This is a genomic window from Bacillus sp. FJAT-25509, assembly GCF_001420605.1.
In the GTDB taxonomy this organism is placed as follows: domain Bacteria; phylum Bacillota; class Bacilli; order Bacillales; family Bacillaceae_G; genus Gottfriedia.
In genome coordinates this window covers 1-57,671 of the sequence record NZ_LJIZ01000006.1, presented here as the reverse complement: position 1 = coordinate 57,671, position 57,671 = coordinate 1, and the positions used below count along the sequence as shown (strand labels likewise).

At 36.7% G+C, this 57,671-nt stretch carries 69 protein-coding genes, 1 rRNA gene and 2 other annotated features (1 of these 72 running past the window's edge); all 70 genes read right to left on the bottom strand.

Features of this window, described 5'->3' with window-relative positions; all coding sequences use genetic code 11:
* On the bottom strand, positions 1–621 hold the 5' end (the start) of the coding sequence (locus AN960_RS04545; RefSeq protein WP_056467545.1) for an ATP-binding protein. The gene continues 633 nt to the left of window position 1, outside the view; the window shows 621 of its 1,254 coding nt (coding positions 1–621); the start codon lies at positions 619–621; its stop codon lies off the left edge, out of view.
* Between the two features lie 174 nt (positions 622–795).
* The gene (locus AN960_RS04540) at positions 796–2,490 is read right to left on the bottom strand and encodes an NAD-dependent malic enzyme (RefSeq protein ID WP_056467514.1); all 1,695 of its coding nucleotides are present in this window, start codon (positions 2,488–2,490) and stop codon (positions 796–798) included.
* A gap of 226 nt (positions 2,491–2,716) precedes the next feature.
* Positions 2,717–4,153 (bottom strand): aspartate ammonia-lyase, encoded by a 1,437-nt coding sequence (gene aspA / locus AN960_RS04535; RefSeq protein ID WP_056467511.1) that lies wholly within the window; start codon positions 4,151–4,153, stop codon positions 2,717–2,719.
* A gap of 18 nt (positions 4,154–4,171) precedes the next feature.
* Positions 4,172–5,443 (bottom strand): cation:dicarboxylate symporter family transporter, encoded by a 1,272-nt coding sequence (locus tag AN960_RS04530; protein ID WP_056467508.1) that lies wholly within the window; start codon positions 5,441–5,443, stop codon positions 4,172–4,174.
* Positions 5,444–5,802: 359 nt separating this feature from the next.
* The gene (rpsI, locus tag AN960_RS04525; RefSeq protein WP_056467505.1) at positions 5,803–6,195 is read right to left on the bottom strand and encodes a 30S ribosomal protein S9; all 393 of its coding nucleotides are present in this window, start codon (positions 6,193–6,195) and stop codon (positions 5,803–5,805) included.
* Between the two features lie 21 nt (positions 6,196–6,216).
* Complete coding sequence (gene rplM / locus AN960_RS04520; protein ID WP_056467502.1) at positions 6,217–6,654, bottom strand: 50S ribosomal protein L13; 438 nt, start codon at positions 6,652–6,654, stop codon at positions 6,217–6,219.
* A gap of 157 nt (positions 6,655–6,811) precedes the next feature.
* Positions 6,812–7,555 carry a tRNA pseudouridine(38-40) synthase TruA gene (gene truA, locus AN960_RS04515; RefSeq protein WP_056467499.1) on the bottom strand — a complete coding sequence of 248 codons (744 nt, stop codon included), beginning with the start codon at positions 7,553–7,555 and terminating at the stop codon, positions 6,812–6,814.
* 12 nt (positions 7,556–7,567) lie between these two features.
* On the bottom strand, positions 7,568–8,362 hold the full coding sequence (gene cbiQ, locus AN960_RS04510) for a cobalt ECF transporter T component CbiQ (RefSeq protein WP_056467496.1): 795 nt from the start codon (positions 8,360–8,362) through the stop codon (positions 7,568–7,570).
* Positions 8,359–9,225, bottom strand: coding sequence for an energy-coupling factor ABC transporter ATP-binding protein (locus tag AN960_RS04505; protein WP_056467494.1), 867 nt, complete (start codon positions 9,223–9,225; stop codon positions 8,359–8,361). The genes cbiQ and AN960_RS04505 overlap by 4 nt, the downstream gene beginning before the upstream one ends.
* Positions 9,201–10,043: an energy-coupling factor ABC transporter ATP-binding protein gene (locus tag AN960_RS04500; RefSeq protein WP_056467491.1), complete on the bottom strand. Its 843-nt coding sequence runs from the start codon at positions 10,041–10,043 to the stop codon at positions 9,201–9,203. Before AN960_RS04500 ends, AN960_RS04505 begins: the two co-directional genes overlap by 25 nt.
* Before the next feature lie 113 nt (positions 10,044–10,156).
* Positions 10,157–10,519, bottom strand: a complete 363-nt coding sequence (gene rplQ / locus AN960_RS04495) for a 50S ribosomal protein L17 (RefSeq protein WP_056467487.1) — start codon at positions 10,517–10,519, stop codon at positions 10,157–10,159.
* 84 nt (positions 10,520–10,603) lie between these two features.
* Entirely contained in the window at positions 10,604–11,548 is a 945-nt protein-coding gene (locus AN960_RS04490) for a DNA-directed RNA polymerase subunit alpha (RefSeq protein ID WP_056467484.1), read from the bottom strand.
* 166 nt (positions 11,549–11,714) lie between these two features.
* Entirely contained in the window at positions 11,715–12,104 is a 390-nt protein-coding gene (gene rpsK, locus AN960_RS04485; RefSeq protein WP_056467481.1) for a 30S ribosomal protein S11, read from the bottom strand.
* A 29-nt stretch (positions 12,105–12,133) separates the two neighbouring features.
* Positions 12,134–12,499, bottom strand: a complete 366-nt coding sequence (rpsM, locus tag AN960_RS04480; protein ID WP_056467478.1) for a 30S ribosomal protein S13 — start codon at positions 12,497–12,499, stop codon at positions 12,134–12,136.
* Between the two features lie 21 nt (positions 12,500–12,520).
* On the bottom strand, positions 12,521–12,634 hold the full coding sequence (gene rpmJ / locus AN960_RS04475; RefSeq protein WP_000868344.1) for a 50S ribosomal protein L36: 114 nt from the start codon (positions 12,632–12,634) through the stop codon (positions 12,521–12,523).
* Positions 12,635–12,672: 38 nt separating this feature from the next.
* A complete protein-coding gene (gene infA, locus AN960_RS04470) occupies positions 12,673–12,891 on the bottom strand; it encodes a translation initiation factor IF-1 (protein ID WP_056467475.1) in 219 nt (72 codons plus the stop codon).
* Between the two features lie 227 nt (positions 12,892–13,118).
* Positions 13,119–13,769 (bottom strand): adenylate kinase, encoded by a 651-nt coding sequence (locus AN960_RS04465; RefSeq protein ID WP_056467472.1) that lies wholly within the window; start codon positions 13,767–13,769, stop codon positions 13,119–13,121.
* Between the two features lie 49 nt (positions 13,770–13,818).
* Positions 13,819–15,123 (bottom strand): preprotein translocase subunit SecY, encoded by a 1,305-nt coding sequence (gene secY / locus AN960_RS04460; protein ID WP_056467470.1) that lies wholly within the window; start codon positions 15,121–15,123, stop codon positions 13,819–13,821.
* Position 15,124: 1 nt separating this feature from the next.
* The gene (gene rplO, locus AN960_RS04455; RefSeq protein ID WP_056467467.1) at positions 15,125–15,565 is read right to left on the bottom strand and encodes a 50S ribosomal protein L15; all 441 of its coding nucleotides are present in this window, start codon (positions 15,563–15,565) and stop codon (positions 15,125–15,127) included.
* A 30-nt stretch (positions 15,566–15,595) separates the two neighbouring features.
* Positions 15,596–15,778, bottom strand: a complete 183-nt coding sequence (gene rpmD / locus AN960_RS04450) for a 50S ribosomal protein L30 (RefSeq protein WP_056467464.1) — start codon at positions 15,776–15,778, stop codon at positions 15,596–15,598.
* Positions 15,779–15,793: 15 nt separating this feature from the next.
* Positions 15,794–16,294 (bottom strand): 30S ribosomal protein S5, encoded by a 501-nt coding sequence (gene rpsE / locus AN960_RS04445; RefSeq protein WP_056467462.1) that lies wholly within the window; start codon positions 16,292–16,294, stop codon positions 15,794–15,796.
* Positions 16,295–16,314: 20 nt separating this feature from the next.
* A complete protein-coding gene (gene rplR / locus AN960_RS04440) occupies positions 16,315–16,677 on the bottom strand; it encodes a 50S ribosomal protein L18 (RefSeq protein ID WP_056467459.1) in 363 nt (120 codons plus the stop codon).
* A 33-nt stretch (positions 16,678–16,710) separates the two neighbouring features.
* On the bottom strand, positions 16,711–17,247 hold the full coding sequence (gene rplF / locus AN960_RS04435; protein ID WP_056467456.1) for a 50S ribosomal protein L6: 537 nt from the start codon (positions 17,245–17,247) through the stop codon (positions 16,711–16,713).
* A 30-nt stretch (positions 17,248–17,277) separates the two neighbouring features.
* Complete coding sequence (rpsH, locus tag AN960_RS04430) at positions 17,278–17,676, bottom strand: 30S ribosomal protein S8 (protein WP_056467453.1); 399 nt, start codon at positions 17,674–17,676, stop codon at positions 17,278–17,280.
* A gap of 33 nt (positions 17,677–17,709) precedes the next feature.
* Positions 17,710–17,895: a type Z 30S ribosomal protein S14 gene (locus tag AN960_RS04425; protein ID WP_056467450.1), complete on the bottom strand. Its 186-nt coding sequence runs from the start codon at positions 17,893–17,895 to the stop codon at positions 17,710–17,712.
* 34 nt (positions 17,896–17,929) lie between these two features.
* Positions 17,930–18,469 carry a 50S ribosomal protein L5 gene (gene rplE, locus AN960_RS04420; protein ID WP_056467447.1) on the bottom strand — a complete coding sequence of 180 codons (540 nt, stop codon included), beginning with the start codon at positions 18,467–18,469 and terminating at the stop codon, positions 17,930–17,932.
* Positions 18,470–18,497: 28 nt separating this feature from the next.
* Positions 18,498–18,809, bottom strand: a complete 312-nt coding sequence (gene rplX / locus AN960_RS04415; protein WP_056467443.1) for a 50S ribosomal protein L24 — start codon at positions 18,807–18,809, stop codon at positions 18,498–18,500.
* Positions 18,810–18,865: 56 nt separating this feature from the next.
* Entirely contained in the window at positions 18,866–19,234 is a 369-nt protein-coding gene (gene rplN, locus AN960_RS04410) for a 50S ribosomal protein L14 (protein ID WP_056467440.1), read from the bottom strand.
* Positions 19,235–19,280: 46 nt separating this feature from the next.
* Complete coding sequence (rpsQ, locus tag AN960_RS04405) at positions 19,281–19,544, bottom strand: 30S ribosomal protein S17 (protein ID WP_056467437.1); 264 nt, start codon at positions 19,542–19,544, stop codon at positions 19,281–19,283.
* A gap of 21 nt (positions 19,545–19,565) precedes the next feature.
* On the bottom strand, positions 19,566–19,766 hold the full coding sequence (rpmC, locus tag AN960_RS04400; protein WP_056467434.1) for a 50S ribosomal protein L29: 201 nt from the start codon (positions 19,764–19,766) through the stop codon (positions 19,566–19,568).
* Entirely contained in the window at positions 19,756–20,190 is a 435-nt protein-coding gene (gene rplP, locus AN960_RS04395) for a 50S ribosomal protein L16 (RefSeq protein ID WP_056467431.1), read from the bottom strand. Before rplP ends, rpmC begins: the two co-directional genes overlap by 11 nt.
* Before the next feature lie 2 nt (positions 20,191–20,192).
* Entirely contained in the window at positions 20,193–20,852 is a 660-nt protein-coding gene (gene rpsC / locus AN960_RS04390) for a 30S ribosomal protein S3 (protein ID WP_056467428.1), read from the bottom strand.
* A 3-nt stretch (positions 20,853–20,855) separates the two neighbouring features.
* Entirely contained in the window at positions 20,856–21,197 is a 342-nt protein-coding gene (gene rplV / locus AN960_RS04385; protein WP_056467425.1) for a 50S ribosomal protein L22, read from the bottom strand.
* 17 nt (positions 21,198–21,214) lie between these two features.
* Positions 21,215–21,493 carry a 30S ribosomal protein S19 gene (gene rpsS, locus AN960_RS04380; RefSeq protein WP_056467422.1) on the bottom strand — a complete coding sequence of 93 codons (279 nt, stop codon included), beginning with the start codon at positions 21,491–21,493 and terminating at the stop codon, positions 21,215–21,217.
* Positions 21,494–21,550: 57 nt separating this feature from the next.
* A complete protein-coding gene (gene rplB, locus AN960_RS04375) occupies positions 21,551–22,381 on the bottom strand; it encodes a 50S ribosomal protein L2 (protein WP_056467419.1) in 831 nt (276 codons plus the stop codon).
* A 31-nt stretch (positions 22,382–22,412) separates the two neighbouring features.
* The gene (gene rplW, locus AN960_RS04370; RefSeq protein ID WP_056467416.1) at positions 22,413–22,703 is read right to left on the bottom strand and encodes a 50S ribosomal protein L23; all 291 of its coding nucleotides are present in this window, start codon (positions 22,701–22,703) and stop codon (positions 22,413–22,415) included.
* Positions 22,703–23,326 carry a 50S ribosomal protein L4 gene (rplD, locus tag AN960_RS04365; protein WP_056467413.1) on the bottom strand — a complete coding sequence of 208 codons (624 nt, stop codon included), beginning with the start codon at positions 23,324–23,326 and terminating at the stop codon, positions 22,703–22,705. The genes rplW and rplD overlap by 1 nt, the downstream gene beginning before the upstream one ends.
* Positions 23,327–23,353: 27 nt before the next feature.
* On the bottom strand, positions 23,354–23,983 hold the full coding sequence (rplC, locus tag AN960_RS04360; protein WP_056467410.1) for a 50S ribosomal protein L3: 630 nt from the start codon (positions 23,981–23,983) through the stop codon (positions 23,354–23,356).
* 34 nt (positions 23,984–24,017) lie between these two features.
* Positions 24,018–24,326, bottom strand: a complete 309-nt coding sequence (gene rpsJ / locus AN960_RS04355; RefSeq protein WP_056467407.1) for a 30S ribosomal protein S10 — start codon at positions 24,324–24,326, stop codon at positions 24,018–24,020.
* A 337-nt stretch (positions 24,327–24,663) separates the two neighbouring features.
* Positions 24,664–25,851 (bottom strand): elongation factor Tu, encoded by a 1,188-nt coding sequence (gene tuf, locus AN960_RS04350; protein WP_056467401.1) that lies wholly within the window; start codon positions 25,849–25,851, stop codon positions 24,664–24,666.
* 131 nt (positions 25,852–25,982) lie between these two features.
* Positions 25,983–28,061 carry an elongation factor G gene (gene fusA, locus AN960_RS04345; protein WP_056467398.1) on the bottom strand — a complete coding sequence of 693 codons (2,079 nt, stop codon included), beginning with the start codon at positions 28,059–28,061 and terminating at the stop codon, positions 25,983–25,985.
* Between the two features lie 235 nt (positions 28,062–28,296).
* Entirely contained in the window at positions 28,297–28,767 is a 471-nt protein-coding gene (gene rpsG / locus AN960_RS04340) for a 30S ribosomal protein S7 (RefSeq protein WP_056467395.1), read from the bottom strand.
* Between the two features lie 32 nt (positions 28,768–28,799).
* Positions 28,800–29,222, bottom strand: a complete 423-nt coding sequence (rpsL, locus tag AN960_RS04335; protein WP_056467392.1) for a 30S ribosomal protein S12 — start codon at positions 29,220–29,222, stop codon at positions 28,800–28,802.
* 246 nt (positions 29,223–29,468) lie between these two features.
* Positions 29,469–33,077, bottom strand: a complete 3,609-nt coding sequence (rpoC, locus tag AN960_RS04330; protein ID WP_056467390.1) for a DNA-directed RNA polymerase subunit beta' — start codon at positions 33,075–33,077, stop codon at positions 29,469–29,471.
* Positions 33,078–33,123: 46 nt separating this feature from the next.
* Positions 33,124–36,654 (bottom strand): DNA-directed RNA polymerase subunit beta, encoded by a 3,531-nt coding sequence (gene rpoB, locus AN960_RS04325; RefSeq protein WP_056467386.1) that lies wholly within the window; start codon positions 36,652–36,654, stop codon positions 33,124–33,126.
* 245 nt (positions 36,655–36,899) lie between these two features.
* The gene (locus AN960_RS04320; RefSeq protein WP_056467383.1) at positions 36,900–37,499 is read right to left on the bottom strand and encodes a class I SAM-dependent methyltransferase; all 600 of its coding nucleotides are present in this window, start codon (positions 37,497–37,499) and stop codon (positions 36,900–36,902) included.
* Positions 37,500–37,606: 107 nt separating this feature from the next.
* The gene (gene rplL / locus AN960_RS04315) at positions 37,607–37,966 is read right to left on the bottom strand and encodes a 50S ribosomal protein L7/L12 (protein WP_056467380.1); all 360 of its coding nucleotides are present in this window, start codon (positions 37,964–37,966) and stop codon (positions 37,607–37,609) included.
* 56 nt (positions 37,967–38,022) lie between these two features.
* Positions 38,023–38,523, bottom strand: coding sequence for a 50S ribosomal protein L10 (rplJ, locus tag AN960_RS04310; RefSeq protein WP_056467377.1), 501 nt, complete (start codon positions 38,521–38,523; stop codon positions 38,023–38,025).
* A gap of 43 nt (positions 38,524–38,566) precedes the next feature.
* Positions 38,567–38,702: a sequence feature (ribosomal protein L10 leader region), on the bottom strand.
* 54 nt (positions 38,703–38,756) lie between these two features.
* Positions 38,757–39,446, bottom strand: a complete 690-nt coding sequence (rplA, locus tag AN960_RS04305) for a 50S ribosomal protein L1 (RefSeq protein WP_056467376.1) — start codon at positions 39,444–39,446, stop codon at positions 38,757–38,759.
* A 115-nt stretch (positions 39,447–39,561) separates the two neighbouring features.
* Positions 39,562–39,987, bottom strand: coding sequence for a 50S ribosomal protein L11 (gene rplK / locus AN960_RS04300; RefSeq protein ID WP_056467373.1), 426 nt, complete (start codon positions 39,985–39,987; stop codon positions 39,562–39,564).
* 169 nt (positions 39,988–40,156) lie between these two features.
* Positions 40,157–40,690, bottom strand: a complete 534-nt coding sequence (gene nusG, locus AN960_RS04295) for a transcription termination/antitermination protein NusG (RefSeq protein WP_056467370.1) — start codon at positions 40,688–40,690, stop codon at positions 40,157–40,159.
* Between the two features lie 113 nt (positions 40,691–40,803).
* Entirely contained in the window at positions 40,804–41,001 is a 198-nt protein-coding gene (gene secE, locus AN960_RS04290) for a preprotein translocase subunit SecE (protein WP_235832964.1), read from the bottom strand.
* A 112-nt stretch (positions 41,002–41,113) separates the two neighbouring features.
* Entirely contained in the window at positions 41,114–41,260 is a 147-nt protein-coding gene (rpmG, locus tag AN960_RS23885) for a 50S ribosomal protein L33 (protein WP_082459366.1), read from the bottom strand.
* A gap of 134 nt (positions 41,261–41,394) precedes the next feature.
* Positions 41,395–42,045 (bottom strand): RNA polymerase sporulation sigma factor SigH, encoded by a 651-nt coding sequence (gene sigH / locus AN960_RS04285; protein ID WP_056467364.1) that lies wholly within the window; start codon positions 42,043–42,045, stop codon positions 41,395–41,397.
* 65 nt (positions 42,046–42,110) lie between these two features.
* Positions 42,111–42,590 carry an NYN domain-containing protein gene (locus AN960_RS04280; RefSeq protein WP_390312709.1) on the bottom strand — a complete coding sequence of 160 codons (480 nt, stop codon included), beginning with the start codon at positions 42,588–42,590 and terminating at the stop codon, positions 42,111–42,113.
* 34 nt (positions 42,591–42,624) lie between these two features.
* Positions 42,625–43,368, bottom strand: a complete 744-nt coding sequence (rlmB, locus tag AN960_RS04275; protein WP_056467358.1) for a 23S rRNA (guanosine(2251)-2'-O)-methyltransferase RlmB — start codon at positions 43,366–43,368, stop codon at positions 42,625–42,627.
* Between the two features lies 1 nt (position 43,369).
* Positions 43,370–43,786, bottom strand: coding sequence for a Mini-ribonuclease 3 (locus tag AN960_RS04270; protein ID WP_056467355.1), 417 nt, complete (start codon positions 43,784–43,786; stop codon positions 43,370–43,372).
* A 4-nt stretch (positions 43,787–43,790) separates the two neighbouring features.
* Positions 43,791–45,191 carry a cysteine--tRNA ligase gene (cysS, locus tag AN960_RS04265; protein ID WP_056467352.1) on the bottom strand — a complete coding sequence of 467 codons (1,401 nt, stop codon included), beginning with the start codon at positions 45,189–45,191 and terminating at the stop codon, positions 43,791–43,793.
* A 4-nt stretch (positions 45,192–45,195) separates the two neighbouring features.
* On the bottom strand, positions 45,196–45,834 hold the full coding sequence (gene cysE / locus AN960_RS04260) for a serine O-acetyltransferase (RefSeq protein ID WP_056467349.1): 639 nt from the start codon (positions 45,832–45,834) through the stop codon (positions 45,196–45,198).
* Positions 45,835–45,916: 82 nt separating this feature from the next.
* Positions 45,917–46,135, bottom strand: a binding site (T-box leader).
* 42 nt (positions 46,136–46,177) lie between these two features.
* On the bottom strand, positions 46,178–47,638 hold the full coding sequence (gltX, locus tag AN960_RS04255; RefSeq protein ID WP_056467346.1) for a glutamate--tRNA ligase: 1,461 nt from the start codon (positions 47,636–47,638) through the stop codon (positions 46,178–46,180).
* A gap of 42 nt (positions 47,639–47,680) precedes the next feature.
* Positions 47,681–48,160, bottom strand: a complete 480-nt coding sequence (gene ispF / locus AN960_RS04250) for a 2-C-methyl-D-erythritol 2,4-cyclodiphosphate synthase (RefSeq protein ID WP_056467343.1) — start codon at positions 48,158–48,160, stop codon at positions 47,681–47,683.
* Between the two features lie 11 nt (positions 48,161–48,171).
* Entirely contained in the window at positions 48,172–48,858 is a 687-nt protein-coding gene (gene ispD / locus AN960_RS04245) for a 2-C-methyl-D-erythritol 4-phosphate cytidylyltransferase (protein WP_056467339.1), read from the bottom strand.
* A 20-nt stretch (positions 48,859–48,878) separates the two neighbouring features.
* On the bottom strand, positions 48,879–49,949 hold the full coding sequence (locus AN960_RS04240; RefSeq protein WP_056467336.1) for a PIN/TRAM domain-containing protein: 1,071 nt from the start codon (positions 49,947–49,949) through the stop codon (positions 48,879–48,881).
* A gap of 50 nt (positions 49,950–49,999) precedes the next feature.
* The gene (gene disA / locus AN960_RS04235; RefSeq protein ID WP_056467333.1) at positions 50,000–51,073 is read right to left on the bottom strand and encodes a DNA integrity scanning diadenylate cyclase DisA; all 1,074 of its coding nucleotides are present in this window, start codon (positions 51,071–51,073) and stop codon (positions 50,000–50,002) included.
* 2 nt (positions 51,074–51,075) lie between these two features.
* Positions 51,076–52,455: a DNA repair protein RadA gene (gene radA, locus AN960_RS04230; protein WP_056467330.1), complete on the bottom strand. Its 1,380-nt coding sequence runs from the start codon at positions 52,453–52,455 to the stop codon at positions 51,076–51,078.
* A gap of 179 nt (positions 52,456–52,634) precedes the next feature.
* Positions 52,635–55,076 (bottom strand): ATP-dependent protease ATP-binding subunit ClpC, encoded by a 2,442-nt coding sequence (gene clpC, locus AN960_RS04225; protein ID WP_056467326.1) that lies wholly within the window; start codon positions 55,074–55,076, stop codon positions 52,635–52,637.
* A gap of 20 nt (positions 55,077–55,096) precedes the next feature.
* Positions 55,097–56,164: a protein-arginine kinase McsB gene (gene mcsB, locus AN960_RS04220; protein ID WP_056467323.1), complete on the bottom strand. Its 1,068-nt coding sequence runs from the start codon at positions 56,162–56,164 to the stop codon at positions 55,097–55,099.
* Positions 56,165–56,169: 5 nt separating this feature from the next.
* On the bottom strand, positions 56,170–56,718 hold the full coding sequence (gene mcsA, locus AN960_RS04215) for a protein-arginine kinase activator protein McsA (protein WP_056467320.1): 549 nt from the start codon (positions 56,716–56,718) through the stop codon (positions 56,170–56,172).
* Between the two features lie 19 nt (positions 56,719–56,737).
* Positions 56,738–57,199, bottom strand: coding sequence for a CtsR family transcriptional regulator (locus AN960_RS04210; RefSeq protein ID WP_056467317.1), 462 nt, complete (start codon positions 57,197–57,199; stop codon positions 56,738–56,740).
* Between the two features lie 399 nt (positions 57,200–57,598).
* Positions 57,599–57,671 (bottom strand): 5S ribosomal RNA (rrf, locus tag AN960_RS25420); the annotation flags it as partial.

Below are 57,671 nucleotides of genomic sequence, written 5' to 3'. Positions count from 1 at the left end.
ATATAAATTGTAGGATTCTTTTGTTATTGTTTCAGCATTTTGTAATGTCTTTTTCAAATAAACAGACTCTACGTACAAATTAGATAAGTGCATAAGCATATTTTCATTCTCTTTACGAGTTTGTGATTCCTTCAGTTTTAGCTCGTAAAGCTTCATCATATTGATAAATGCTAATACAAAAAAACTTCTAAACACCGCAATAATAATAATTTTGTTTAACTCTTCTACAGTAAGTGAAGATCCCATTCCATATAGTTGCAGTATTAATTCGATTAAACTAGAAGTGATCTCAATAGTAATACCGAAAATTCCTATTAGCAAAGGGTGCTGAAACCGATTTACTTTTAATAAATAAAATAAAACGGAAAATGAAAAATAATATAAAAAAGTAGGGAATCTGACTGAAAAGGATGAAGCAAAATTAAAATCTGTCAATACTAACCAATCTAGTCCAACACGGAATACAAAGACAGATATGCCAATTAACAGCCCGATTAAAACAGAATGATAATTCCTAAAATACAATAAAGAAAAGAAAAAAATTGGTGTTCCAAAACTAACGCGAAATATATTATCAAATGGATGAAAGTTCAGTTCACCGGCTATCGGAACTATAACCATAAGTGCAATAACAATCCAGAAATCTTTACCTTGCAGTCCTTTAGATTTCAAATCCGCCACTTCCTGATTTTTGCTACTAGTATATCGCCTTGTTGTTATTAACACAATGATCCTCCATACTACTAAATTTCATAAGAAAATACAGCTTGATGATACAAGCTGTATTTTTTGTTTTTATATAGTGACCAATTCTTTAGTAGCTTTAATAGGTCGATATGCAGGCTCCCACATTGCGTTTCGTACAGCTTGCTCAATATCGTCATGTACAACTCGAGCTACCCCGTCAGCAACTGCTGCTTTTGCTACTTCAATCGCAACTACTTCTGAAATAGTACGTAGATTCTCGATTTGAGGTAGTAATGGTGCACCTAATTTACTTACATCGATCATTTCCGCTACAGCTTCTGCAGCCGCTGCAAACATTCCATCAGTAATAATACTAGCGCGTGAAACATTTGTTCCAAGTCCTAAGCCCGGGAAAATAAGAGCGTTATTTGATTGACCAATTACATAAACCGTTTTGTTATATGTTACTGGAGCAAAAGGACTTCCTGTTGCTACCAATGCTCTTCCTTCAGTCCACTTGATTAAATCAGAAGGTTTTGCTTCTGCAAGTGGTGTAGGATTTGACATCGGTAAAATTACAGGTCTTTCAACATGTGCTGCCATATCTTTTACAATCTCTTCTGTGAAAGCACCGGCAACAGTTGAAGTACCAATTAAGATCGTAGGATGAACTTGACTTACAACTTCTGCTAGACTTGCACCTGAATTATTTTCCTCGATTGGACGCGCATACGGTTGTTGGAAGTCGAACAACCCTTCCATATCCTCTGCAAGCAATCCGTTTCTGTCTATACACCAAAATCTGCGGTTTGCTAATTCGTATGAAAGACCTTCGCGTACCATTGCATCACGTACTTGATCTGCGATTCCAATACCTGCTGCTCCTGCACCGAATACAACTACACGATGTTCACTTAATGGAATACCAGATGCATTCACTGCTGCTAGCACTGCTGCAAGTGATACTGCTCCTGTACCTTGAATATCGTCATTGAAAGTACAAACATGGTGGCGATACTTATCTAATATATTTCGTGCATTTTTAGAGCTAAAATCCTCCCAATGAAGTAAAGCATTTGGGAATTTTTCTACAGCAGATCTAACAAACTTATCAATAAACGCATCATATCGACTATCGCGAACGCGAGGATGACGATTTCCAACATAAAATGGATTATTTAATAGTTCTTCACGATCAGTACCAACATCTAAAACGACTGGCAATACTCGAGCTGGATCAATACCTGCCGCAGCTGTATATACCGCTAATTTACCGATTGCGATATTAATACCTCCAACTCCCCAGTCACCAATTCCTAATATTCCTTCACCGTCAGTAATAACGATTAAATCAATTTCATCTGCATTTGCACCATAATTATCAAATGCTTGTTCAATACCATCTTCTTCATTAATCGATAAATACAAACCACGAGGTCTTCTATATTCATTACTATAACGTTGAATTGCTAAACCAACTGTTGGTGTATAAACAACTGGAAGCATTTCAGGTAAGTGGTCAGTTAGTACACGATAAAATAATGTTTCATTACGATCATGTAAAGCTGATAATGCAACATTTTTATGCAAATCAGTAGGTTGTGACGAGAATTGCGCATAAGCTCGTTTAGCTTGCTCCTCCAGCGTCAGTACAGCCGGCGGTAATAATCCTGTTAAACCTAATTCTTTACGTTCCTCTTGAGTAAATGCAACTCCTTTATTAAGCATTGGCACACCTAATAATTCTGCACCTCGCAAGGTAGTCTCCACTTCTCCATTCGAACCTACCTTGAATTTATGCATATAATCCCATCCCTTTTCTATCTTTTTATTTTTATCTTTTTTAGTTAAGCAAAAAAGGGCTTTTCGCCCTTACTTTGTCATAATTAATGGTCAAACTGATTTAAAGTCACTGTTCTTTCAATGTGCAAGGCCAGTAGCGGTGATATCATTACATACATGGCGGTATAAGCACCGCATACAGGCAAAGCTACATAGAAAGTGAGCGTTTATCAGCAGTCTGACTGATTTATTGACGTTCTAAAAGAACTGCACCAGCAATACCAGGGTGAGTCATTTCAAATGGATCTAAAATTAAATCAAGTTCTTCTTCTGATAATACATCATATTTTAAGCAAAGTTCACGAATTGGTTTTCCTGTTAGAATTGCTTCTCTAGCTATTCTCGCAGCAACTTCATAACCGATATGTGGATTAACCGCTGTGATTAGACCAACGCTCTTTTCAACATATTCTTTCATTCTGTCTTCATTCGCTTCAATTCCTCTTAAACAATTATCTGTAAACGCACGGAATGCATTATTCATAATGTTAATTGATTGAAGTAAATTAAATACTAGAACTGGCTCCATAACGTTTAATTCTAATTGTCCTGCTTCAGACGCTAAACAGATTGTATGATCATTACCGATTACTTGGAAAGCAACTTGGTTAATAACTTCTGCCATTACAGGATTTACTTTACCTGGCATAATAGATGAACCTGGTTGACGTGCTGGCAATGAAATTTCACCAAGACCTGCACGTGGGCCTGAAGCCATTAAACGTAAATCATTCGCAATCTTAGACATATTCATCATACATACTTTTAGAGCAGCCGATACTTCTGTGTAAGCATCAGTGTTTTGAGTAGCATCAACAAGATGCTCAGCTCCAACAAGTGATAATCCGCTTATTTCAGCAAGTTGCTTAACAACTAGTTCAATATAGCGAGGATCCGCATTTAAACCTGTTCCAACCGCTGTAGCTCCCATATTTACCTCATATAAGTGCTGACGAGATTGTTCGATACGTTTTATATCACGACCAAGTACTCGAGAATATGCTTCGAATTCTTGTCCTAAACGAATCGGTACTGCATCTTGTAAGTGAGTACGACCCATTTTAATTACATGGTCAAATTCTTTTGCCTTTAAATCAAATACATCACGCATATAATTCATTGTATTTAATAATTTCTCTAACATATTTAAAGTCGCGATATGAATTGCAGTTGGGAATGCATCATTTGTAGACTGCGACATATTTACATGGGTATTTGGACTAATGCAGAAATAGTCACCTTTTTCTTTACCTAGAATTTCAAGCGCACGATTTGCAATAACCTCATTTGCATTCATATTCATTGATGTCCCTGCGCCACCTTGGATAGGATCAACAATGAACTGATCATGCCATTTGCCCTCAATAATTTCTTGAGCTGCCTCTGCAATCGCTTTACCATTTCCTTCATAAAGGCGTTTTGTTTCTACGTTAGCAAGTGCTGCTGCCTTCTTTACAATTGCTAAAGCTTTAATAAGCTCTTCGTGAATTTTATAACCAGTAATAGGAAAGTTCTCAACTGCGCGTAATGTTTGGACACCATAGTAGGCATCTGCTGGAATTTCTTTTTCCCCTAAAAAATCTTTTTCAATGCGTATGTTTGGTTTAATTTCAGTAGCCGCCATTTGTTTTTTCTCCCATCTTTACGCAACTTTTGATTCCTTAATAGAATCAATATATTGTTGCGCCTTCTCTTTATCGTATTCGCCTTCCCATTTCGCCATTGTAATGGCTGCTAACGAGTTTCCTAATACATTTACTGCAGAACGAACCATATCTAAAATACGGTCAATACCCGCAATTAATGCGATTCCTTCTAAAGGTAATCCCATTGAACCTAGTGTAGCCAGTACTACTACGAACGATGCACCAGGGACACCGGCCATACCTTTTGATGTAAGCATTAGTACAAATAACAATGTTACTTGCTCCATAAATGACATGTGAATATTGTACATCTGAGCAACAAATAATGCAGCAAGAGCTTGGTAAATCGCTGAACCCGTTAAGTTAAAAGAGTACCCTGTCGGTATAACAAAAGATACAATTGCTTTTGGACAACCCATTTCTTCCATTTTTTTCATAATGTTTGGAAGTACTGCTTCCGAACTTGCTGTTGTAAATGAAAGAATCAGTTCTTCCTTTAAAATCTTCATTAGTGTAAAAATATTCGTCCCTGTCATTTTAGCATTAATACCTAAAATAACAATAGCAAAAAATGCTACAGTTATATAAACAGCTAAAACAAGTTTACCAAGTGGTAATAAAGTACTTACACCAAACTTTGCAACTGTTACAGCAATTAACGCGAAAACCCCGAACGGAGCAGTTTTCATAACTTGATTTGTAACCCAAAACATCGCTTCTAATACGCCTTCAAAAAATCCAAGAACAGGCTTTCCTTTTTCTCCGATCGCTGCTACTCCTAAACCAAATAGTACAGAGAAGAAAATAATCGGTAAAAGATCACCTTGTGCCATTGATTCAAACACATTTTTTGGGAAAATGTGAACGATTGTCTCTGCAAAACCACTTTGTTGTGTTGCAGTTGCTGTTTGTTCATATGCTGAAATATCACCTTTTTGCAGATGACTCATATCTACGCCTTTACCTGGATGGAATACATTCGCTGCAAGCATTCCAATTCCAAGCGCAATCGTTGTAATGATTTCAAAATAAAGAAGTGTTTTTCCTCCAAGTTTTCCTAGCTTCTTTATATCCCCTACACCCGCTACAGCTACTACAAGAGCTGAAATTACAATTGGCATAACAATCATTTTAATTAAATGAATAAAGATATCACCAATCGGTTGAATATAAGATATTGCCTTTTCATTTCCGTATACTAAAGCTCCTACAACAATACCTAATATAAGAGCAACAAAGATTTGCGTAGCTAATCCAAATTTCTTCATATAAATCCCCCTTGTTAACGCTTTCAAACATATAAATGAAATACATAACTAATTTTATATGCAAACCTACAAAACAATACAAAAACCTACAAACACTTTTAAAATAAATATAAAAAGTTTCAAAAAGGTTAAATGACCTGCATTTAAACAATGAGGAGCTTCATTTTGAAATAACAACAGACAGGTAAAAATTACAAAGTCCTGTTCATCATCAAAGGAAAGATAAGAGAAAAGGAAGTACAGTTACGGGAGAGGATTGAAAATAGTGGATATCAGGTTTACACATGATCAAATAAACCTGCAAAATAAAAAACTCCTGTCCACAAAGTGGAGAGGAGTTTTGAACGTATAAATAAAAATTAACGTTTTGAGAACTGAGGAGCTCTACGTGCACCTTTAAGACCGTATTTTTTACGCTCTTTCATACGTGCATCACGAGTTAATAATCCAGCGCGTTTTAAAGTTCCGCGGTATTCAGGATCAACTTGTAATAATGCTCTTGAGATACCGTGACGAATTGCACCAGCTTGACCAGTGTATCCACCACCGTTAACGTTTACTAAAATATCATAGCTACCTAATGTTTCAGTTGCAACAAGTGGTTGTTTAACAACTTCTCTTAATGCAGCGAATGGGATGTAATCTTCAAAATCACGACCGTTAATGATAACGCGTCCTTCGCCAGGAACTAAACGTACACGAGCTACTGAGCTTTTACGACGTCCTGTGCCATAGTATTGTACTTGTGCCATGTGAATGCCCTCCTTTTATAATTATCCGCGAAGTTCGTAAACTTCTGGTTTTTGTGCTTGGTGTGGATGCTCGTTACCAGCATACACGTGTAATTTTTTAATTTGAGCACGTCCAAGACGTCCTTTTGGAAGCATACCTTTAACAGCTAACTCAAGCATTTTAACTGGGTAGTTAGTACGCATTTCTAAAGCTGTACGCTCTTTTAAACCACCAGCATACATTGTATGACGGTAGTAAATTTTATTGTTTAATTTGTTTCCTGTTAATTCAACTTTCTCAGCGTTGATGATGATTACGTTATCACCTGTATCAACGTGTGGTGTGAAAGTTGGTTTGTGCTTACCGCGAAGTAAAGTAGCTACTTCAGTTGCAAGACGACCTAAAGTTTTTCCTTCAGCGTCTACAACGAACCACTTACGTTCAACTTCGCTAGCTTTTGCCATATAAGTTGTGCGCATTCTATTTTCCTCCTAATACAATATACATAAAGTAAAATTGTTTTTATTGTTTATCTTTAACACGACTGGTTCCGGGGCTAATCGTGGTTCTTAAAACAATACCGTATTTAATATTAAACTTTATACCTTCTAATGTCAAGCAAATGTTACACCAGGATTAGTTGTTATAATCAACTTTCCATAAAAACAGGCCATTAGGCGGTGAAGTCTTACCAGCCTTGGCTCGATCACGTGCTAATAATGCGTTTTTAACACTTTTTACATCACGCTTTCCTTGCCCCACTTCAATTAATGTTCCAACAATTATTCTAACCATATTATAAAGAAAACCATTTCCTTCAAGAGCGATGACAATCCCTTGATCTGTTTTATTAATACTTCCTTTATAAATCGTTCGTACTTTGTCCTTTATATCCGTATTTGATGCACAAAAGGAACTAAAATCATGTGTACCTAGTAAGCAATCCAATGCTTCTTGCATTTTAACAGTATTTAGGTCAAAAGGAAAAAAATAATGATGGTTTCTAGAAAAAACATTTTCGTCTTTTTCATTCCAAATAAAATAACGGTATTCTTTTCGAACGACATCAAATCTAGAATGAAAATTATCATCAACGATCTCTACAAATTTAACATTTATATCTTTAGGTAATTGTGCATTTAATGCCCTTTTCCATTGCTCTGGTTGAAGCACAAATTCACTATCAAAATGAATTACTTGTCCTACTGCGTGGACCCCTGTATCTGTCCTACCAGATGCGTGGATTCTTATTGGATTCCCTTTGTGCATTTTTGTTAGAACCTTCTCAATATCCGTTTGGACTGTTCTCTGATTAGGTTGAACTTGGTAGCCATTAAATTGTGTGCCGTCATATGAAATTATACATTTAATTCGATTCATAACTTATCTCCATTACTTACGTAAAAACAATAATAGTAAAAATAATATCAGTAATACAACAAAGCATGCTGTATCCCGTAAATGCCACTTCATAACACGAAACTTTGATCTTCCATCTCCGCCTTGGTAACCTCTAGCTTCCATCGCAACTGCTAAGTCTTCAGCCCGTTTAAATGAATGAATAAATAATGGCACAAGTAAAGAGACCAATGCCTTTAACCGATCTTTAATAGGTCCTGAAGAGAAATCCACTCCTCTGGACGATTGTGCCTTCATAATCTTCTCAGTCTCTTCCATAAGCGTAGGAATGAATCGTAGTGAAATTGACATCATTAAAGCCATTTCATGCACAGGTAAACCAAACCTTTTAAATGGGTTAAATAATGACTCAAGACCATCGGTAATTTCGATTGGATTTGTTGTTAATGTCAGTAAAGTAGTAATTGAAACTAAAAGAAAAAATCTTACTGATATATAAATACCTTGAATAATTCCTTCTTTATGAATATCGACCCATCCAAAATGATAAATTAGTGGTCCCTCTTTATTTGTAAAAACATGCAATAAAAACGTAAACACTGCGATCAACCAGATTGCTCTTAATCCTTTTAAATAATAATTAAAAGGTACTCTTGATAGCAGTACTGCTACAATTGAAAATAAAAATAAAATACCGTATGTTATAAAATTATTTGCAAAGAAAACGATACAAATAAAAATGAACATTGTAAGTAGTTTTGCTCTAGCATCTAGACGATGAATAAGTGAATCGATTGGAATATATTTTCCGATAATTAGACTATTCATTTTGTTTCCCCATTATAAAGATTCGCTATATAATTAGCGAGTTGTTCGATTGTTAGACTTGTAGCTTTTTCTTTAATACCTAATTTTTGATTTAGTTCTTGATGGAATTTTAAAGAAAGTGGAATTTGTAATCCAATTTCCTCTAATTCCTTTTCATAAGAGAATACTTCTAAAGGGCTTCCTTTTAAATACGTAGTCCCTTTTTGAAGTACATGAATCGTATCCGCATATCTCGCTGCATCTTCCATGCTATGCGTCACCAAAATGATCGTCAGGCCTTTTTCTTTATGCAATTGATAAAACATATCCATTAAAGCCTTTTGACCACTAGGATCAAGACCAGCAGTTGGTTCATCCAATACTAAAACTTCTGGTTCCATTGCTAAAACACCAGCAATAGCAACCCTTCGCATTTGTCCACCACTTAATTCAAATGGTGACTTCAATAAATATTCTTCACTTAAGCCTACTTTTTCAATTAGATCTTTAGCTCTTTTTTTTGCCTCATCTTCAGATACACCAAAATTCATTGGACCAAAGCAAATATCTTTCTCTACAGTTTCTTCAAATAATTGCTGCTCGGGAAACTGAAAAACTAAGCCTACTTTTTTTCTTAATGATTTTAAATTCTTGTTTTTCTTATCTGATAAAAGGGTAATATCGTCTATTTTAGCGATGCCCTCTGTTGGTTGTAAGAGGCCATTTAAATGTTGCAGAAAAGTAGATTTACCTGAGCCTGTGTGACCAATTACAGCATAATATGACCCTTCAGGTATCGTAACATCAATATCATAAAGAGCGCGATGCTCGAAAGGTGTTTTCGGCTGATAAGTATAGCCTACTTTTTCAAAAGTAATTTGCATAATTCGCTCACCAAGCTTTCTTGCTCTAGATGGTCTTGTCTCAAAGGTAAACCTTTTTCGATTAATAAACTAGAAAGGTTATTTGTAAAAGGAGATGCTAATCCAAGCGACTCTAAAGAAAACTCTGTTTTTAAAAGTTCTTCTGGAGTTACGCTTTGAACTAAATGACCATCGTGCATAATTAAAATACGGTCTGCATGTATTGCTTCTTCTATATCATGAGTAATCGAAATAACAGTCATATTAATATCTTTATGTAAATCACGAATTGTCTCGATTACTTCTTTTCTACCGAAAGGATCTAACATCGATGTAGCTTCATCTAATATTAATATACTTGGTTGAATTGCTAATGCTCCTGCTATTGCTACTCTTTGTTTTTGACCACCAGATAGAGAGTGTGGCTCATGGAGTACAAATTCGTTCATATTGACGATGTTTAAAACTTCTTCAATTCGACGATCCATTTCTTTTTTCTCTATCCCATGGTTTTCTAAACCAAATGCAATATCATCTATTACTGTCGTACCTACAAACTGATTATCTGGATTTTGAAATACCATCGCTATTTTCTTTCGAACATCCCAAATTGTTTCTTCTGATAAGCTAATTTCCTCATCAATCACAATTTGTCCTTCTTCAGGTAATATCAGTCCATTTAAAAGTTTAGCAAGCGTTGACTTTCCTGATCCGTTTCGACCTACAATAGCGATCCATTCATTTTCCTTTATATTAAATGATACCGAATGAACTGCATTTGATTGTGCCTGTGGGTATTTAAAAGATATGTTATCTACTTTAATACTATCTTTTCTCATTTGTTCACCTATAATTTCTCATTGTTTATAGATATATAATAGTCTAAAAGTAAACAGAAAAAAAGGGCAACGACATGTTTACTAGAAACGTCGAGCCCTTTTGTATTCGAATATTAAACTAATTCGATAACAACCATTGGTGCTGCGTCTCCACGACGAGGACCAATTTTTGCGATACGAGTGTATCCACCTTGGCGCTCTGTGTAACGAGGAGCGATGTCAGCAAATAATTTTTGTAAAGCGTCTTGACCATTTTCAGCGTTAGCAACTTCATTACGGATGTAAGCAGCAGCTAGACGACGAGCATGTAAGTCTCCACGTTTACCTAAAGTAATCATTTTTTCAACAACTGAACGTAACTCCTTCGCACGAGTTTCAGTAGTTTGAATACGTTCGTTGATAATTAAATCAGTAGCTAAGTCACGTAACATAGCTTTACGTTGTGAGCTAGTACGTCCTAATTTTCTGTATCCCATTTCTAGTTCCCTCCTTTGTAAGTAGTATCAAAATTGGGTCATATAGACATGAAGAGAACGCCTCTCCCTTTATAGAAGCTACAATCAGTCTTCTTTACGTAGGCCAAGACCTAACTCTTCTAACTTATGTTTTACTTCTTCTAAAGACTTACGACCTAAGTTACGTACTTTCATCATGTCTTCTTCTGTCTTATTCGCAAGCTCTTGTACGGTATTAATACCAGCTCGCTTTAAGCAGTTATATGAACGAACAGAAAGATCAAGTTCTTCAATCGTCATTTCAAGGACTTTATCTTTTTGATCTTCTTCTTTTTCGACCATGATTTCTGCATTTTTAGCTTCGTCAGTTAAACCTACAAAAATGTTTAAGTGTTCAGTTAGAATTTTTGAACCAAGTGCGATAGCATCTTTTGGTCCAATACTTCCGTCAGTCCAAACATCAAGTGTTAACTTATCGAAATTTGAAACCTGTCCCACACGTGTATTTTCAACTTGGTATGTGACACGAGACACTGGAGTGTAAATCGAGTCGATAGGAATAACACCTATTGCTTGATCCTCTCTTTTGTTACCATCTGCAGGGATGTATCCACGTCCACGTCTAGCAGTTAGACGCATACGTAAATGAGCATCTTTAGCAAGAGTTGCAATATGAAGATCTGGATTTAGAACTTCAACATCGCTATCATGCGTAATATCGGCTGCAGTAATTGGCCCCTCACCGCGTACATCAATTTCTAATGTTTTTTCTTCGTCTGAATAAATTTTCAGAGCAAGTTTTTTAACATTAAGAATAATTGTTGTAACGTCTTCTACAACACCTTCAACTGTAGAGAACTCATGTAACACGCCATCAATTTGAATAGCAGTTACAGCGGCACCAGGAAGTGAGGATAAAAGGATACGACGTAAGGAGTTACCTAGCGTTGTACCATATCCACGCTCAAGTGGTTCAATAACGAATTTACCATATTTGGAATCGTCACTGATCTCAACCGTTTCGATTTTCGGCTTTTCGATTTCAATCATTTTTTAAACCCTCCTTCAAAACGTCGAAACCCTCGGTTAGACCATGCTAACCGAAAGTCCCTATTAGGCAGTTCCTAATTGTGCACAACAAGAGATGTCTGTTAATATTTGCCAAACATATATCATAATCCATTATAGACAATTTTTGAAAATTTATACAGACAAATTATACACGACGACGTTTTGGTGGACGGCATCCGTTATGTGGAACTGGAGTAACGTCTCTGATAGCAGTTACTTCAAGACCAGCAGCTTGAAGAGCACGGATAGCAGCCTCACGACCAGCACCCGGACCTTTAACAGTTACGTCAAGAGTTTTTAAACCGTGTTCCATAGAAGCTTTAGCAGCAGTTTCAGCAGCCATTTGTGCAGCGAATGGAGTAGATTTACGAGATCCTTTGAAACCTAATGATCCAGCGCTTGACCAAGAAATTGCGTTACCATGAACATCAGTGATTGTTACGATTGTGTTATTGAAAGTTGAACGAATATGAGCTGTACCAGCTTCAATATTCTTTTTCACACGACGTTTACGTACATTTGTTTTACGTGCCATGTTGAATACCCTCCTTTACTTAAAAAATATTATTTCTTCTTGTTCGCTACTGTACGGCGTGGGCCTTTACGAGTACGAGCATTGTTTTTAGTGTTTTGACCACGAACAGGTAAGCTACGACGGTGGCGAATACCACGATATGAACCGATTTCGATTAGACGTTTAATGTTTAAAGAAACTTCACGACGAAGATCCCCTTCAACTTTCAACTTATCGATTAATTCACGAATTTTACCTAATTCTTCTTCTGTTAAATCACGTACACGAGTGTCTTCTGAAATACCAGCTTCAGCTAAGATTTTTTCAGAAGTTGCACGACCGATTCCGTATACATAAGTTAAAGAAACAACCACGCGTTTGTCGCGAGGAATATCTACACCAGCAATACGAGCCATTCTAGTGCACCTCCTTCTATATTAACCTTGTTTTTGTTTATGTTTTGGATTTTCACAAATTACCATTACTTTACCACGTCTGCGGATAACTTTACATTTTTCACAGATTGGTTTTACTGATGGTCTCACTTTCATGATTTCAACCTCCTTGTAGATTACGGAGTGCATATTTATTATTTAAAACGGTACGTAATACGGCCACGAGTTAAATCATATGGAGATAGTTCTACAGTAACCTTGTCACCTGGAAGAATACGAATGAAGTTCATACGAATTTTACCAGAAACGTGTGCAAGAACGACATGACCATTTTCCAATTCAACTTTGAACATCGCATTCGGAAGTGTTTCCGTAACGGTACCTTCAATTTCAATTACATCATCTTTCGCCATTAGGGCATTCTCCTTTCTTCAAATCAGTAGCTTGCTTGTAGGCAAACATACGCTTAGGAACATTAAGCCAAAGTGCTCTGATATGTTGGAGATATTTTGGCCTATTAAAGACCTATATTATATCAATCGTTCCAAGCAAAGCTATGTTTAAGCTTTAATAACAGTATCAGTTTTGACGAAACAACAATACGTCATACACAAGGAACGACGATCTTATCGTTCAATTATTAAACTAACTCTTTTAAAAGATTATCAATGTCATTGAAAACTTTGTTAATCTCTTGTTCACCTTCAATTGTTTTTACATAACCAAGATTATTGTAGAAATCAAGTAAAGGTTGAGTTTGTTTGATATTTACTTCAAGGCGATTTGCAACTGTTTCTTCATTATCATCCGCACGTTGATAAAGTTCTCCGCCACATTTTGGGCAAACACCCTCTTCAACAGGTGGATTGAAAATTAAATGATAAGTTGCTCCACACTCTTTGCAAATACGACGACCTGTTAAACGTTCAATTAAAAGTTGTTGGTCTACATGAATGTTTAACACGAAGTCAATTTTACGATTCATTACTTTCAGAGTCTCTTCTAGTGCTTCAGCCTGCGCAACTGTTCTAGGAAAACCATCCAATAAAAAACCGTTTTGGCAATCATCTTTAGCTAATCGTTCACGTACAATACCAATTGTTACCTCATCAGGAACAAGATGACCTTGATCCATAAACGATTTTGCTTGAAGACCTAGTTCAGTGCCGTCTTTAATCGCTGCACGGAACATATCGCCAGTAGATATATGAGGAATGCCGTATTTTTCGACAATTTTCTCAGCTTGTGTGCCTTTGCCTGCACCAGGAAGCCCCATAAGAATTAAATTCATGGTTAATCCTCCTCAATATTAGGTGAGCAATAGGGAATTATATATTTCCCTATGCTCGTTCTTTAATAAAGCCTTTGTAGTTTCTCTTAACAAGCTGACTTTCTAATTGTTTCATTGTTTCAAGCGCAACTCCGACTACGATTAGTAAACTTGTTCCTCCAATTTGAGCTGAAGGTGGTAAGTTCGCAAATTTACCAAATACAATTGGTAATAAAGCGATGACAGCTAAGAAAATTGCTCCTACGAAAGTTAAACGATATAAGACTTTAATGATATATTCTTGAGTGCTCTTACCTGGGCGAATACCCGGGATGTAGCCACCTTGCTTCTGAAGATTTTCAGCCATTTGCTCTGGATTAGCCTGAACAAAAGTATAAAAATATGTGAAAGCAATGATCAAGACTAAATAAAATGCCATTCCCCATGGATTGTTATACGTAAAATGCGTTTTAATCCATTCAGTCACATTGTTACTTGGTAAGAACGATGCAATTGTTGAAGGAGTAATTAAAAATGAAACAGCGAAGATTACCGGAATAACCCCAGCGCCATTTACTTTTAATGGCAAGTGAGTAGATTGTCCTCCGACATAGCTATTATTACCATTGTTTCGTTTAGCATATTGAATTGGAATTTTACGATTAGCTTGTTGAATGTAAATTACAGCTACGATTACTAATAGTAAAATTAAAACAACTAGGCCAACTTTTACGATGTTTAAGAATAGCGCGTCACCAGCACCTTTAAATTGTTGCTGATAGACTTGGCTCATTGTATTAGGTATAGCAGCAACTATACCGCCAAAGATGATAACTGATATACCGTTCCCTACACCTTTAGCAGTAATCTGCTCACCTAACCACAATAAGAAAGATGTTCCAGCTGTTAGTACAATTGCTATATAAAGATAGGTTGACCAACCTGGATTTTCAATTAACATTCCGCCAGTAATATTGTTCATACTGATTGATAATCCAATTGCTTCTACAAAACCTAGAATAATTGTGATGTATCTAGTCAGTTGAGTCAATTTACGTCGACCAATCTCGCCTTGCTTCGACCATTCAGTTAACTTCGGAACAACGTCCATTTGAAGTAACTGAATAATAATTGAAGCAGTAATGTACGGCATTATACCCATTGCAAAAATCGAGAACTGTTTAAGAGCTCCTCCACCGAATGTGTTTAGAACACCAAAGATGCTTGAGCTATCTTGTGATGCTAATACATCGGCGTTGACGTTTGGAACAGGTATAAACGTTCCAATACGAAATACAATTAACATTAATAACGTAAAAAATATTTTTTTTCTAATATCTGCAATGCGCATAAAGTTGGAGATTGTCCGGAACATTTTAGATCACCTCAGCATTTCCACCAGCTGCTTCGATTGCCTCTACCGCAGAAGATGAGAACTTATGAGCTTTAACAGTAAGTTTAACTTCTAACTTACCTTTACCTAAAATCTTAATACCAGCTAATTCTTTACGAACGATACCAGTTTCGATCAGTAACTCAGGAGTTACTTCAGTTCCGTTTTCGAAGCGATTTAACGTTTCAACATTAACGATTGCGTAATCTTTACGGTTGATGTTAGTGAAACCACGTTTTGGTAAACGACGGAATAAAGGAGTTTGACCACCTTCAAATCCAAGACGAACACCGCCACCTGAACGAGCGTTTTGTCCTTTATGACCTTTACCTGCAGTTTTACCAGTACCTGAACCGATACCACGACCGATACGTTTAGATACTTTACGAGAACCTTCTGTAGGTTTTAATTCATGAAGTTTCATTAGGGCACCTCCTTACTTATTCATGTTCAATTAAATTTCTTTTACAGATACAAGGTGAGAAACTTTGTTAATCATCCCACGCATTGCAGCGTTATCTTGTTTAACAACAGTTTGGTTCGTTTTAGTAATACCTAAAGCACGAACTGTTGCGATTTGGTCTTGTTTACGACCAATTACACTGCGAGTAAGGGTAATTTCTAACTGTTTAGCCATCGTTATCCCTCCTTATTAACCTAGTAATTCTTCTACAGATTTACCACGTAATTTTGCAACTTCATCCGCACGTTTTAAGTTACTTAAACCTTCAATAGTAGCACGTACAATGTTTACTGGTGTGTTAGAACCAAGAGATTTAGATAAGATATCATGTACCCCAGCAAGTTCTAATACCGCACGAACAGGACCTCCTGCGATAACTCCAGTACCTTCAGAAGCAGGTTTTAAGAATACTTCACCAGCTCCAAAACGACCAGTAATTACGTGAGGAATTGTAGTTCCAACGATTGGTACGTTAATTAGATTTTTCTTAGCATCTTCAACAGCTTTACGAATAGCATCAGGTACTTCTTGAGCTTTACCAGTACCAAAACCTACATGACCGTTTTTGTCACCAACAACTACTAATGCTGCAAAGCGGAAACGACGTCCACCTTTTACAACTTTAGCAACACGGTTGATCGTAACTAAGCGTTCTTCAAGCTCTAATTTATTAGGATCAATGCGACGCATGTATGTCCCTCCTTCTTTTATTAAAATTGTAAACCAGCTTCACGAGCAGCTTCAGCTAAAGCTTTTACGCGACCATGATATAAGTAACCACCGCGGTCGAATACAACTTCAGTAACACCTTTTTCAGTAGCACGTTTTGCAACTAAGCTACCAACTAATGTTGCTGCATCGATATTACCAGTACCATTTAAAGTTAATTCTTTATCTAAAGTTGATGCACTTGCTAATGTTACGCCATTAACATCATCAATGATTTGAGCATAGATATGGTTGTTTGAACGATAAACGTTTAAACGTGGACGTTCTTGAGTACCAGATAATTTAGTACGAACACGAGCATGTCTTTTTTTACGTACTGCATTTTTATCAGCCTTAAAGATCATCTTGGTCACTCCTTTCTCTTATCTAGTTATAGATTACTTCGCAGTTTTACCTTCTTTACGACGAACCATTTCGCCTTCGTAACGAATACCTTTACCTTTATAAGGCTCTGGTGGACGTACTTGACGGATGTAAGCAGCAAGAGCGCCTACACGTTCTTTGTCGATACCTTTAATACTGATTTTAGTATTTGAAGGTACTTCGATTTCAACACCATTTTCAGGAGTGATCTCAACTGGGTGAGAATAACCAACAGCTAGAACAAGTTTGTCACCTGTTTTAGTCGCACGGTAACCTACCCCAACTAATTCAAGGTTACGAGTATAACCATTAGTTACACCTTCAACCATGTTACCTAAGATAGCACGAGTTGTACCATGAAGAGCACGGTGCTCTTTGTTATCAGTTGGACGTGCAACTGTTAATACGTTCTCGTTAACTTCGATTGTCATATCAGGGCTAAAAGTACGAGTTAACTCACCTTTAGGTCCTTTTACTGTAATAGTATTGTTGTTATTAGTAAGAGTAACTCCAGCAGGAATTACAAGTTCTTTTTTACCAACACGAGACATTCACTACACCTCCATTCTCTCTGTGTTTTATTACCAAACGTATGCTAAGATTTCGCCACCAGTTTTTGCTTGACGAGCTTCTTTATCTGTCATTACACCTTTAGATGTTGATACAATAGCAACACCTAAACCGTTAAGTACGCGAGGTACTTCGTCAGCTTTAGCGTATACGCGTAAGCCAGGCTTAGAAATTCTTTTTAATCCAGTGATAACACGTTCGTTGTTCACACCATATTTTAAGAAAATACGGATGATACCTTGTTTATCATCTTCAATGTACTCAACGTCACGGATGAAACCTTCACGTTTTAGAATTTCAGCAACTTCTTTCTTTAGGTTAGAACCTGGGAATTCTAATTTCTCGTGACGTACCATGTTCGCATTACGAATGCGAGTAAGCATATCTGCAATAGGATCTGTCATGACCATGTTCAGATAACCTCCTTCCTAATATCTATAGAATTACCAACTAGCTTTTTTAACGCCAGGGATTTGTCCTTTATAAGCAAGTTCACGGAAACAAATACGGCAAAGTTTAAATTTACGTAATACTGAGTGTGGACGTCCGCAACGTTCGCAACGTGTATACTCTTGTACTTTAAATTTCTGAGCACGTTTTTGTTTCGCAATCATTGATTTTTTAGCCACGTTTTCGCCTCCTCTTCTTTAGCGCTGGCTTTCATTATTTTTGAAAAGGCATTCCGAATAATGTTAGCATTTCACGAGCTTCTTCATCAGTATTTGCAGTAGTTACAATAACGATGTCCATACCACGTACTTTGTTTACTTTATCATAATCGATCTCTGGGAAGATTAATTGCTCTTTAACACCTAAAGTGTAGTTTCCACGGCCATCGAATGACTTTTTAGAGATTCCACGGAAGTCACGTACACGAGGTAATGTTACAGAAACTAATTTCTCAAAGAATTCGTACATACGCTCACCGCGTAATGTAACTTTAGCACCGATAGGCATTCCTTCACGAAGACGGAATTGAGCGATTGATTTTTTAGCTCTAGTTACAACAGGTTTTTGACCTGCGATTAAAGTTAATTCCTCAACAGCTGTATCTAATGCTTTTGAATTTGAAACAGCCTCACCAACACCCATGTTGATGACGATCTTTTCAATTTTTGGCACTTGCATAACTGATTTATAGTTAAACTTGCTCACTAGAGCAGGAGTGATTTCATTTTGATATTTCTCGACTAGGCGGTTCATTCAGTTGACCTCCTTTCATAAATTTCTATTATTTATCAAGTAATTCGCCTGATTTTTTTGCAATACGTACTTTTTTACCATCCACTAATTGGTAACCTACGCGTGTAGGTACTCCAGTTTTTGGATCTAATGCCATAACATTAGAAACATGGATTGGTGCTTCTTTCTCGATGATGCCACCTTGTGGGTTAGCTTGAGTAGGTTTTGAGTGTTTTTTAATGATGTTAACACCTTCAACTAGTACGCGGTTATTCTTTGGAAAAGCAGCAAGGATAACACCTTGTTTTCCTTTGTCTTTACCAGAGATAACTTGAACTTTATCACCTTTTTTTACATGCATCTTCTTCGTGCACCTCCTTAATAAGGCTTTCTGAAGTATTTATTAAAGTACATTAATTAAAGTACTTCTGGAGCTAATGATACGATTTTCATGAAGTTGCTATCACGTAATTCACGTGCAACTGGTCCGAAAATACGAGTACCACGTGGGCTCTTATCATCTTTAATGATAACAGCTGCGTTTTCATCAAATTTGATGTAAGTACCGTCTGGACGACGAACACCGCGTTTCGTACGAACGATAACAGCTTTAACTACATCACCTTTTTTAACAACGCCACCTGGTGTTGCTTGTTTTACTGTACATACGATGATATCACCGATGTTAGCAGTTTTACGGCCTGAACCACCTAATACTTTAATAGTAAGTAATTCACGTGCACCTGAATTGTCAGCAACTTTTAAACGAGTTTCTTGTTGGATCATGTCAAATTGACCTCCTTTCGGATTAAGAATGATATCCGATCATCTATTAGATAATAACAGCTTCTTCTACGATTTCAACTAAACGGAAACGTTTTGTAGCTGATAATGGACGAGTCTCCATGATTTTTACGATATCGCCAACTTTTGCAGTGTTTAGCTCATCGTGCGCTTTATATTTCTTAGAATATTTAACGCGTTTTCCGTATAGTTTATGTGTTTTGTAAGTTTCAACTACAACAGTAATTGTCTTATCCATCTTATCAGAAACTACACGTCCTGTGTAAACTTTACGTTGGTTACGTTCGCTCACTGTGCAAACCTCCCCTCATTATTAATTATTAGAGTTAATTTCTCTTTCACGAACTACAGTTTTCATACGAGCAATTGCTTTACGAACCTCGCGGATACGAGCAGTGTTCTCTAATTGTCCTGTAGCTAATTGGAAACGAAGATTGAATAACTCTTCCTTAAGAGATTTCACTTTTAATTCAATTTCAGCAGTGGTAAGATCGCGAATCTCATTAGTTTTCATTAGAATCACCACCATTGTCTTCACGTTTTACAAACTTACATTTAACTGGTAATTTGTGAGCTGCTAAGCGTAGTGCTTCACGAGCTACTTCTTCAGATACACCAGCGATTTCGAACATAATTTTTCCTGGTTTAACGACTGCTACCCAACCTTCTGGAGCACCTTTACCGCTACCCATACGAACCTCAAGAGGTTTAGCTGTGTAAGGCTTAGAAGGGAAGATTTTAATCCATACTTTACCGCCACGTTTCATGTAACGAGTCATAGCACGACGCGCTGCTTCAATTTGACGGTTAGTAATCCAAGAAGCTTCAGTAGATTGTAAACCGAATTCACCGAATGCAATTTCAGTACCACCTTTGGCACGTCCACGCATTTTTCCACGATGCTCTCTTCTATATTTAACACGTTTAGGCATTAACATAATTAATTTCCTCCTTCCTCAGAAGCTTTCTTTTTTGTAGGAAGAACTTCACCTTTGTAAATCCATACTTTTACGCCTAGTTTACCGTATGTTGTATCTGCTTCTGCAGTTGCATAATCGATATCAGCACGTAATGTATGAAGTGGCACTGTACCTTCACTATATGATTCTGAACGAGCAATATCTGCTCCGCCAAGACGACCAGAAACTTGTGTTTTAATACCTAATGCACCAGCACGCATAGCACGTTGAAGTACTTGCTTTTGAGCACGACGGAAAGAAACACGGTTTTCTAATTGACGAGCGATGTTTTCAGCTACTAATTTAGCATCAAGATCTGCTCTTTTAATTTCGATGATGTTGATATGAACACGTTTGCCAGTAAGGTTGTTTAAAGCTTTACGAAGAGCTTCAACTTCCGAACCACCTTTACCGATTACCATACCTGGTTTTGCAGTGTGAACTGTAATGTTTACACGGTTAGCAGCTCTTTCGATTTCTACTTTAGATACAGCAGAATCTTTTAAACGAGTGCTAATGTACTCACGAATTTTGATGTCTTCATGTAAAAGATCAGCGTAATCTTTTTCAGCGTACCATTTAGATTCCCAATCTTTAATAATACCAACACGAAGTCCGACTGGATTTACCTTTTGTCCCATCGATTATCCCTCCTTCTTCTCTGATACCACGATTGTAATGTGGCTTGTGCGTTTGTTGATTGCGCTAGCACGTCCTTGTGCACGAGGGCGGAAACGTTTTAAAGTAGCACCTTCATCAACGAATACTTTTTCGATGTATAAGTTATTAACATCCATATCATAGTTATGCTCTGCGTTAGCAATAGCAGATTTTAATAATTTTTCTACAACAGGAGAAGCAGTTTTTGGTGTGTGTCGAAGGATTGCGATCGCTTCGCCAACTTGTTTACCTCGGATTAAATCGACTACTAGACGAACTTTACGAGGAGCGATACGAACTGTTCTCAGTACAGCTTTAGCTTGCATTGGAGTGCCTCCTCTCATTATCTTCTAGTTTTCTTGTCATCCGCATCGTGACCTTTATAAGTACGAGTTGGAGCAAATTCACCAAGTTTGTGACCTACCATATCTTCCGATACATATACAGGTACGTGTTTACGACCATCGTATACTGCAATAGTATGTCCGATAAATTGTGGGAAAATAGTCGAACGACGTGACCAAGTTTTAACAACTTGCTTAGAGTCAGTCTCGTTTAATTTCTCAACTTTAGTTAATAAGTGATCATCAATAAATGGACCTTTTTTCAGGCTGCGTCCCATTGTGGTACCTCCCTTCGTGATTGACCTACGGTTCTAGTGAACCGTAGCACAATCGCGTTATTTTTTACGACGACGAACGATAAACTTGTCTGACGCTTTGTTTTTCTTACGAGTTTTGTAACCAAGAGTTGGTTTACCCCATGGAGACATTGGTGATTTACGTCCGATTGGAGAGCGTCCTTCACCACCACCGTGTGGGTGATCAACTGGGTTCATTACAGATCCACGTACAGTTGGGCGTTTACCCATCCAACGAGAACGACCTGCTTTACCGATGTTAATAAGTTCGTGATGTTCGTTACCAACTTGACCTACTGTCGCGCGGCAAGTTGCTAAAATCATACGTACTTCACCAGAGTTTAAACGAACTAGTACATAACGATCTTCTTTACCTAATACTTGAGCAGAAGTACCAGCTGAACGTACTAATTGTCCTCCACGACCTGGTTTTAACTCGATGTTGTGGATTGTAGTACCTACTGGAATGTTTACAAGTGGTAAAGCGTTACCTACTTTAATATCTGCTTCTGGACCTGAAACGATTTCCATTCCTACTACTAAGTTTTTAGGAGCTAGGATGTAACGTTTTTCTCCATCAGCGTAGTTAATTAACGCAATGTTTGCAGAACGGTTTGGATCGTACTCGATTGTAGCAACGCGTCCTGGTATACCATCTTTATCTCGTTTGAAATCGATGATACGGTATTGACGTTTGTGTCCACCACCTTGGTGACGAACAGTAATTTTACCTTGGTTATTACGGCCAGCTTTTTTGCTAAGTGGAGCTAATAATGATTTTTCTGGTTTGTCAGTAGTGATCTCAGCAAAATCATTAGTAGTCATACCACGGCGACCGTTAGTGGTTGGTTTATACTTTTTGATTCCCATCGTAATTTCCCTCCTTTTCTAGTAGTTAGTATTAAACGCCTTCGAATAATGTAATTTCTTGGCTATCAGCAGTTAATTTAACGATTGCTTTTCTACGACGGTTTGTGTAACCAGCATGTTTACCCATACGTTTAAACTTACCTTTGTAGTTCATTACGTTAACTTTTTCTACTTTAACACCGAAGATTGCTTCAACAGCATCTTTAACTTCAGTTTTATTAGCTCTTACATCTACTTCAAAAGTGTATTTTTTTTCAGCGATTGCTTCCATAGAAGCTTCAGTGATAACTGGGCGTTTGATAATATCACGAGGATCCTTCATTACGCAAGCACCTCCTCTACTTTTTCCACCGCAGCTTTAGTCATGATTAATGTATCATGATGTAAAACGTCGATTACGTTTACTTCATTTGCTGCAAGAACTGTGATTCCAGGGATATTGCGAGCAGATAAAGCTACGTTTTCATTTAGGTCAGCTGTTACGATTAAAACTTTCTTAGCAACTGATAAGCCAGTTAAAACAGTAACCATATCTTTTGTTTTTGGTGCGTTTAACGCTAAATCTTCAAGAACTAGCATGCTTTGTTCTAATACTTTAGTAGATAAAGCAGATTTAATCGCTAAGCGACGTACCTTTTTAGGTAATTTATAAGAGTATGATCTTGGAGCTGGACCGAATACGATACCACCACCGCGCCATTGTGGAGAACGGATTGAACCTTGACGAGCACGGCCAGTTCCTTTTTGTCTCCATGGTTTACGACCACCACCACGTACTTCAGAACGTGTTTTAACTTTGTGAGTACCTTGACGTAAAGATGCACGTTGCATCATTACAGCATCAAATAGAGCGTGTTCGTTTGGAGCGATTCCGAATACAGCATCAGCTAATTCAATTTCTCCTACTTGAGCACCTGTTTGATTAAACATAGTAACTTTAGGCATTTTATTTCCTCCTTTCTTCTAAATTAATTATTTAGATTTAACCGCAGTACGGATTGTTACGTAAGATTTTTTAGAACCTGGTACATTACCTTTTACTAAAAGTAAGTTACGTTCAACGTCAACTTTAACGATTTGTAGGTTTTGTACAGTTACTTTTTCTCCACCCATTTGACCAGGTAAAGCTTTGTTTTTGAATACACGGTTCGGAGCAACAGGACCCATTGAACCTGGACGACGGTGGTAACGAGAACCGTGAGACATTGGTCCACGAGATTGTCCGTGGCGCTTAATGCTACCTTGGAATCCTTTACCTTTTGAAGTTCCAGTTACATCAACGATGTCACCATTTGCAAAAATATCTACTTTGACTTCTTGACCAACTTCATAAGCTGATACGTCAGCGTTGCGAAGTTCACGAACGAAGCGCTTAGGTGCAGTGTTTGCTTTAGCAGAGTGCCCTTTTTCTGGTTTGTTAGCTAATTTTTCACGTTTGTCAGCGAAACCGATTTGGATAGCTTCGTAGCCATCAGTTTCAGTAGTTTTCTTTTGTAAAACCACGTTTGGAGTAGCTTCGATTACAGTTACTGGAATTAACTCGCCGTTTTCAGCAAATACTTGTGTCATACCGATCTTTTTCCCTAAGATTCCTTTAGTCATAAGTCACACCTCCTGAATTTATATATAATTTTTATTAAAGTTTGATTTCAATATCAACGCCAGATGGTAAATCTAGTCTCATTAATGAATCAACTGTTTGTGGAGTTGGATTCACGATATCGATTAAACGTTTGTGAGTGCGCATTTCGAATTGCTCACGAGAATCTTTGTATTTATGAACCGCACGAAGGATCGTGTAAACTGATTTCTCAGTTGGTAACGGAATCGGACCAGATACAGAAGCACCAGAACGTTTCGCTGTTTCAACGATTTTCTCTGCAGATTGATCTAAAATACGGTGATCATAAGCTTTTAAACGAATACGAATTTTTTCTTTTGCCATAATTTTCCCTCCTTTTTCGCCTATTTAAATAATAGACATACTCCGTGGAAATTTCCTTACACTCGCCATGGCAAAGCGGCCGGGTGTATCAGCAACCTTCCACTTCTACGCAGTCAAAGACCAACATCATCTATTATACATAAAAAATAATGCTATTGCAAGCATTTGTTATAAGTTTAGATAAATAATGTTCTCGTCGTCTTCAGTACTTAGTTATTATATTATCTTCGATTATTAAAATCAAGCAAGAATCGGTTATAATGCATATTTTAAATATTTCCAATTTACTTATAAAAAAAAGCTTAGAAGAAAAGATCTTCTAAGCTTTTAAGTTTAATTATTCAACGATTGTAGCAACTACGCCAGCGCCTACAGTACGTCCACCCTCACGGATAGAGAACTTAGTTCCTTCTTCAACAGCGATTGCGTTGATTAACTCAACAGTCATTTCGATGTTGTCGCCAGGCATAACCATTTCAACGCCTTCTGGTAATTGGATGATTCCAGTTACGTCAGTTGTACGGAAATAGAATTGTGGACGGTAGTTAGCGAAGAATGGAGTGTGACGTCCACCTTCTTCTTTAGATAAAACGTAAACTTCAGCTTTGAACTTAGTGTGTTGTTTAACTGAACCTGGTTTAGCTAAAACTTGACCACGTTGGATATCGTCACGAGCAACCCCACGAAGAAGTGCACCGATGTTATCTCCAGCTTCTGCTTGGTCAAGAAGTTTACGGAACATTTCAACACCTGTTACAGTAGTTGATTTTGGCTCTTCAACAAGACCGATGATTTCTACTACGTCACCAACTTTAACGATACCACGCTCAACACGACCAGTAGCAACTGTTCCACGACCAGTGATTGAGAATACATCCTCAACTGGCATTAAGAAAGGCTTGTCAGTTTCACGAGCTGGTGTTGGGATATAAGAATCAACTTCAGCCATTAATTCATGAATTTTAGCTTCCCACGCAGCATCTCCTTCAAGAGCTTTAAGCGCAGAACCTTTGATTACTGGAATGTCATCGCCAGGGAATTCGTATTCTGATAATAGATCACGGATTTCCATCTCAACTAATTCAAGTAACTCTTCATCGTCAACCATGTCACATTTGTTCATGAATACTACGATGTAAGGTACACCTACTTGACGAGATAAAAGAATGTGCTCACGAGTTTGAGGCATTGGACCATCAGCAGCAGATACTACTAAGATACCACCGTCCATTTGAGCAGCACCAGTGATCATGTTTTTAACATAGTCAGCGTGACCTGGGCAGTCAACGTGTGCATAGTGACGAGTTTCTGTTTCGTACTCAACGTGTGCAGTAGAGATTGTGATTCCACGTTCTCTTTCTTCTGGAGCTCCGTCGATTTGATCGTAAGCGCGAGCTTCAGCTCCACCTACTTTAGCTAATACAGTTGTAATAGCAGCAGTTAATGTAGTTTTACCATGGTCAACGTGTCCGATTGTACCAATGTTAACGTGTGGTTTTACACGTTCGAATTTAGCTTTACCCATTGTAAAAATCCTCCTTATAATTAAGAAAATTAATTTTTTAGTTTTATTATTATGCTATAAAGGGTAACTTGTACCCCTTATAGCTAACATCTAACATAAATAGTTATACATGATGAGAACTAAATAATCAATTACTCACCTTTATATTTTTTGATAATTTCTTCAGAAATTGATTTTGGTACATCTTCGTAATGGTCAAATACCATTGAGAACGTTCCACGACCTTGAGTGTTAGAACGTAATGAAGTTGCATAACCAAACATTTCTGAAAGTGGTACCATAGCACGAACAACTTGAGCGTTACCGCGTGCTTCCATACCTTCAACGCGTCCACGACGAGATGTAATATCACCCATGATATCTCCTAAGTATTCCTCAGGGATAACAACTTCTACTTTCATTAATGGTTCAAGTAGAACTGGGTTACATTTCTTAACAGCATTTTTAAGAGCTAATGAAGCAGCTACTTTAAACGCCATCTCATTCGAGTCAACATCATGGTAAGATCCATCGAATAATTTCGCTTTAATGTCGATTAGTGGGAATCCAGCTAATACACCATTTTTAAGAGAATCTTCAAGACCTGCAGCTACTGCTGGGATGTATTCACGAGGAACAACACCACCAACGATTGCATTTTCAAATTCGAAGCCTTTTCCTTCTTCGTTTGGTGAGAATTCAATCCAAACGTGTCCGAATTGTCCACGTCCACCTGATTGACGAACGAATTTACCTTCTACTTGTGCAGAAGAACGGAAAGTTTCACGGTATGCTACTTGAGGAGCACCAACGTTAGCTTCTACTTTGAATTCACGACGCATACGGTCAACGATGATATCAAGGTGAAGTTCACCCATACCAGCGATGATTACTTGACCAGTTTCTTGGTCAGTATGTGCACGGAAAGTTGGATCTTCTTCAGTTAATTTAACTAATGCTTGACCCATTTTATCTTGGTCAGCTTTAGATTTTGGTTCGATCGCAATTGAGATAACTGGATCAGGGAACTCCATAGACTCAAGAATTACTAAATTCTTTTCATCACATAAAGTATCACCAGTTGTAGTATCTTTAAGACCTACAGCAGCAGCGATATCTCCAGCGTATACTTTCGAAATCTCTTGACGAGAGTTAGCATGCATTTGTAGGATACGTCCTACACGCTCACGCTTACCTTTTGTAGAGTTTTGAACGTATGAACCAGATTCTAACGTACCTGAGTATACTCGGAAGAACGTTAATTTACCAACATAAGGATCAGTCATGATTTTGAATGCTAATGCAGCGAAAGGCTCTTCATCACTTGATGGAACGATTTTCTCTTCATCAGTATCAGGTAATGTTCCTTTGATAGCTGGTACATCTAATGGAGATGGTAGGTAATCAATTACTGCATCAAGCATTAATTGAACACCTTTGTTTTTGAAAGCAGAACCACATACTACTGGGTAGAATTGTACTGAACATGTAGCTGTACGAATAGCAGCTTTTAATTCAGCAAGTGTGATTTCTTCACCTTCAAGATATTTCATCATTAATTCTTCATCTAGCTCAGCTACCGCTTCGATTAAACGACCACGGTACTCTTCAGCTAGTTCTTGATATTCTTCTGGAATTTCGATCGTTTCAATGTCAGTTCCTAAGTCATTATTGTACTTAATTGCTTTCATTTCAACTAGGTCAACGATTCCCCAGAAGTTATCTTCAGCACCCATCGCTAATTGGATTGGGTGTGCGTTAGCTTGTAAACGGTCATGTAACGTACCTACAGAGTATAAGAAATCCGCGCCGATTTTATCCATTTTGTTAACGAATACTACACGTGGAACTCCGTAAGTAGTTGCTTGGCGCCAAACTGTTTCAGTTTGAGGCTCAACACCTGATTGAGCATCAAGTACTGCTACTGCGCCATCAAGTACACGTAGTGAACGTTCAACTTCTACAGTGAAGTCTACGTGACCTGGAGTATCAATGATATTTACACGGTGGTTATTCCACTGAGCTGTTGTAGCAGCAGATGTGATAGTGATACCACGCTCTTGCTCTTGCTCCATCCAGTCCATTTGTGAAGCTCCTTCATGAGTTTCACCAATTTTGTGAATACGACCTGTGTAATAAAGGATACGCTCTGTTGTTGTTGTTTTACCAGCATCAATGTGAGCCATGATCCCGATATTACGAGTGTTATTTAAGGAGAACTCTCTAGTCATCAGGGTTCTTTCTCCCTTCCAGTATTAGTTAGGATTTTTTAGTACAAGAAAAAGTTATTCCTATACATACTTCATGTTATTAAGTTAAGCAAGCACTACAAGCAAGGAACTATTATGTCATCCTAAATTATGTAATCCGACGTTCACCTATTTAATCTAGCAAGCTAAATTAGATATAGGTGAACGACTTAACCAACATTCATTATGTGCAGAAATAACTAAATTGCTTTTAATCTTACCAACGGTAGTGAGCAAACGCTTTGTTCGCTTCTGCCATTTTGTGTGTATCTTCACGTTTCTTAACTGCAGAACCTGAGTTGTTAGCTGCATCAAGAATTTCATTAGCTAAACGCTCTTCCATCGTTTTTTCTCCACGAAGACGAGCATAGTTAACTAACCAGCGAAGACCTAAAGTTGTACGGCGCTCAGGGCGAACCTCAACTGGTACTTGGTAGTTTGAACCACCAACACGACGAGCTCTAACTTCTAGAACTGGCATGATATTTTTAAGAGCTGCTTCGAATACTTCCATTGGTTCTTTACCAGAACGTTCTTGGATTAATTCAAATGCTCCGTATAAGATAGCTTGAGACTTTCCTCTTTTTCCGTCAATCATCATTTTGTTGATTAAACGAGAAACTAATTTTGAATTATAAAGTGGATCTGGCAATACATCTCTTTTTGCAACAGGACCTTTACGTGGCATGTTATTTCCTCCTTTCGGCTAGTTGTTATTTATTACTTCTTAGCTGCTTTTGGTCTCTTAGTTCCATATTTAGAACGACCTTGCATACGTTTGTCAACACCTGCAGTATCTAAAGCACCACGAACGATATGGTAACGTACCCCCGGTAAATCTTTTACACGTCCACCACGGATAAGAACAACACTGTGCTCTTGTAAGTTGTGTCCGATACCTGGGATATAAGCAGTTACCTCGATTTGGTTAGTTAAACGTACACGAGCATATTTACGTAATGCTGAGTTCGGTTTCTTCGGAGTCATTGTACCAACACGAGTACAAACACCACGTTTTTGTGGAGCTGATAAATCAGTTGATTTTTTCTTTAATGAGTTGAAACCTTTATTTAATGCTGGTGATTTTGATTTCCATACTTTAGAAGTACGTCCATTACGCACTAACTGGTTAATAGTAGGCATGAGTTTTCCTCCCTTCAAATATTTATAAGACCACACATCCAGGTGGTTCATAATAAGTTGAAAACAAAGTTTTTGCAAGAAGGAAGAAGTCCTCCTTCTCACAAAAACAGTTTTAACCTGTATATTCCTAAATTAGCCCCGGATCTAACCTGCTTAGATTAGCAGTGCTATTGTCTAGGAGCAACCTTGAATATAATATCATTTTTCATCAAATGATGTCAACTCAAGTTATAAAATATTTTAAGATTATTTTTCAACTAATACTTCTTCGTTCATTTCAACTGATTCAGTTAAATCCTTTACAAGATCTACTTTACGGTATCTGTTCATACCCGTACCAGCTGGAACCAACTTACCTATAATAACATTCTCTTTTAATCCTAGCAACTCATCACGTTTTCCTTTTATCGCAGCGTCTGTTAATACACGCGTTGTTTCTTGGAATGATGCAGCAGAAAGGAATGAGTCTGTTTCTAATGATGCTTTTGTAATACCTAGTAATAATGGGCGTGCAGTAGCTGGTTGTTTACCTGCAAATAAAGCTTCTTTATTCGCTTCAGTAAACTGGTGAAGTTCTAATAATGTACCAGGTAGTAAAGTAGTCTCACCTGCATCCATTACACGAACTTTCTTCAGCATTTGACGTACCATTACCTCTACGTGCTTATCACCAATTTCTACCCCTTGCATACGGTATACTTTTTGTACTTCGCGTAGTAAGTATTCTTGAACAGCATTTGTACCTTTTACTTTTAGAAGTTCTTTAGGATCAATTGAACCTTCTGTCATTACCTGACCGCGTTCAATAGATTCACCTTCTTGAACTTTTAGTCTAGCGCCATAAGGAACTGGGTAGTTTCTAGATTCTACTGAGCCTTGAACAATAATTTCTTGCTTATCTTTAGCGTCAGTAGAAATTGAAATAATACCATCAATTTCAGAAATAACCGCTTGACCTTTAGGATTACGTGCTTCAAATAGCTCTTGAATACGAGGTAAACCTTGAGTAATATCGTCTCCTGCTACCCCACCTGTATGGAATGTACGCATCGTTAACTGTGTACCTGGTTCACCAATTGATTGTGCAGCGATAATACCTACTGCTTCACCAACTTCAACCTCAGCACCTGTAGCTAAGTTACGACCATAACATTTTTTACATACTCCATGGTTAGTATTACATGTGAACGCAGAACGGATATTAACTTCTTCAATACCAGCATCGATAATTTCACGAGCTAAGTCTTCTGTAATTAAATCGTTCTCTTGACCAAGTAATACACCTGTTTCTGGGTGGCGTATAGTTGAACGTAAATGACGACCAACTAAACGATCGTATAATCCTTCAATAATTTCGTTACCTTCTTTAATTGCCTTAACATGTAATCCACGGTCAGTACCACAATCATCTTGGCGAACGATTACATCTTGTGCAACGTCAACTAGACGACGAGTTAAGTAACCTGAATCGGCTGTTTTTAGTGCTGTATCGGCAAGACCTTTACGTGCACCGTGTGTAGAGATGAAGTATTCAAGTACCGTTAGACCTTCACGGAATGAAGATTTGATTGGTAACTCGATAATACGACCAGCCGGGTTGGCCATCAGACCACGCATACCTGCAAGCTGAGTAAAGTTTGATGCGTTACCACGGGCACCAGAGTCACTCATCATAAAGATAGGGTTACGTTTATTTAGAGAAGCCATCAGTTTTCCTTGAATAACATCCTTCGCATCACTCCAAATTGCGATTACACGATCGTAACGCTCATCTTCTGTGATTAAACCGCGTCGGAATTGTTTTAGAACTTTATCTACTTTTTCTTGAGCTTCAGCAATAATTAATTGCTTTTCAGGTAATACGATGATATCAGATACACCAACTGTAATACCAGCTTTAGTAGAGTGTCTAAATCCAAGATCCTTCATGCGGTCTAGCATTTTTGACGTTTCAGTAATTTTGAAACGTTTAAATACTTCTGCAATGATATTTCCAAGTATTTTCTTTTTGAAAGGAGCAATTTCTTCTCTACTTTCAATGATTTCTTTAATATTTGAACCTTTAGCTACAAAATACATCTGAGGAGTTTCCTTCTCAAGGTTACTCTGAGTAGGTTCATTAATATATGGGAACGAAGTAGGTAAGATTTCATTGAAGATTAACTTACCAACTGTTGTGATTAATAATGAATTTCTTTGTTCTTCAGTAAATGTTTCGTTATTTAAAGAATTTGCTGCAACAGCAACACGAGAATGTAAATGTACATAACCATTTTGGTATGCAATTAACGCTTCATTAATATCTTTAAATACCATACCTTCACCGACAGCGCCTGCACGCTCAAGAGTTAAGTAATAGTTACCTAATACCATATCTTGAGATGGTGTAACTACTGGTTTACCATCTTTCGGGTTCAGGATGTTTTGTGCTGCAAGCATTAGGATACGTGCTTCTGCTTGTGCTTCACTTGATAACGGTACGTGAACAGCCATTTGGTCACCATCAAAATCGGCATTGTATGCAGTACATACAAGTGGATGTAGACGGATTGCACGACCTTCTACTAATGTAGGTTCGAACGCTTGGATACCAAGTCTGTGCAGAGTTGGGGCACGGTTTAGTAACACCGGATGCTCACGAATAACCGATTCTAATACATCCCAAATCTCAGGGTGTAAACGCTCAATTTTACGTTTCGCAGACTTAATGTTATGTGCTAATCCACGCTCTACTAATTCTTTCATCACGAATGGCTTAAATAATTCAATTGCCATTTCTTTTGGTAATCCACATTGATACATTTGTAAGTTTGGTCCTACAACGATAACCGAACGACCAGAGTAGTCAACACGTTTACCAAGTAAGTTTTGACGGAAACGTCCTTGCTTACCTTTAAGCATGTGAGAAAGTGATTTTAATGGACGGTTACCTGGTCCAGTAACTGGACGGCCACGACGACCATTGTCAATTAACGCATCAACTGCTTCTTGAAGCATACGTTTTTCGTTTTGTACGATGATGCTTGGTGCACCAAGGTCTAATAAACGTTTTAAACGGTTGTTACGGTTAATTACACGACGATATAAATCGTTTAGATCTGAAGTTGCAAAACGTCCACCATCTAATTGAACCATAGGTCGTAATTCAGGTGGGATTACTGGTAGCACATCTAAGATCATCCAAGAAGGCTCATTACCAGAGTTACGGAATGCTTCTAAAACTTCTAAACGTTTAATTGCTCTTGTACGACGTTGACCTTGAGCAGTTTTTAACTCTTCTTTTAATGAATCAACATCTTTTTCAAGATTAATATCGCTTAATAGTTTTTTAATTGCTTCAGCACCCATAGATGCTTGGAAAGTTTGACCGTAACGCTCACGATAAGCACGGAACTCTTTCTCAGAAAGCAATTGTTTCTTTTCTAAAGGAGTATCTCCAGCTTCTGTTACTACGTATGAAGCAAAGTAGATTACTTCTTCCAGAGCACGAGGGGACATGTCTAAAACAAGTCCCATTCGGCTTGGAATACCTTTGAAATACCAAATATGTGATACTGGTGCAGCTAATTCGATGTGACCCATACGCTCACGACGTACTTTTGCACGAGTTACTTCAACTCCACAACGATCACAAACTACACCTTTATAACGTACACGTTTATATTTTCCGCAGTGACATTCCCAATCTTTCGTAGGACCGAAAATGCGTTCACAGAAAAGACCATCTTTTTCAGGTTTTAATGTACGGTAGTTAATTGTTTCAGGTTTTTTAATTTCCCCGTATGACCACGAGCGAATTTTGTCAGGCGATGCAAGTCCGATCTTCATATACTCGAAATTATTTACATCTATCAAGGGGCCTACCTCCCTTTCTGTCCTAAGGTTTTACCCTATATAATACTTATTCTTTTACGTATTCCATATCCATCGCTAAATGTTCTGAAGCTTGATCATCATCATCTTCAGTATCACGCATTTCGATTTCTTGATCTGTAGCAGACATCATTTTAACATCCATACCTAGAGATTGTAATTCCTTAATCAATACTTTGAATGATTCTGGAACACCTGGTTCTGGTACATTTTCACCTTTAACGATTGCTTCATATGTTTTCACACGGCCAACAACGTCATCAGATTTAACTGTTAAGATCTCTTGTAATGTATAAGCAGCACCGTATGCTTCAAGTGCCCAAACCTCCATCTCACCAAAACGCTGTCCACCAAATTGAGCTTTACCACCAAGTGGTTGTTGCGTAACAAGTGAGTATGGTCCTGTTGAACGAGCATGTAACTTATCGTCAACCATGTGTGCAAGTTTGATCATATACATGACACCTACAGAAACGCGGTTATCGAAAGGCTCACCACTACGTCCATCATAAAGTACAGTTTTTGCATCACGTGCCATACCAGCTTCTTCAATTGTTCCCCAAACATCTTCCTCACGTGCTCCGTCAAATACTGGAGAAGCAACATGAATGCCAAGATATCTTGCAGCCATACCTAAGTGTAGCTCTAATACTTGACCGATGTTCATACGAGAAGGTACCCCTAAAGGATTTAACATGATATCAACTGGCGTTCCATCAGGTAAGAATGGCATATCTTCTTCTGGTAAAATACGAGAGATAACCCCTTTATTACCATGTCGTCCAGCCATTTTATCCCCTTCAGAGATTTTACGTTTCTGAACGATATAAACACGAACAAGTTGGTTTACTCCTGGTGGTAATTCATCACCGTTTTCACGAGTGAATACTTTCACATCAAGAATAATCCCGCCACCACCGTGTGGAACACGTAAAGATGTATCACGAACTTCACGAGCTTTTTCACCGAAGATTGCATGTAGAAGACGTTCTTCAGCAGTTAATTCAGTTACACCTTTAGGCGTTACTTTACCAACTAATAAATCTCCATCTTTAACTTCTGCACCAATTCGGATAATTCCACGCTCATCAAGATTTTTAAGTGCATCTTCACCAACGTTTGGAATATCACGAGTGATTTCTTCAGGTCCTAATTTTGTATCACGAGCTTCTGATTCATATTCTTCAATATGAACTGAAGTGTAAACATCTTCTTTAACAAGACGACGACTCATAATGATCGCATCCTCGTAGTTGTAACCATCCCATGTCATGAATGCTACTAATACGTTACGTCCTAGTGCTAATTCACCTTTTTCCATTGAAGGTCCATCTGCAAGAATTTCGCCTCTTACTACTTCGTCACCAACACTTACGATTGGGCGTTGGTTATAACAAGTACCTTGGTTAGAACGCACGAATTTTAACATACGATATTTATCAAGGTCACCTTTAACTTTTTGTCCATCTACTTCTAAGTAGCGACGTACCCAAACCTCTTTTGCTTCAACACGTTCAACGATACCTGGGTGTTTACAAATTACTGCAGCACCAGAGTCTTTTGCTGAAACGTATTCCATACCCGTACCTACGATTGGAGATTCAGGGTTTAATAATGGCACTGCTTGACGTTGCATGTTCGCTCCCATTAGGGCACGGTTCGAGTCATCGTTCTCTAAGAAAGGAATACATGCTGTCGCAGCTGATACTACTTGTTTAGGAGATACATCCATGTAGTCAATACGCTCACGTTTAACAACAGTGTTGTCTCCACGGAAACGTGCAACTACATCTTCATCTAAGAAACTACCATCTTCACCTAAACGAGCATTCGCTTGGGCAACTACGTATAGATCCTCTTCATCAGCAGTTAAATAGTCAATTTTATCTGATAGACGACCTGTTTCAGGGTCTACACGACGATATGGAGTTTCAATGAAACCAAATTGATTTACTTTTGCATAAGAAGAAAGCGAGTTAATTAATCCGATGTTTGGTCCCTCAGGCGTTTCAATCGGACACATACGACCATAGTGAGAGTAATGAACGTCACGCACTTCAAATCCTGCGCGTTCACGTGTTAAACCACCTGGTCCTAGAGCTGATAGTCTTCTTTTATGAGTTAATTCAGCAAGAGGATTTGTTTGGTCCATGAATTGAGATAGCTGTGAACTACCAAAGAATTCTTTAATTGAAGCAATTACAGGGCGAATATTAATTAACGCCTGTGGAGTAACTGCGTTTGTATCTTGAATTGACATACGTTCACGTACTACACGTTCCATACGAGATAAACCGATACGGAATTGGTTTTGAAGTAATTCACCAACTGAACGTAAACGACGATTTCCTAAATGGTCAATATCGTCAGTGTCACCTACGTTATGTAGCAGGTTAAAGAAGTAAGATATTGAAGCGATGATGTCCGCAGGTGAAATGTTTTTCACACTTTTGCTCACATTCGCATTTCCAATAACTTGAATAACTTGTTCACCATCTTCTACAGGTGCGTAAATTTTAATAGATTGTAGAGTAATCTCATCTTCTAATACGCCAGCAGCAGGGTGAGCAACTTTTTCACCGATATTCTTTTCTAAGAATGGAATAATACGGTCTAACGTACGGCGATCAAGAGTTGTCCCTTTTTCTACAATAATTTCACCAGTTTCTGGATCCACTAATGTTTCTGCAATACGTTGGTTAAATAGTCTATTTTTAATGTGTAATTTTTTATTTATTTTGTAGCGTCCAACGCTAGCTAAGTCATAACGCTTCGGATCAAAGAAGCGAGTAATTAATAGGTTTTTAGCGTTTTCTACTGTAGGTGGTTCACCTGGACGTAATCTTTCATAGATTTCAAGAAGCGCCTTTTCAGTGCTATCTGTGTTATCTTTTTCAAGAGTATTACGTAGGTATTCATTTTCGCCTAATAAGTCTAGAATCTCTTGGTCTGTACCAAACCCAAGCGAACGTAGTAGTACCGTTACCGGTAATTTTCTTGTACGGTCAATACGTACATAAACTACATCCTTCGCGTCCGTTTCGTACTCTAACCAAGCACCGCGGTTCGGAATAACTGTAGCCGTATAACCTTTTTTACCATTTTTGTCAATCTTTCCACTATAGTACACACTTGGAGAACGTACTAATTGTGAAACGATTACACGTTCAGCACCATTAATAATGAATGTGCCTGTGTCCGTCATCAGTGGGAAATCCCCCATGAAAACGTCTTGCTCCTTAACTTCGCCAGTTTCCTTATTTAATAGGCGAACTTTCACTCGAAGTGGAGCAGCGTAGTTTACGTCACGCTCTTTCGATTCTTCTACAACATACTTCGGCTCACCTAAACTGTAATCAATGAATTCTAATGATAGATTACCTGTGAAATCCTCAATTGGTGAAATGTCTTGGAACATCTCTCTCAAACCTTCATCTAAGAACCATTGGTAAGATGCTGTTTGTATTTCAATTAAGTTAGGTAACTCTAAAACTTCACTGATACGAGCATAACTTCTGCGTTGGCGGTGTCGTCCATATTGAACTAGTTGACCTGTCAACATATTCACCCCTTAAATAAGAGTATTTAAAACAAAAAAATAGTAACAAATAAGCAGAAAATATCCCTTACTTGTTAAACAAAAAATAAAATGGTTTCAAAATGAAAACCATTTATTAAACTCAACGACAGTCATTTTACTATCATTTCCAAAGAATATAGAAATATACCCACTTTCAAAAAAATCATTTTTGAAAATAAATATATATTGGCATTTAATAATACTATCACAAGCAAAAATTACAGTCAATCTTTTTTACTTTTTATGATATAATATCCTTTATCTTTTTTTACTACCTCTACCTCGTTGAAAGTTTCTTTTAATAAATCAAGAGCAGATGGTGCACCTTGCTTCTTTTTTATAACTACCCAAAGCTCTCCACCAGGGAGTAATTTACCATGAGCACCTTTTAAAATTTCATGAACAACACTTTTTCCAGCACGAATTGGCGGATTTGTTAAAATAGCCGCATATACACCAGTTACATTTTCATAGATGCTACTTTCATAGATTTTCGCATTTTCTATTTTATTTACATTTGCATTTTCTTTCGCTAATTCAATTGCCCTTAAATTTACATCAACCATTTCCACCATTCGACTAGGATCATCTTTCGCGATTGATAATCCTATTGGACCGTACCCACAACCAACATCTAAAATATCCCCATCAACTTCTGGAAATGTGAACGCGTTAATTAAAACACGGGACCCAAAGTCAACTTCATTCCTAGAAAAAACACCTGAATCAGATTGGAACTTCAAATCATTACCTCTTAAAGAAAATGAAAATACCTTTTTATCAGTTTTACTATTCGGTTGATTTGTAAAATAATGATCTGTCATAAAAAATCCTTCTTCCATATATACTTATCAACAGTCTTCCCAAAAGTAATCCCATATGTACAAAAAAAGCTCGCATAAATGCGAGCTTTTCTAAAAACTTTTAGAAATTACTTAACTTCTACGTTAGCGCCAACTTCTTCAAGTTTAGCTTTCATTTCTTCAGCTTCTTCTTTGCTGATTCCTTCTTTAATTGCTTTAGGAGTGTTGTCAACTAATTCTTTAGCTTCTTTTAATCCTAAACCAGTTAATTCACGAACAACTTTGATTACTTTGATTTTTTGGTCGCCAGGGCTAGCTAATACTAAATCAAATTCAGTTTGCTCAGCAGCAGCTTCAGCACCTGGAGCCATCATAGCCATAGGAGCAGCAGCAGTTACGCCAAACTCTTCTTCGATTGCTTTTACTAAGTCATTTAATTCTAATACAGTCATGTTTTTAACTGCTTCAATGATTTGTTCTTTAGTCATTGTTAATTTCCTCCTTGTTTATACCTTTAAATTATATATTTTAAGCGATCTTGGCATTAAGCGCCTTGTTCTTCTTTTTGTTCTGCAACTGCTTTAGTTGCAAGAGCGAAGTTGCGTATTGGTGCTTGTAGCACGCTAAGCAACATAGAAAGTAAACCTTCGCGAGATGGAAGTTCAGCAAGAGCTTTTACTTCTTCAACAGTAGCAACATTTCCTTCGATTACACCAGCTTTAATTTCTAAAGCTTCATGTTTTTTAGCGAAGTCGTTGATTACTTTAGCAGGAGCAATTACATCCTCCGTACTAAACGCGATTGCGTTTGGACCAGTTAATGATTCATTTAAACCAGCTAAGCCAGCCTCTTCAGCAGCACGACGAGTTAAAGTGTTTTTGTAAACTTTGAACTCAACGCCAGCTTCACGTAATTGCTTACGTAATTCAGTTACTTCAGCAACATTTAAACCACGGTAGTCAACAACAACTGTTGATTTACTATCACGTAATTTAGCAGCTACTTCAGATACAACTTGTTTTTTAGCTTCTAATACTGCGCTCATTTATTACACCTCCTGTGGATTTTAGTGTGTATACCGCAAAAGTGTAACCATAGCAAAACCTCCACGAACTTTTTAAAAAAAGACATGGAGGTTGTATATGCACGAATTTATCAGTTATACACCTCGGTAGGATATTAAGCGTAAGCACCTACTGTCTACGGTAGTCTATTTAATTAGCAAGACAATCTCCATTATAGAGAGTTCTTGTCGAATTGTCAACTTTGTTTTTTATCTTAGAAACTAGCTGGATCTACTTTGATACCAGGGCCCATAGTTGAAGTGATTGCTACGTTCTTCATGTATGTTCCTTTAGCAGCAGCAGGTTTAACTTTTACCATAGTTTCAAAGATTGTAGTAAAGTTTTCTACCAACTTTTCGTTTTCGAAAGATACTTTACCGATTGGCACGTGAATGTTACCAGCTTTATCAACACGGTATTCAACTTTACCAGCTTTGATTTCGTTAACAGCTTTTGTTACGTCAAATGTAACTGTACCTGTTTTCGGGTTTGGCATTAAACCTTTAGGTCCTAATACACGTCCTAATTTACCAACTTCAGCCATCATGTCTGGAGTTGCTACTACTACATCAAAATCGAACCAACCTTGTTGGATTTTGTTAATCATGTCAGCATCGCCTACGAAATCAGCACCAGCAGCTTCAGCTTCTTTAGCTTTTTCACCTTTAGCGAATACTAATACACGTTGTACTTTACCAGTACCGTGTGGAAGAACTACTGCACCACGAATTTGTTGGTCAGCTTTCTTTGGATCTACTCCTAAACGGAATGCTACTTCAACTGTTGCATCAAAGTTAACAGTTGTAGTCTTTTTAACAAGTTCAACAGCTTCGTTTACTGCGTAAACAGCTGTACGATCTACTAATTTAATAGCTTCTTGGTATTTTTTACCTTTGTTAGCCATGTTTTATTCCTCCTAATGTGGTTTTAACGGATTTTCCTCCCACGAATAAAGGTTGCGATAAAACACATCAAATGATGTTCGCAACCTCCTCAATCACACCTTATTGAAGATGGGATTAGTCTTCAATAACGATACCCATACTACGTGCAGTACCTTCTACCATACGCATAGCAGCTTCAACAGAAGCAGCATTTAAGTCAGGCATTTTTTGTTCAGCAATCTCACGCACTTTATCGCGTTTAACTGTTGCTACTTTTTTACGATTTGGTTCACCTGAACCAGACTCGATACCAGCCGCTACTTTAAGAAGTACAGCAGCAGGAGGAGTTTTCGTAATAAATGTAAACGAACGATCTTCGAATACAGTGATTTCGACAGGAATAATTAGACCAGCTTGGTCAGCTGTACGAGCGTTGAACTCTTTACAGAATCCCATGATGTTAACACCTGCTTGTCCTAGTGCAGGACCAACTGGTGGTGCTGGGTTTGCTTTCCCTGCAGGAATTTGCAATTTTACCATTTTAATTACTTTTTTAGCCACGAGACACACCTCCTTAAGTCCGTGATGTGGTAACGGGTTTTTACACCCTCCCACTCATATCGTTTTGCATTTGCATGCATATTCTTATACAGAAGTTAATATCATCTTTTCGATGCATATTGACCTTTAAAAGTCTAACATTTTCAAATTAAAAATGCAAGGTCTTGTATTATAATTTTTCAACAAGATGTAAATCCAGTTCTACCGGCGTTTCTTTATTAAAGAATTCTACTAACACAGTCACTTTTTTCTTTTCGAAGTCAATTTCTTTAATTGATCCAGTATAATTCGCAAATGGACCTTCTTTTAATCGAACAACTTCATTTACATCTAAATCAATATCAATTGTTTGTTCATCTAGACCCATATGTTTTAGAATATGTGTAATTTCTTCTTCTAAAAGTGGGGTTGGTTTTGAACCAGATCCAGCTGAGCCAACGAAACCAGTTACTCCCGGTGTATTTCGAACTACATACCAAGAATCGTCAGTCATTACTAGTTCAACTAGCACATAACCAGGAAACACTTTACGTTTCGTTACTTTCTCTTTACCGTTCTTCATTTCTACTTCTGATTCTTCTGGAACTATTACACGGAAAATTTTATCCTGCATTCCCATTGTTTCTACACGTTTTTCTAAATTTGCTTTTACTTTATTCTCATATCCTGAGTAAGTATGAACTACATACCATCTTTTTTCCATGTTAGAGGACTACTGTCCTTCCCTCCCCGGTCAACTTTCTTTGCAAATTAAAAAACCCGTCACCGGGCTTTTTTTTAAACATTATCACTCATTATAGCACAATTAGTTTTAACTTATTCAAGAATAAGTCGAATTAGTTTAGAAAGTCCTGTGTCAATTACAGCGAAGAATACTACAAAGAATAAAACTGTAGCTAATACTGTAACTGTTGAATTAACTAATTCTTTACGTTTAGGCCATGAAACTTTTTTCATTTCACTTTTTACTTCGCGAAAAAACTTACCGATACGACCCACAGATGCAACCCCCATATATACTAGTTTAGAGATTTACGAAACGTCCGTCTTGTCCAAAAAATAGTGCATAATCTTTAGTTTATATAATGAATAAGGACATTCGCAATTATCATTTATCTTACTTCATTTATTTTGTTTCTTTATGTGTTGTATGCTCATTGCATGTTTTACAAAACTTTTTCATCTCCAAACGTTCTACAGAAGAGGAATTCTTCATCGTGGAGTAATTTCTATTATTGCAATTAGCGCACGACAGAACAACTTTTTTTCTCATGGTGACACCAACCTAATTCATCTATAATTATCCATTTAGAATGTACCATGCGAATTATAAACTGTCAAACTCATTTGTTTACCCTTGTACTTCTATACATTATCACGAACTACAAGGGAGCTTCTTTGATCTGATTAAACTGACAGTTCTCTTATTTCCATATATCTTTCAAGCTTTCTTTTCACTCTTTGTAAAGCATTATCAATCGATTTCACATGTCTATTTAACTCTTCTGATATTTCTTGGTATGATCGACCATCTAAATAGAGTGATAATACTTTTCTTTCTAAATCGCTTAATAATTCAGACATTTTAAGCTCTATGTCCACATTTTCTTCTTGATTGATAACAAGTTCCTCTGGATCCATGTTTTTTGTTTCTGTTAAAACATCCAGTAATGTACGATCAGATTCCTCATCATAAATAGGCTTGTCCAATGAAACATAAGAATTTAATGGGATGTGCTTTTGTCTAGTTGCTGTTTTAATTGCTGTAATAATTTGTCTTGTAATGCATAATTCTGCAAACGCCTTGAAAGACGAAAGTTTGTCTTCTTTGTAATCACGAATTGCTTTGTATAATCCAATCATACCTTCTTGAATGATGTCTTCACGGTCAGCTCCTATTAGGAAATAAGACCTAGATTTTGCTTTAACGAAATTTCGGTACTTTTGAATTAAAAATGTTAGTGCCTCTTGATCACCTTCTCGAACATATTCGAGAATTACCTCATCTTCTAAAGGGCCATACTCTATCATTAGCTTCAATTCCTGTTCAACGTTCAAAATTAGCACCTCCGACCAAACAATTTAATTAAATTATACAGCACAAAGAAGAAGGAAACAATAAGTCATCGTTCCCCTCTTCGCCATTTTTCTAAAATTTCTGTTTGTTTCGAATTTAAAGTCTTACTAATTGTCAGTCTTTGATCAGGTATTTCACTAATTCGACTACTTATCATTTTTTTATTTTGAGTAACCGATCGATATAGTTCCATTGCAGGTATACGAAGTGCACCTTGTCCAAATATTTGCCATTGCTCAGTAAAGTCAGAAGTCGCAACATAAATATGATGGTTAACATGACGAAGCTCAATTGCAAGTTTTTCAATTTTTTCATCAGCCGTCTGGTTTTTTCGAGTAAAGATCACTTCGACCTTTGAATTCTTGTCGACCTTTTCGATGCCATTTACAAAATGAGCATCAAATACAACAATTATAGACATCCCTGTGTATGCCTTATACTCAGCAAGCTGAGTAATTAGATAATCACGTGATTTATCAAAGTCAATTTCTCGAAGTTTTCTAAGATTCGGCCAAGCTCCAATCATGTTATAACCATCTACAATAAGAATCTCTTTCTTTTTATGATCCAAGCGGGTGTCTCTTACGATGTATTTCATACATTAATAAACTAGCCGCAACAGACGCATTTAACGATGTAACTTTACCGACCATTGGTAACTTAATTAGGAAATCACATTTTTCCTTTAAGATCCTGCTCATGCCTTTACCTTCGCTACCAATAATTAAACCAAGGGAAATTTGGCCATCCATGTTTCGATAGTCATCAGCACCTTTTGCATCTGTACCAAAAATCCAAACTCCTCTTTCTTTTAATTCATCTATAGTTCTTGCTAAGTTCGTTACTCGAGCTACTGGAATATATTCAATTGCTCCAGTAGAAGCTTTAGCAACCGCTGATGTTAACCCTACCGCTCTTCTCTTTGGAATAATGATTCCATGAGCACCAACTGCATCTGCAGTTCGCATAATTGAGCCTAAATTATGAGGGTCTTCAATTTCATCAAGAATTAAGAAAAACGGTTGTTCATCTCGACTACTAGCAACTTCAAATAAATCATCAAGTTCCACATATTCATATGCAGCTACTTGCGCTACTACACCTTGATGGTTTCCTTTAACCATTCCATCTAATTTCTTGTTTGGTGCTGTTTGAACAATCACTTTGTTTTGGTTAGCTAATTCTAAAAGTTTATGAATTTGACCTTTATTTGCCCCTTCGCTAACCCATATTTTATTTATATCACGACCTGAACGTATTGCTTCCATAACTGGATTACGTCCAATAATAAATTCCTCAGACATATTATGCTCCTTTATCATTCTCAATAAATTGAATCGCAAAACGTACAATTATATTGAGTCTATCTTCATTTTTTAATAAATAATGGTATCCAATTAACGCTTCCATTGCGGTTGCGTATCGATATGTTTGTACATCAGTATTTTTTGGCACGGTTCCTGATTTTGCATTACGGCCTCTTTTAACAACTGCAACTTCTTCATCTGACAATATCTCAGTAGAAAGCATTTCTCTAATTACTTTAGCTTGTCCTTTAGCAGAAACAAATCTTGTTGCTGCTCGGTGAAGTTGATTAGGTCTCACAGTTCCTTTTTCAAGGAGGTGATGACGTACATAAATTTCATATACAGCATCACCTATATATGCAAGTGCTAAACTGTTTAGTTGTTTAACATCAATTTTTTGGTTACTTTCAATCATGAAGTTATCCTCTTTTCCAGCGAATACCTTGCGGAGTATCTTCAATGATTATATTCATTTCTTTTAATTGGTCACGAATTTGGTCCGCTAATGCAAAATCACGATTTTTACGTGCATCTGTACGTTTTTGAATTAATGCTTCGATTTCATCATCTAACAGTGCTTCTTCACTAACTAGTGTAATGCCTAGTACACTTGATAATTCATCAAAAGTTGCTACTAATTGATTTAATACATTCGTAGAAGTATGTGTCTCTAGTAAATATTGATTTGCCAATTTAGCTAATTGATATAAAACTGAAATCGCATTAGCCGTATTAAAGTCATCATCCATTACTTTTGTGAAGACGGCTTTTTCATCTGCTATTTCTTTTAACCACTTATTGTCATCTTCTGTTAAATTAGTACTACTTTCTATACGGTGATTACTATTTTGGTAAGCCGTTTTAATACGTTCAAAACCATTTTTAGCTTCTTGTAAAAGTTCCTCGCTATAGTTAATTGGGTGACGATAATGCACTGATAACATAAAGAAACGTAATAACATAGGATCAACGATCTTAATAATGTCATGTACTAAGACAAAGTTACCTAATGACTTAGACATTTTTTCGTTGTCGATATTGATATATCCATTATGCATCCAATAATTTGAAAAAGTTTTCCCGCTTAAGGCTTCTGACTGAGCGATCTCATTCTCATGGTGTGGGAATGATAAGTCTTGACCACCTGCATGAATATCAATTGTTTCGCCAAGATATTTCTTTGCCATTGCTGAGCACTCAATATGCCATCCTGGTCTACCTTTTCCCCAAGGACTTTCCCAGAATATTTCACCTGGTTTAGCTGCTTTCCATAGAGCGAAGTCTAATGGATCTTCTTTCTTTTCACCAATTTCAATTCTTTCACCAATTCGAAGGTCTTCAATTGATTGGTGTGAAAGTTTACCGTAACCGTTAAATTCTTTTGTTTTGAAGTATACGTCACCTTCAGATTCATATGCATAGCCTTTTTTTACAAGCTCATCGATAAACTCAATAATAATATCCATATTATCCATTACACGAGGATGATTCGTTGCTGTTTTGCAACCGAGCGCTTGAACATCTTCAAAATATGCATTAATAAAACGATCTGCTATAGTTGGGACATCTGAACCTAATTCATTAGCTGCTTTAATTAACTTATCATCAACATCAGTGAAGTTTGAAACAAAGTTTACTTCATATCCACGATATTCAAAATAACGTCTTACTGTATCAAAAACAATAGCAGGTCTTGCATTACCAATGTGAATATAGTTATATACAGTAGGTCCACATACATACATTTTGACCTTACCTTCTTCTATAGGCTTAAAATCTTCTTTATTCCTTGTTAATGTATTATAAATTTGAATTGCCATAGTTTTACTTCCTTTCAGATATTCTCATTAAACCTCTTAGCTCTTCTAATTCCGCTTCTAGTTGCAGTAATCGATCTGCTACTGGGTCAGGTAGATCACAGTGGTCAAATTGATTATTTACTCTAATTCCATCTTGAACAACTATCTTACCAGGTATACCAACAACCGTAGTATTATTTGGAACATCCTTTAGTACAACTGAATTTGCACCGATTTTTGCATTTTCTCCGATTGTGATTGACCCTAAAACTTTTGCACCCGTAGCTACCAGTACCCCACTCAATAAGGTTGGATGACGCTTACCTTTTTCCTTCCCGGTTCCGCCTAATGTTACTCCTTGATAAATCGTAACATCATCGCCTATTTCACATGTTTCTCCAATTACAACTCCAGCTCCATGATCGATAAAAAATCGTCTACCAATTGTCGCCCCTGGGTGAATCTCGATTCCTGTTAAAAAACGAGCAAACTGTGAAATACTCCTTGCAATAAAGTGCCATTTTTTCCGATAGAAATAATGAGCAAATCGATAAAGCCATAATGCATGTAAACCAGCATACGTAAGAATAACTTCTAAATAGCTAGTAGCGGCTGGATCGCGTTCAAATATCGTCGCAACATCTTCCTTCATGTACTTTAGCATCTTCATTTCCCCTTAAAGAATTTATTAAGAATTTTATTTTTTCTCTCTAAAATATAAAAAGCGTCCCTGTGTACTTAAAATACACAGAGACGCTTTATGCGCGGTTCCACTCTGTTTAGATAAAATAAATTATCTCAACTCATGTAATGTAACGGTTTCCACCGCCCTAGCCTACTAAAACGTGTTTTTCGGCTAAGGACTCAAGGGGGCACTTCCATGACTACTGTTAAAATCACTTTCACCAATGTGATTCTCTCTGGGTAACGAGTAACCATTTACTTTTCCCTATCAACATTTTACCTATATAAATATTACTTATATATATTACAAATTAATCAAAATGTTAACCAATAATTTGTTGTAAGCGAGCAATAACTTTTTCTTTTCCTAATAAAGTCATCGCTGCTGGTAATTCTGGACCATGACATTGACCAGTTGTTGCAACACGAATTGGCATAAATAATTTTTTGCCTTTTTGTCCAGTTGACTTTTGAACTGATTTCATTGAAGCTTTAATCGAATCAACTGTAAATTCTTCAGAAGCTTTAAGTTCTTCAACTAATGCTGAAAGTACTTCCTTCACTTGCTCTTCAGAAATAACAGCTTGCTCTTCTTCACCGAATGTTAACACGTCTTTAAAGAATAAGCCTGATAATTCTACAATTTCAGCACCAAAGCTCATTTGGTCTTGATATAAAGCTACTAGATTTGTAACCCATAGGTTTTCATCTGCAGTACGTTCCTCATTTACAAAACCAGCTTTAATTAGATGTGGTAATGAAATTTCCACCACTTTTTCTAATGGTTGCTCTTTAATATAACGATTGTTAATCCAAGTTAATTTTTGCTTATCAAACATAGCTGGAGCAGAACTTAAACGGCTTGGATCGAAAATTTTAATAAATTCATCCTTGCTGAAAATTTCTTCTTCACCAACTGGTGACCAACCAAGAAGAGCAATAAAGTTAAATAATGCTTCTGGTAAGTAACCAAGATTTTGATATTGTTCAATAAATTGTAATACAGATTCGTCACGTTTTGAAAGCTTTTTACGGTTTTCGTTCACAATTACTGCCATATGACCAAAATCTGGAGCATCCCAATTTAATGCACGATATACCATTAATTGTTTAGGCGTATTTGAAATATGCTCTTCTCCACGCAGTACGTGACTAATTTTCATTAATGCATCATCAACTACTACCGCGTAGTTATAAGTAGCGATTCCGTTCTTTTTAACAAGAACCCAGTCACCGATATCTTTTGATTCAAATTTAATATTACCACGAACGATATCTTCCCACTCATACGTATCGTTTGCTGGTACTGCAAAACGAATAGTGTGCTCTGCACCTGCTGCTTCTTTTACAGCTCTTTCTTCAGCTGTTAAATGACGGCATTTTCCGCTATAACGTGTAGTTGGATGACCAGCAGCTAATTGTGCTTCACGTTCCGCTGCAAGCTCTTCCTCTGTACAATAGCACTTGTATGCATGACCATTCTCAATTAATTCATTAGCATATTGTTTGTATAAGTCTAGTCTTTCTAGCTGACGATAAGGACCGTACTCGCCACCTTTATCCGGACCTTCATCCCAATCAATACCTAACCAGTGTAAAAATTTCGCTTGGCTTTCTTCGCCACCTTCAACATTACGTTCTATATCTGTATCTTCAATACGTAATACCATATCACCATTAAAATGCTTAGCAAATAAATATACGTATAATGCTGTACGTGCATTTCCAATATGTAAATGACCTGTCGGACTAGGTGCATAACGAACTCTTACTCTATTTGACATTTATAGACACTCTCCACTGAATAATTAATATACTTTATTAGTTTAAGCCTTCTTTTGTAACAATACAACCGCTTGCGATGCAATTCCTTCTTTTCTTCCTGTAAAACCTAATTTTTCAGTTGTTGTTGCTTTTACATTAATACAATCAGATGTCGTTTCAAGCAGTTCTGCAATTCTCTCTCTCATTAATTGGATATACGGTGCCATTTTAGGCGCTTGAGCAATAATCGTACAATCTGCATTAACTAACTCATAACCTTTATCCTTAACAATATGAAATACGTGCTGAAGTAGTTTGGCTGAATCAGCATCTTTAAAAGCTGGATCCGTATCTGGGAAATGTCTACCTATATCTCCTTCACCTATAGCCCCAAGCAATGCATCCGATATTGTATGAAGAAGAACATCGGCATCAGAATGACCTAATAAACCTAATTCGTATGGGATCTCAATTCCACCAATAATTAATGGGCGATTTTCTGCAAAAGCGTGAACATCAAACCCTTGTCCAATTCTAAACATGTAAACACCTTCTAACCTCTATATTGTTCATAGATTGTTTCAGCAAAAAACATATCTTCTTTCGTTGTTACTTTAATATTGTTATAATCTCCATTTACTACAAAAACTTTACTTCCGTTCCATTCAACTAAGCTTGCATCATCAGTTCCCAAATAACCATTTTCAATTGCTTTTTGATGCGCTTCTATTAAGCATTTGTATGTAAAAGCTTGGGGAGTCTGTACTCCCCAAAGTGTAGAACGATCGATTGTTTCAACGACTTCTTGATCAACAACTTTTTTTATTGTATCTTTCATTGGAACTGCACAGATGACTGCCTCATGTTCATTCATTTTTTCAAGAATCCGCTCAATCACTGCATTTGTTACAAAAGGTCTCGCCCCATCGTGTACCAAAATAAAACTTTCAGTATCCTTAATTGAAGCTAAACCATTATAGACACTTTCTTGCCTCTCTGCTCCACCTTTTACATAGGTTATTTTATTTTGTATACTGCTTGGCAAATTTAAAGTTTCAAAGAACTGTTTTTCAGATTCTTTAATCGGTAAGATAATCTCATTGCAACGCTGATCTTCGCCAAATACTTTTAAAGTTAATTCAATAATTGGCGAGCTAATTATTTTTAGAAATAATTTATTATAGCCTGCACCCATTCGTGAGCCAGAACCCGCTGCTGGGATGATGACCTTATATTGCATTTTACGTATACCTCTCTAACTTACTTTACTTTTGCAAAAATCATGCGACCTGCAGAAGTTTGTAGTACGCTCGTAACGACTGTATCCACTCGTTTACCAATTGATTCTTTACCGTCTTCTACAACGATCATTGTACCATCGTCTAAATATGCAACACCTTGTAATTTTTCTTTACCTTCTTTAACTACAAAAGCAGTTAATACTTCCCCTGGTAATACTACAGGTTTAATTGCATTTGCTAGATCGTTAATATTCCAAACTTTAATTTGCTGAAGTTCACTTACTTTGTTTAAATTAAAGTCATTTGTCACTAAAATACCATTTTTTAATTTAGTAAGCTTTACTAATTTTGCATCTACTTCGGGAACATCTTCAAAATCCCCTTCGTAGATTTCAACTTTCATAGCTAGCTCTTTTTGGATTCTATTAAGAATATCTAATCCTCTTCGTCCTCTATTTCGTTTTAACGTATCCGAGGAATCAGCTATATATTGTAATTCTGCTAATACAAATTGTGGAATCACAATTGTTCCTTCTATGAATCCAGTTTGACAAATATCAGCAATACGACCATCAATGATTACACTAGTATCTAAAATTTTAACTGGAATATCGAATGGTGTATCTTGCTCTTCAGCAGCCTTTTTCTTAGCCTTTGAAGATAAAGTAAATAAACTCAATAATTCTTCTCTCTTTTTAATCCCAACTTGAAAACCTAAATATCCTAATAAAATCGTAACTACTATTTGAATAATTGATGAAACATACTGTAATCTAATTGAGTCAATTGGCAATGAAATAAGAAATGCCAGAATAAGTCCAAAAACAAGTCCTAAACTACCAAACAAAATCATTGAAATAGGAGCTTTTAATAATTTCTCCTCAATATACTTGATAAACGTTACTGTTGGATCAACTAACCAAAGCGATAAAATAAAAAAGATCACTGCTCCACTTAAAGCTTGCACATAAGAATTATGCAATATATTAGGTAACTCTGTTTTCAACAGTTTATCTAATAGTGGAAAAAGTACTAAACCTAAAGTACTTCCGACAAAAATATAAATAACTTGAACGATCCTCTTTATCAATTCGCCACCTCCTTTAAATAAATAATTAACTCTATCTTAGACGAAATAACTTAGTTATGTCTATTGATATACAGTTGCTCCTGAATTCGTTTTAATCCTTCTTTGATTTTTTTCGCACGAATTTCACCGATTCCATCAACATCATCTAACTCAGCAAGAGTAGCTTTGTATATACCTTTAAGGTGCTTAAATCTTTGTGTTAAATTTTCAATAACTAACGGCGGTAGTCTAGAAATTTTCATCAACATACGATACCCTCTAGGCTCTACCATTTCTTCAAGATTAGTGTTATTCGGATAACCTAGCAATTTAATGATGGCATGATCCTCTAACAATTCTTCGTTTGCTAGTTCTTGAAGTTTTTGCAAAATACTTTTAGGATCTTGTTCCTTATTATAATGATAATCCTTTATTAAAAGTAATGCCTCCTCCTCAAGGTCCGAAATGATCTCAATTAACTGTAATTCAATCAGTCTTCCTTCATCACCAAGCTCAATTACATAGTTATTAATTTCATTTTTAATTCGAAGAACCATTTCAACACTATGTAAAACATTTACAACTTCAAATAATGTAACCAGCTCTTCAAATTCTAAAATACTAAGTGAAGTAATCCCTTGATTCCAAACAATTTTGTATTTTTCAAGAGTCTGAATCGCTTGATTAGCCTTTGTTAAAATTACGCCAATATCTCGCAGTGTATAGCGTAAATTACCTTTATATAAGGTAATTACATTACGTCTTTGTGATATAGCAATTACTAAGTTTCCTGTTTGTCTTGATACTCGTTCTGCTGTTCGGTGACGCATCCCAGTTTCTTTTGTAAAGATTGATTGATCTGGTATCAATTGTGCATTTGCCAACAGGATTTTTGAACCTGTTTCATTTAAAATGAGAGCTCCATCCATTTTTGCTAATTCATATAAGCTAGCTGGAGAGAAAGGGTCATTAATATGAAAACCACCATCGACCATTTCTTTTGTTTCATCATTAAAGCCAAGTACAATTAATCCACCAGTCTGTGCTCTAAGTACATTATCAATGCCATCACGCAATGGTGTACCTGGAGCGATCATTTCTAAAACTGGCAACATTGATTTAGCTTTTTGTTTTTGATCCTCCATCTCTACCCTCCTAACACGTATTTTAATGCTTCATGTACTGTATTAATACCTATTATTTCCATTCCTTCAGGAAAACTCCATCCTCCAATATTTTTTGATGGAATTATTGCTCTTTTAAATCCAAGTTTTGCTGCTTCTTGTACTCTTTGCTCTATTCTAGATACCCTACGAACTTCTCCTGTTAAACCGATCTCGCCAATTACTACATCTGTTGGATTAGTAGGTTTATCTTGAAAGCTTGATGCTATACTTACTGCAACAGCTAAGTCTACAGCTGGCTCATCTAACTTCAGTCCTCCGGCAACCTTTAAATAAGCATCTTGATTTTGTAATAAAAGGCCCATTCTCTTTTCTAATACAGCCATAATTAATGATACCCTATTGTGATCAATACCTGTTGCCATTCGCCTTGCATTCCCAAAGCTCGTTGGAGAGACAAGTGCTTGTAATTCAACAAGTACAGGTCTAGTACCTTCCATAGATGCAACAACAGTTGAACCTGCTACTCCAAAAGGTCGCTCTTCTAAGAATATTTCTGATGGATTCAGCACTTCCACTAATCCCAACTCTTTCATCTCAAAAATACCTGTTTCATTAGTAGATCCAAAACGATTTTTAACTGCCCTTAATATTCGATATGTATGATGTCTTTCACCTTCAAAATATAACACTGCATCTACCATATGTTCCAGTAAACGTGGGCCAGCAATTGATCCCTCTTTTGTTACATGCCCTACTATAAAGATTGGGATGCCTTTTGTCTTCGCGATTTTCATTAATTCTGAAGTACACTCTCGAACTTGAGAAACACTACCAGGAGCAGATGTTACTTCTTGTAAATAGATTGTTTGAATAGAATCAATTACAACAAAATCAGGAGACATCTCATCCATATACCGAGCAATATAAGACAAATCTGTCTCGGATAGAACATATAAGTTTTGTGTAGCGACACCTAGTCGTTCTGCTCTTAATTTTATTTGCTTTTGAGATTCTTCACCTGAAACATATAAAACTTTATGATCTTTTTTAGCCAATTGTGAGGAAACCTGTAAGAGCATCGTCGACTTACCTATCCCCGGGTCACCACCAATTAATACTAATGAACCTAAAACGATTCCGCCACCTAAAACCCGATTAAACTCATCGAAGGAAGTTTCGATACGAGTTTCAGTACCTATTTCCACTTCCATGATTGAAATTGGTTTCGTTCCTTCTGCTGAAGCATTTGTATTAAATGTTAGCCTTCTTGAACTAGCAGGCTGTTCTATGAACTCAACCATTGTATTCCACTCGTTACATGCAGGACACTTTCCAATCCACTTAACTGACTCATATCCACAAGATTGACAAACGAATTTAGTTTTACTTTTTTTAGCCATATGTATAGTACCTCTTTTGTTACTATGATTTTCTATATTAATAGAGTATGTATTCTAAGTCTATCCTAACGCTTTTTTGATATAAGAAAAAGGGCTTCACGCCCTTTTTCACAAATTAGATAACTTTACAATTAATTTGTTCAATTATCCTTCATAAAAGGTATGAACTTTGTAATTGTTTATTGATTTACAGTTTCAGCTGCCGGTATTATCAAATATTCATTATCCTTTACATCAAGAATAACTTTTCGGCCTTTTTCAACATTACCTTTTAATAATTCTTCGGATAAACGATCCTCTACTTGTTTTTGAATTGCTCTTCTTAATGGACGAGCACCATACTCAGCATCGAATCCTTCATCTGAAATTTTATCAATTGCTGCATCTGATAATTCTAGTTCAATTTCTTGTTCTTTTAAACGCTTAGTTAAGCTATTAACCATTAAGTGAACAATTTCTTTAATATGTTTCTTTTCTAATGAATGGAAAACGATTGTTTCATCGATACGGTTTAGGAATTCAGGACGGAATGCTTTTTTCAGTTCCTCTAATACTTTTCCTTTCATATCTTTGTAATCTTTTTCGCCATCGTTAATATTAAATCCAACATACTTATTTGTTTTTAAAGCACTTGCTCCAACGTTGGATGTCATGATAACAAGTGTGTTTCTAAAGTCAACTGTGCGGCCTTTTGAATCAGTTAATCGACCGTCTTCTAATACTTGAAGTAGGATATTAAATACATCTGGATGAGCTTTCTCAATTTCATCTAATAGAATTACTGAGTAAGGTTTACGTCTAACTTTCTCAGTTAATTGACCACCTTCATCATATCCTACATAACCTGGAGGTGCCCCTACTAAACGAGATGTTGCGTGTTTTTCCATATACTCTGACATATCAATACGAATCATCGCATCTTCATCGCCGAAAATTGTTTCAGCTAATGCTCGAGCTAACTCTGTTTTACCTACCCCTGTAGGACCTAAGAAAATAAATGAACCAATTGGGCGTTTTGGATCTTTTAATCCAGCTCTTGCACGTCGTACAGCTTTAGAAACTGCTACTACTGCTTCTTCTTGACCAATTACTCGTTTATGAAGAACACTTTCCATATTTAACAGTTTATCTGCCTCTGTTTGAGCAAGTTTTGTAACTGGAATATTCGTCCATGATGATACAACATTCGCTATATCCTCTACAGTTACTTCAGAATTTTCTTTACCTTGTTTCTCTTTCCATTGGCGTTTCGTATCTTCTAATTGTTCACGTAATCTTTGTTCTGAGTCTCTTAATGATGCCGCTTTTTCAAATTCTTGACTTTGAACAGCTGCATCTTTCTCTTTACGAACTTCCTCTAATTTTAATTCTAATTCTTTTAAATTTGGCGGTGTAGTAAAGCTACGTAGTCGTACTTTAGAACCTGCCTCGTCAATAACATCAATTGCTTTATCCGGTAAGAAACGGTCTGTAATGTATCGATCAGATAGTTTTACAGCCTCAATAATTGACTGGTCAGAAATTGATACTCTATGATGTGCCTCATAACGGTCACGTAAGCCTTGAAGAATTTGAATTGACTCCTCTACACTCGGCTGATCAACTTGAATTGGTTGGAATCGACGCTCTAACGCAGCATCTTTTTCGATATATTTACGGTATTCATCAATTGTTGTTGCACCGATACATTGTAGCTCACCACGTGCTAATGACGGCTTTAAGATGTTAGATGCATCAATTGCACCTTCTGCCCCACCTGCACCGATTAGTGTATGAAGTTCATCAATGAAAAGAATAATATTACCAGCTTGACGAATTTCGTCCATTACCTTTTTCAGACGATCTTCAAATTCACCACGGTACTTAGTTCCAGCTACAACAGTACCCATATCAAGTGTCATTACTCGTTTATCTCTTAAAATCTCTGGTACTTCATTATTAACAATTTGTTGAGCTAATCCTTCTGCAATAGCCGTTTTACCTACACCAGGCTCACCAATTAATACTGGATTATTCTTAGTTCGTCGGCTTAACACTTCAATTACTCGCTGAATTTCTTTACCACGTCCGATTACAGGATCTAAGCGACCCTCTCTAGCCGATACTGTTAAATCACGAGCTAAGCTGTCTAATGTCGGTGTGTTTGCTTGATTAGCAGAGCCATTTTGATGATTAGACGAGCTTTCATTGCTACCTAATAATTGGAGAACTTGTTGACGAGCTTTATTTAAGCTAACACCAAGATTATTTAATACTCTTGCTGCTACACCTTCACCTTCTCGAATTAGTCCTAAAAGGATGTGCTCTGTTCCTACATATGAATGCCCTAATTTGCGAGCCTCATCCATTGATAATTCAATCACTTTTTTAGCTCTAGGAGTGTAGTGTACAGTTTGAGCAACTCCTTGACCACGTCCTATTAATGTTTCCACTTCTTGTTGAACTTTCTCTGGGCTTAATCCAAGTGCAAGTAATGCCTTAGCAGCAATGCCTTCTCCCTCTCGAACAAGTCCTAGTAAAATATGTTCTGTACCTATATTTGAGTGTCCAATTCGGATTGCCTCTTCTTGAGAAAGAGCTAATACTTTTTGAGCACGTTCTGTAAATCGACCAAACATCATAATTGGTTCCTCCCATATAATTAGTTATTTTTGTTAGATAATCTTTCGCGTATTAGTGACGCTCTTTTAATATCCCTTTCTTCGGGAGTAAGCTGATCACCTACATGCTGTTGTAAAATACCTGGTTGAGTTAATATCATTAATTCATGTAAAAAGTTTTTAGATAAACCATCAATTAAACCTAAATCAATCCCTAATTGTACATCTGATAAACACTTAGCACTTTCCTTTGTTTCTATTATTCTTCCGTATTTCAATGTACCTAGAGAACGAAAAACTCGATCTTCTAAAAGAATTAAAGAAGTTCTTGCAAGTGCATCCCTTGCTGATTTCTCGTGTTTGATCAGTTGTTGTACAATTGTGGTTAAATCTTCTATAATTTCTTCTTCCGATTTCCCTAGTGTTATTTGATTCGAAATCTGAAAGATATTACCTAATGCTTCGCTACCTTCGCCATAAATTCCTCTTACTACTAAACCAAGTTGATTAATAGTAGGAATGAGGCGGTCAAATTGTTTCGTGATGACCAGTGCTGGAAGATGCATCATCACTGAGGCCCTTAATCCGGTACCAACATTAGTAGGACAGCTGGTTAAATAACCAATTGTTTCATCAAAAGCATATTCAAGCTGACTCTCTATATAATTATCAATATGATTCGCTTGAGTAAGTGCCTCTCTAAGTTGTAAACCTGGAAATAGAGCTTGAATTCTTAAATGGTCTTCTTCATTAATCATAATGCTAATTTGTTCGTCCTGAGATAATATACATGCACCATGTACCGACTCTTGAACTAAATTAGGACTTATTAAGTGTTTTTCAATTAATACTCTTTTCTCTACTGGTTCTAACTTATTAATTTCAATATATTCAAAAGGTCCGTTTGGTAAAGCTGTACTACCTTCAAAATAATGTTTAACTAAATGACAAATTTCTTTAGCCTTGTCTTGACTAAGTAAAGTTGGATACAAATATGCACTAAAATTTCTAGCGAGCCTAATACGACTACTTAAAACGATATCATCGTCCGGACCTTCTTGTTTCATCCAAGGACTGATGGCTTCATTTATAATTCGATTAATAGACATGTAACTTACTCCACCTCCTTTTGAAGGGCTTGTAAATCTTTTTCAATTTCACGAATTTCATCCCGAATTTTAATTGCTTGCTCAAAATCTTCCTTTTCAATAAAATTTTTCATTTGAGATTTCAAGTCTTGTAGCTTTCTTTTTAAGGAGATCTCACCATTAATCTTTTGAGGTATTTTCCCTGTATGAGATACATTACCGCTATGAATTCTTTTAACAATTGGTTTCATCTGATCCATAAATGTTTCATAACAAGTTGAACAACCTAAACGACCAATTTTAGTAAACTTTTGAAAAGTCATCTTACATCTAGGACATTCAATATGGGAATCTTGATGAAATTTATTTTTCTTCATTTCATAAATACCAGTATTACCTTTAAACAATCCAGCTAACAAATCATTTACAGAATAACCACCTATTTCAGAAAAAATATATTTATTGTTCGATTCATTTGCGCATTTCTCACATAAGTGAATATCTGTTTTCTCACCATTAATAATTTTAGAATAGTGTAATGTTGCCGGACGCTCTTGACATTCTTGACAAATCATAATGGGCAACCTCCATATTCTATTTATACTTTAAACTTCTTAGCATTGCCTTGAACATTCTTGCTCTTAACTCGTCTCGATAAGGTAAATTAACCATTATTACTGAACGATCTAATACACTTAACATCATTTTTGCTTCTCGCCCTGTAATTACACTCTTTTCAAGTAGTAGACGAATATAGTCCTCCGAGCTAGACTGTGCAATATTATTAGTAAAGCTACTTAATATTTGATCAATTACGCTCGCTTTATCATGAAATTGCACTTTAATAATTCGAATATACCCTCCACCGCCGCGTTTACTTTCTACTACATATCCTCTTTCTAGTGTAAATCTAGTATTTATTACATAATTTATTTGAGAAGGTACACAATCAAATTTATTTGCTATTTCACTTCTTTTTATCTCGACATAATCTTTATCGGATATGTCAAAGTAGTGCATTAGATATTGTTCAATAATATCTGATATATTCTTCATCTATTTACCACCTTTACTGACTTTGACTATCTTTGACTATTATTATATTCCTTTCATGAAAAATTTCAACTATTATCTCTTTACCATTTTTTCCAAACGATACAGCTCTTAATCTTTTTTTGTACATTAAGAAAGTATAAATTGGTAGCCTAGGAGAAAAATTGACATATTTTCCAGTTTTGGGTATTAAGTATAAGTGCTATCTTTGCCTAAAGGCTCGTCAATTGGCGATTTTTCTTTATCAGTATATAAATATATATGTTATACAATTCTTTTAAGAAGCTTTTTTTCCTTTATACTTTTATTAAAAAAATTATTAACTTGAACTATTTCGTTTGATCCTTTAAGCATTTTAAGATAACAAAAAAAACATCAGCCTAAAAGCTGATGTTTTCGGTTACCAGGCGACGTTCTACTCTCACAGGGGGAAACCCCCAACTACCATCGACGCAAAAGAGCTTAACTGCCGTGT

Coding starts and splice junctions, on each gene's coding strand:
- rplP (WP_056467431.1), bottom strand. CDS start 20,190: ATGTTAATGCCTAAACGTGTTAAATATAGAAGAGAGCATCGTGGAAAA.
- rpsM (WP_056467478.1), bottom strand. CDS start 12,499: ATGGCTCGTATTGCTGGTGTAGATATTCCTCGCGACAAACGCGTGGTT.
- rpmC (WP_056467434.1), bottom strand. CDS start 19,766: ATGAAAACTAATGAGATTCGCGATCTTACCACTGCTGAAATTGAATTA.
- rplV (WP_056467425.1), bottom strand. CDS start 21,197: ATGCAAGCTAAAGCTGTACTGAGAACAGTTCGTATCGCTCCTCGTAAA.
- cysE (WP_056467349.1), bottom strand. CDS start 45,834: ATGCTAAAGTACATGAAGGAAGATGTTGCGACGATATTTGAACGCGAT.
- radA (WP_056467330.1), bottom strand. CDS start 52,455: ATGGCTAAAAAAAGTAAAACTAAATTCGTTTGTCAATCTTGTGGATAT.
- rpsH (WP_056467453.1), bottom strand. CDS start 17,676: ATGGTCATGACAGATCCTATTGCAGATATGCTTACTCGCATTCGTAAT.
- secE (WP_235832964.1), bottom strand. CDS start 41,001: ATGGGGGTTGCATCTGTGGGTCGTATCGGTAAGTTTTTTCGCGAAGTA.
- rpsC (WP_056467428.1), bottom strand. CDS start 20,852: ATGGGACAAAAGGTAAATCCAGTCGGACTTCGTGTTGGTATTATTAAA.
- AN960_RS04490 (WP_056467484.1), bottom strand. CDS start 11,548: ATGATTGAAATCGAAAAGCCGAAAATCGAAACGGTTGAGATCAGTGAC.
- AN960_RS04465 (WP_056467472.1), bottom strand. CDS start 13,769: ATGAATTTAATTCTTATGGGGCTTCCTGGTGCAGGCAAAGGCACACAA.
- rplC (WP_056467410.1), bottom strand. CDS start 23,983: ATGACTAAAGGAATCTTAGGGAAAAAGATCGGTATGACACAAGTATTT.
- tuf (WP_056467401.1), bottom strand. CDS start 25,851: ATGGGTAAAGCTAAATTCGAACGTGTAAAACCACACGTTAACATTGGT.
- rpsG (WP_056467395.1), bottom strand. CDS start 28,767: ATGCCACGTAAAGGTCCTGTTGCAAAAAGAGATGTATTGCCAGATCCA.
- rplL (WP_056467380.1), bottom strand. CDS start 37,966: ATGACTAAAGAACAAATCATTGAAGCAGTTAAAAACATGACTGTATTA.
- rplA (WP_056467376.1), bottom strand. CDS start 39,446: ATGGCTAACAAAGGTAAAAAATACCAAGAAGCTATTAAATTAGTAGAT.
- AN960_RS04540 (WP_056467514.1), bottom strand. CDS start 2,490: ATGCATAAATTCAAGGTAGGTTCGAATGGAGAAGTGGAGACTACCTTG.
- fusA (WP_056467398.1), bottom strand. CDS start 28,061: ATGACTAGAGAGTTCTCCTTAAATAACACTCGTAATATCGGGATCATG.
- AN960_RS04500 (WP_056467491.1), bottom strand. CDS start 10,043: ATGAGAAAAGATAGTATTAAAGTAGATAACATATCTTTTAAATACCCA.
- clpC (WP_056467326.1), bottom strand. CDS start 55,076: ATGATGTTTGGTCGATTTACAGAACGTGCTCAAAAAGTATTAGCTCTT.
- rplD (WP_056467413.1), bottom strand. CDS start 23,326: ATGCCTAAAGTTACTATGTTTAATCAAACAGGTGCTCAAGTAGGAGAA.
- AN960_RS04320 (WP_056467383.1), bottom strand. CDS start 37,499: ATGACAGATCATTATTTTACAAATCAACCGAATAGTAAAACTGATAAA.
- infA (WP_056467475.1), bottom strand. CDS start 12,891: ATGGCGAAAGATGATGTAATTGAAATTGAAGGTACCGTTACGGAAACA.
- rlmB (WP_056467358.1), bottom strand. CDS start 43,368: ATGTCTGAGGAATTTATTATTGGACGTAATCCAGTTATGGAAGCAATA.
- rplX (WP_056467443.1), bottom strand. CDS start 18,809: ATGCATGTAAAAAAAGGTGATAAAGTTCAAGTTATCTCTGGTAAAGAC.
- rpsL (WP_056467392.1), bottom strand. CDS start 29,222: ATGCCTACTATTAACCAGTTAGTGCGTAATGGACGTACTTCTAAAGTA.
- AN960_RS04505 (WP_056467494.1), bottom strand. CDS start 9,225: ATGCAAATTACTTTTGAAAAAGTAGGCTATACTTATCAGCCGAAAACA.
- rplN (WP_056467440.1), bottom strand. CDS start 19,234: ATGATCCAACAAGAAACTCGTTTAAAAGTTGCTGACAATTCAGGTGCA.
- disA (WP_056467333.1), bottom strand. CDS start 51,073: ATGGAGGATCAAAAACAAAAAGCTAAATCAATGTTGCCAGTTTTAGAA.
- truA (WP_056467499.1), bottom strand. CDS start 7,555: ATGAATCGAATTAAATGTATAATTTCATATGACGGCACACAATTTAAT.
- aspA (WP_056467511.1), bottom strand. CDS start 4,153: ATGGCGGCTACTGAAATTAAACCAAACATACGCATTGAAAAAGATTTT.
- rpsK (WP_056467481.1), bottom strand. CDS start 12,104: ATGGCACGTAAAACAAATGTACGTAAACGTCGTGTGAAAAAGAATATT.
- rpsS (WP_056467422.1), bottom strand. CDS start 21,493: ATGGGACGCAGCCTGAAAAAAGGTCCATTTATTGATGATCACTTATTA.
- rplO (WP_056467467.1), bottom strand. CDS start 15,565: ATGAAACTTCATGAATTAAAACCTACAGAAGGTTCTCGTAAAGTATCT.
- cbiQ (WP_056467496.1), bottom strand. CDS start 8,362: ATGAATAGTCTAATTATCGGAAAATATATTCCAATCGATTCACTTATT.
- ispF (WP_056467343.1), bottom strand. CDS start 48,160: ATGTTTAGAATTGGACAAGGGTTTGATGTTCACGCTTTTGCAGAAAAT.
- AN960_RS04530 (WP_056467508.1), bottom strand. CDS start 5,443: ATGAAGAAATTTGGATTAGCTACGCAAATCTTTGTTGCTCTTATATTA.
- rpmG (WP_082459366.1), bottom strand. CDS start 41,260: ATGAGAAAAAAAGTTGTTCTGTCGTGCGCTAATTGCAATAATAGAAAT.
- rplW (WP_056467416.1), bottom strand. CDS start 22,703: ATGAAGGATCCTCGTGATATTATCAAACGCCCAGTTATCACTGAAGCT.
- rplR (WP_056467459.1), bottom strand. CDS start 16,677: ATGATCTTTAAGGCTGATAAAAATGCAGTACGTAAAAAAAGACATGCT.
- rpsE (WP_056467462.1), bottom strand. CDS start 16,294: ATGCGTCGCATTGATCCTAATAAATTAGAGCTTGAAGAACGCTTAGTT.
- AN960_RS04270 (WP_056467355.1), bottom strand. CDS start 43,786: ATGATTGAAAGTAACCAAAAAATTGATGTTAAACAACTAAACAGTTTA.
- AN960_RS04280 (WP_390312709.1), bottom strand. CDS start 42,590: ATGATTGGAGCTTGGCCGAATCTTAGAAAACTTCGAGAAATTGACTTT.
- secY (WP_056467470.1), bottom strand. CDS start 15,123: ATGTTCCGGACAATCTCCAACTTTATGCGCATTGCAGATATTAGAAAA.
- rpmJ (WP_000868344.1), bottom strand. CDS start 12,634: ATGAAAGTGAGACCATCAGTAAAACCAATCTGTGAAAAATGTAAAGTT.
- nusG (WP_056467370.1), bottom strand. CDS start 40,690: ATGGAAAAAAGATGGTATGTAGTTCATACTTACTCAGGATATGAGAAT.
- rplM (WP_056467502.1), bottom strand. CDS start 6,654: ATGCGCACAACTTATATGGCAAAAGCTAGCGAAGTTGAACGTAAGTGG.
- rpmD (WP_056467464.1), bottom strand. CDS start 15,778: ATGGCTAAACAGTTAGAAATTACCCTTACTCGCAGTGTAATTGGTCGT.
- gltX (WP_056467346.1), bottom strand. CDS start 47,638: ATGTCAAATAGAGTAAGAGTTCGTTATGCACCTAGTCCGACAGGTCAT.
- rpsI (WP_056467505.1), bottom strand. CDS start 6,195: ATGGCACAAGTACAATACTATGGCACAGGACGTCGTAAAAGCTCAGTA.
- rplE (WP_056467447.1), bottom strand. CDS start 18,469: ATGAACCGCCTAGTCGAGAAATATCAAAATGAAATCACTCCTGCTCTA.
- rplF (WP_056467456.1), bottom strand. CDS start 17,247: ATGTCTCGTGTTGGTAAAAAAGAACTTGTAATTCCTGCTGGAGTTACT.
- mcsA (WP_056467320.1), bottom strand. CDS start 56,718: ATGATTTGTCAAGAATGTCAAGAGCGTCCGGCAACATTACACTATTCT.
- ispD (WP_056467339.1), bottom strand. CDS start 48,858: ATGCAATATAAGGTCATCATCCCAGCAGCGGGTTCTGGCTCACGAATG.
- mcsB (WP_056467323.1), bottom strand. CDS start 56,164: ATGTCTATTAATCGAATTATAAATGAAGCCATCAGTCCTTGGATGAAA.
- rplQ (WP_056467487.1), bottom strand. CDS start 10,519: ATGGGATACAGAAAATTAGGACGTACTAGCTCACAACGTAAAGCTATG.
- rpsJ (WP_056467407.1), bottom strand. CDS start 24,326: ATGGCAAAAGAAAAAATTCGTATTCGTTTAAAAGCTTATGATCACCGT.
- rplB (WP_056467419.1), bottom strand. CDS start 22,381: ATGGGAATCAAAAAGTATAAACCAACCACTAACGGTCGCCGTGGTATG.
- AN960_RS04210 (WP_056467317.1), bottom strand. CDS start 57,199: ATGAAGAATATATCAGATATTATTGAACAATATCTAATGCACTACTTT.
- cysS (WP_056467352.1), bottom strand. CDS start 45,191: ATGGCAATTCAAATTTATAATACATTAACAAGGAATAAAGAAGATTTT.
- rplJ (WP_056467377.1), bottom strand. CDS start 38,523: ATGAGCGCAGTATTAGAAGCTAAAAAACAAGTTGTATCTGAAGTAGCT.